Source organism: Anaerovorax odorimutans DSM 5092, assembly GCF_000426305.1.
GTDB lineage: Bacteria > Bacillota > Clostridia > Peptostreptococcales > Anaerovoracaceae > Anaerovorax > Anaerovorax odorimutans.
The window spans coordinates 1-57671 of the sequence record NZ_KE384519.1; the positions used below are offsets into that span (position 1 = coordinate 1).

Annotated in this window: 48 protein-coding genes and 3 riboswitches (1 of these 51 running past the window's edge); of the genes, 34 read left to right on the plus strand and 14 right to left on the minus strand. The window is 32.0% G+C overall.

Features of this window, described 5'->3' with window-relative positions; all coding sequences use genetic code 11:
- Positions 1–664: 664 nt before the first annotated feature.
- On the minus strand, positions 665–1960 hold the full coding sequence (locus tag K292_RS0114065) for a putative bifunctional diguanylate cyclase/phosphodiesterase (RefSeq protein ID WP_169515473.1): 1296 nt from the start codon (positions 1958–1960) through the stop codon (positions 665–667).
- Between the two features lie 354 nt (positions 1961–2314).
- Between K292_RS0114065 and K292_RS0114070 the strand changes: the two genes are divergently transcribed.
- The 10 genes from K292_RS0114070 to K292_RS0114120 all read left to right on the plus strand — a co-directional run bounded on the left by K292_RS0114070 (position 2315) and on the right by K292_RS0114120 (position 11718).
- Complete coding sequence (locus K292_RS0114070) at positions 2315–3778, plus strand: aminotransferase class I/II-fold pyridoxal phosphate-dependent enzyme (RefSeq protein WP_027400371.1); 1464 nt, start codon at positions 2315–2317, stop codon at positions 3776–3778.
- Positions 3779–4367: 589 nt separating this feature from the next.
- Entirely contained in the window at positions 4368–5390 is a 1023-nt protein-coding gene (locus K292_RS0114080) for an FAD:protein FMN transferase (protein ID WP_037373316.1), read from the plus strand.
- A gap of 13 nt (positions 5391–5403) precedes the next feature.
- A complete protein-coding gene (locus K292_RS0114085) occupies positions 5404–5769 on the plus strand; it encodes a NusG domain II-containing protein (RefSeq protein ID WP_027400374.1) in 366 nt (121 codons plus the stop codon).
- Positions 5753–6241, plus strand: coding sequence for a Gx transporter family protein (locus K292_RS0114090; RefSeq protein WP_027400375.1), 489 nt, complete (start codon positions 5753–5755; stop codon positions 6239–6241). The genes K292_RS0114085 and K292_RS0114090 overlap by 17 nt, the downstream gene beginning before the upstream one ends.
- A 303-nt stretch (positions 6242–6544) precedes the next feature.
- Positions 6545–6934: a 4Fe-4S binding protein gene (locus K292_RS17330; protein ID WP_051280794.1), complete on the plus strand. Its 390-nt coding sequence runs from the start codon at positions 6545–6547 to the stop codon at positions 6932–6934.
- Between the two features lie 23 nt (positions 6935–6957).
- A complete protein-coding gene (locus K292_RS0114100; RefSeq protein ID WP_051280795.1) occupies positions 6958–8724 on the plus strand; it encodes an aldehyde ferredoxin oxidoreductase family protein in 1767 nt (588 codons plus the stop codon).
- Positions 8725–8882: 158 nt separating this feature from the next.
- Entirely contained in the window at positions 8883–9122 is a 240-nt protein-coding gene (locus K292_RS0114105; RefSeq protein WP_027400377.1) for a MoaD/ThiS family protein, read from the plus strand.
- 197 nt (positions 9123–9319) lie between these two features.
- Entirely contained in the window at positions 9320–10135 is an 816-nt protein-coding gene (gene modA, locus K292_RS0114110; RefSeq protein WP_027400378.1) for a molybdate ABC transporter substrate-binding protein, read from the plus strand.
- A gap of 2 nt (positions 10136–10137) precedes the next feature.
- Positions 10138–10935 (plus strand): ABC transporter permease, encoded by a 798-nt coding sequence (locus K292_RS0114115; RefSeq protein ID WP_156900548.1) that lies wholly within the window; start codon positions 10138–10140, stop codon positions 10933–10935.
- 30 nt (positions 10936–10965) lie between these two features.
- Positions 10966–11718 carry an ABC transporter ATP-binding protein gene (locus K292_RS0114120; protein ID WP_027400380.1) on the plus strand — a complete coding sequence of 251 codons (753 nt, stop codon included), beginning with the start codon at positions 10966–10968 and terminating at the stop codon, positions 11716–11718.
- Here K292_RS0114120 and K292_RS18760 read toward each other — a convergent pair.
- Positions 11702–12046, minus strand: coding sequence for a hypothetical protein (locus K292_RS18760; protein ID WP_156900549.1), 345 nt, complete (start codon positions 12044–12046; stop codon positions 11702–11704). The genes K292_RS0114120 and K292_RS18760 overlap by 17 nt on opposite strands.
- Positions 12047–12107: 61 nt before the next feature.
- On the opposite strand from K292_RS18760, the gene modD reads away from it, so the two are divergent.
- On the plus strand, positions 12108–12953 hold the full coding sequence (gene modD / locus K292_RS0114125) for a ModD protein (protein ID WP_037373319.1): 846 nt from the start codon (positions 12108–12110) through the stop codon (positions 12951–12953).
- Positions 12954–13085: 132 nt separating this feature from the next.
- Here modD and K292_RS0114130 read toward each other — a convergent pair whose 3' ends face one another.
- Positions 13086–13661, minus strand: a complete 576-nt coding sequence (locus K292_RS0114130) for a hypothetical protein (RefSeq protein ID WP_027400382.1) — start codon at positions 13659–13661, stop codon at positions 13086–13088.
- Positions 13662–13844: 183 nt separating this feature from the next.
- The gene (locus K292_RS0114135) at positions 13845–14696 is read right to left on the minus strand and encodes a YitT family protein (protein WP_027400383.1); all 852 of its coding nucleotides are present in this window, start codon (positions 14694–14696) and stop codon (positions 13845–13847) included.
- 246 nt (positions 14697–14942) lie between these two features.
- On the opposite strand from K292_RS0114135, the gene K292_RS0114140 reads away from it, so the two are divergent.
- The 8 genes from K292_RS0114140 to K292_RS0114175 all read left to right on the plus strand — a co-directional run bounded on the left by K292_RS0114140 (position 14943) and on the right by K292_RS0114175 (position 23030).
- Entirely contained in the window at positions 14943–15932 is a 990-nt protein-coding gene (locus K292_RS0114140; RefSeq protein WP_027400384.1) for a 3-oxoacyl-ACP synthase III family protein, read from the plus strand.
- A gap of 56 nt (positions 15933–15988) precedes the next feature.
- A complete protein-coding gene (fabK, locus tag K292_RS17335; protein ID WP_051280797.1) occupies positions 15989–16954 on the plus strand; it encodes an enoyl-[acyl-carrier-protein] reductase FabK in 966 nt (321 codons plus the stop codon).
- Complete coding sequence (locus K292_RS17340) at positions 16899–17930, plus strand: ACP S-malonyltransferase (protein ID WP_051280799.1); 1032 nt, start codon at positions 16899–16901, stop codon at positions 17928–17930. The genes fabK and K292_RS17340 overlap by 56 nt, the downstream gene beginning before the upstream one ends.
- Positions 17927–18670 carry a 3-oxoacyl-[acyl-carrier-protein] reductase gene (gene fabG, locus K292_RS0114155; protein ID WP_456318589.1) on the plus strand — a complete coding sequence of 248 codons (744 nt, stop codon included), beginning with the start codon at positions 17927–17929 and terminating at the stop codon, positions 18668–18670. Before K292_RS17340 ends, fabG begins: the two co-directional genes overlap by 4 nt.
- Positions 18671–18690: 20 nt before the next feature.
- Positions 18691–19920: a beta-ketoacyl-ACP synthase II gene (gene fabF / locus K292_RS0114160; RefSeq protein ID WP_027400386.1), complete on the plus strand. Its 1230-nt coding sequence runs from the start codon at positions 18691–18693 to the stop codon at positions 19918–19920.
- An 8-nt stretch (positions 19921–19928) separates the two neighbouring features.
- Positions 19929–20357: a 3-hydroxyacyl-ACP dehydratase FabZ gene (gene fabZ, locus K292_RS0114165; RefSeq protein ID WP_027400387.1), complete on the plus strand. Its 429-nt coding sequence runs from the start codon at positions 19929–19931 to the stop codon at positions 20355–20357.
- A 15-nt stretch (positions 20358–20372) separates the two neighbouring features.
- Entirely contained in the window at positions 20373–21884 is a 1512-nt protein-coding gene (locus tag K292_RS0114170) for a nitronate monooxygenase (RefSeq protein ID WP_084146028.1), read from the plus strand.
- Positions 21885–22106: 222 nt separating this feature from the next.
- On the plus strand, positions 22107–23030 hold the full coding sequence (locus tag K292_RS0114175; RefSeq protein WP_027400389.1) for a hypothetical protein: 924 nt from the start codon (positions 22107–22109) through the stop codon (positions 23028–23030).
- Positions 23031–23147: 117 nt separating this feature from the next.
- On the opposite strand, the gene K292_RS0114180 is transcribed toward K292_RS0114175, so the two are convergent.
- The 3 genes from K292_RS0114180 to K292_RS18405 all read right to left on the minus strand — a co-directional run bounded on the left by K292_RS0114180 (position 23148) and on the right by K292_RS18405 (position 24926).
- Positions 23148–23861 (minus strand): hypothetical protein, encoded by a 714-nt coding sequence (locus K292_RS0114180; protein ID WP_027400390.1) that lies wholly within the window; start codon positions 23859–23861, stop codon positions 23148–23150.
- Positions 23862–23919: 58 nt separating this feature from the next.
- The gene (locus K292_RS0114185; RefSeq protein WP_027400391.1) at positions 23920–24156 is read right to left on the minus strand and encodes a hypothetical protein; all 237 of its coding nucleotides are present in this window, start codon (positions 24154–24156) and stop codon (positions 23920–23922) included.
- A 101-nt stretch (positions 24157–24257) separates the two neighbouring features.
- On the minus strand, positions 24258–24926 hold the full coding sequence (locus K292_RS18405; RefSeq protein WP_084146029.1) for a helix-turn-helix domain-containing protein: 669 nt from the start codon (positions 24924–24926) through the stop codon (positions 24258–24260).
- A 606-nt stretch (positions 24927–25532) separates the two neighbouring features.
- Between K292_RS18405 and K292_RS0114195 the strand changes: the two genes are divergently transcribed.
- Positions 25533–25736, plus strand: a complete 204-nt coding sequence (locus K292_RS0114195; RefSeq protein WP_027400392.1) for a hypothetical protein — start codon at positions 25533–25535, stop codon at positions 25734–25736.
- 98 nt (positions 25737–25834) lie between these two features.
- On the opposite strand, the gene K292_RS17350 is transcribed toward K292_RS0114195, so the two are convergent.
- The 6 genes from K292_RS17350 to K292_RS17360 all read right to left on the minus strand — a co-directional run bounded on the left by K292_RS17350 (position 25835) and on the right by K292_RS17360 (position 32668).
- The gene (locus tag K292_RS17350) at positions 25835–26710 is read right to left on the minus strand and encodes a hypothetical protein (RefSeq protein ID WP_051280801.1); all 876 of its coding nucleotides are present in this window, start codon (positions 26708–26710) and stop codon (positions 25835–25837) included.
- Positions 26711–26774: 64 nt separating this feature from the next.
- On the minus strand, positions 26775–27890 hold the full coding sequence (locus K292_RS0114205) for an ABC transporter substrate-binding protein (RefSeq protein WP_027400393.1): 1116 nt from the start codon (positions 27888–27890) through the stop codon (positions 26775–26777).
- Between the two features lie 35 nt (positions 27891–27925).
- Positions 27926–28732, minus strand: a complete 807-nt coding sequence (locus tag K292_RS0114210) for an ABC transporter ATP-binding protein (RefSeq protein WP_027400394.1) — start codon at positions 28730–28732, stop codon at positions 27926–27928.
- Positions 28732–29745 carry a FecCD family ABC transporter permease gene (locus K292_RS0114215; RefSeq protein ID WP_027400395.1) on the minus strand — a complete coding sequence of 338 codons (1014 nt, stop codon included), beginning with the start codon at positions 29743–29745 and terminating at the stop codon, positions 28732–28734. The genes K292_RS0114210 and K292_RS0114215 overlap by 1 nt, the downstream gene beginning before the upstream one ends.
- Complete coding sequence (locus tag K292_RS17355; protein WP_051280803.1) at positions 29742–31220, minus strand: FAD-dependent oxidoreductase; 1479 nt, start codon at positions 31218–31220, stop codon at positions 29742–29744. The genes K292_RS0114215 and K292_RS17355 overlap by 4 nt, the downstream gene beginning before the upstream one ends.
- Entirely contained in the window at positions 31217–32668 is a 1452-nt protein-coding gene (locus K292_RS17360) for an NAD(P)/FAD-dependent oxidoreductase (RefSeq protein ID WP_037373346.1), read from the minus strand. The genes K292_RS17355 and K292_RS17360 overlap by 4 nt, the downstream gene beginning before the upstream one ends.
- A gap of 302 nt (positions 32669–32970) precedes the next feature.
- Between K292_RS17360 and K292_RS0114230 the strand changes: the two genes are divergently transcribed.
- The 8 genes from K292_RS0114230 to K292_RS0114265 all read left to right on the plus strand — a co-directional run bounded on the left by K292_RS0114230 (position 32971) and on the right by K292_RS0114265 (position 47855).
- Positions 32971–33495 (plus strand): MarR family transcriptional regulator, encoded by a 525-nt coding sequence (locus K292_RS0114230; protein WP_027400396.1) that lies wholly within the window; start codon positions 32971–32973, stop codon positions 33493–33495.
- Between the two features lie 157 nt (positions 33496–33652).
- On the plus strand, positions 33653–40321 hold the full coding sequence (locus K292_RS18085) for an RCC1 domain-containing protein (protein WP_027400397.1): 6669 nt from the start codon (positions 33653–33655) through the stop codon (positions 40319–40321).
- Positions 40322–40483: 162 nt separating this feature from the next.
- Positions 40484–41308, plus strand: a complete 825-nt coding sequence (locus tag K292_RS0114240; protein WP_027400398.1) for an Ig-like domain-containing protein — start codon at positions 40484–40486, stop codon at positions 41306–41308.
- Positions 41309–41393: 85 nt separating this feature from the next.
- Positions 41394–41511, plus strand: a riboswitch (molybdenum cofactor riboswitch).
- 84 nt (positions 41512–41595) lie between these two features.
- A complete protein-coding gene (locus K292_RS0114245; protein ID WP_027400399.1) occupies positions 41596–42876 on the plus strand; it encodes an Ig-like domain-containing protein in 1281 nt (426 codons plus the stop codon).
- A gap of 22 nt (positions 42877–42898) precedes the next feature.
- Positions 42899–44902 (plus strand): S-layer homology domain-containing protein, encoded by a 2004-nt coding sequence (locus tag K292_RS0114250; protein ID WP_027400400.1) that lies wholly within the window; start codon positions 42899–42901, stop codon positions 44900–44902.
- Positions 44903–44992: 90 nt separating this feature from the next.
- The gene (locus tag K292_RS0114255; protein ID WP_027400401.1) at positions 44993–45700 is read left to right on the plus strand and encodes an Ig-like domain-containing protein; all 708 of its coding nucleotides are present in this window, start codon (positions 44993–44995) and stop codon (positions 45698–45700) included.
- A gap of 399 nt (positions 45701–46099) precedes the next feature.
- On the plus strand, positions 46100–46348 hold the full coding sequence (locus K292_RS0114260; RefSeq protein ID WP_156900550.1) for a hypothetical protein: 249 nt from the start codon (positions 46100–46102) through the stop codon (positions 46346–46348).
- A gap of 76 nt (positions 46349–46424) precedes the next feature.
- Positions 46425–46540, plus strand: a riboswitch (molybdenum cofactor riboswitch).
- 436 nt (positions 46541–46976) lie between these two features.
- Positions 46977–47855, plus strand: a complete 879-nt coding sequence (locus K292_RS0114265; RefSeq protein ID WP_027400403.1) for a substrate-binding domain-containing protein — start codon at positions 46977–46979, stop codon at positions 47853–47855.
- 57 nt (positions 47856–47912) lie between these two features.
- On the opposite strand, the gene K292_RS18090 is transcribed toward K292_RS0114265, so the two are convergent.
- Complete coding sequence (locus tag K292_RS18090) at positions 47913–48485, minus strand: 5-formyltetrahydrofolate cyclo-ligase (RefSeq protein ID WP_051280806.1); 573 nt, start codon at positions 48483–48485, stop codon at positions 47913–47915.
- A 100-nt stretch (positions 48486–48585) separates the two neighbouring features.
- Here K292_RS18090 and K292_RS0114275 point away from each other — a divergent pair, with 100 nt between their 5' ends.
- The 6 genes from K292_RS0114275 to K292_RS0114300 all read left to right on the plus strand — a co-directional run.
- A complete protein-coding gene (locus tag K292_RS0114275; RefSeq protein ID WP_051280808.1) occupies positions 48586–49281 on the plus strand; it encodes an ABC transporter permease in 696 nt (231 codons plus the stop codon).
- Positions 49281–49991 (plus strand): ABC transporter ATP-binding protein, encoded by a 711-nt coding sequence (locus K292_RS0114280; RefSeq protein WP_027400405.1) that lies wholly within the window; start codon positions 49281–49283, stop codon positions 49989–49991. The genes K292_RS0114275 and K292_RS0114280 overlap by 1 nt, the downstream gene beginning before the upstream one ends.
- 45 nt (positions 49992–50036) lie before the next feature.
- Positions 50037–51323, plus strand: coding sequence for a molybdopterin molybdotransferase MoeA (locus K292_RS0114285; RefSeq protein ID WP_027400406.1), 1287 nt, complete (start codon positions 50037–50039; stop codon positions 51321–51323).
- Positions 51324–51415: 92 nt separating this feature from the next.
- Positions 51416–53530 (plus strand): methyl-accepting chemotaxis protein, encoded by a 2115-nt coding sequence (locus K292_RS17380; RefSeq protein WP_051280810.1) that lies wholly within the window; start codon positions 51416–51418, stop codon positions 53528–53530.
- Between the two features lie 159 nt (positions 53531–53689).
- Positions 53690–55807: a methyl-accepting chemotaxis protein gene (locus tag K292_RS17385; protein WP_051280812.1), complete on the plus strand. Its 2118-nt coding sequence runs from the start codon at positions 53690–53692 to the stop codon at positions 55805–55807.
- 227 nt (positions 55808–56034) lie between these two features.
- A riboswitch (molybdenum cofactor riboswitch) is annotated at positions 56035–56154 on the plus strand.
- Between the two features lie 104 nt (positions 56155–56258).
- Positions 56259–57671 carry the 5' end (the start) of a molybdopterin-dependent oxidoreductase gene (locus K292_RS0114300; protein ID WP_027400407.1) on the plus strand. Its footprint extends 1446 nt past the window's final position, so 1413 of the gene's 2859 nt are visible here — the first part of the coding sequence; its start codon is at positions 56259–56261; its stop codon lies off the right edge, out of view.

A 57671-nucleotide genomic window follows, 5' to 3' on the forward strand; every position in this document is an offset into this window, starting at 1 on the left:
GACAAAATTGAGCGTATAGTGAATTCAAAAGATACTTTTCTATTACGCGTAAAGTCTTTTTCTGGACGACAACATAATTTTGATTTGATATGATTTAAACTAGTTATTTGTGAGTTGAATTTTGAAATTGCTTCTTTAGTATTCATTTTATTCTCCTTGTAAATAGATTTGTTAAGTTCTACTTACAAGGGCCACTTTTATCCTTTTTAAAAGGATGATCAGATAAAAGTGGCCTCACATTTTTATGAAGTTGTCAAGCATAAAAAAACCCGCATCAAAAAAATTGATACGAGGTTTCTTAACTTAATGCCATTGTAGTTCAACTAGTGGTTTTGATTGTAAAATAGGACAACATTCGTTGTTCTCATTCCAGCATTTCGTGCTGCTGTCCGTTTTTCCATTAAATTCACTTTGTGAATTTGGAAAAAAGGCAGCGAAGGGAGAGAAACGACCGGAGGAGTGAAGCACAAAGTGCTGAACGTTGCCTGGGAAATAAGATACATATGATGAAAACAAAAATATTTATTTTGTTTTTCTTATAATACATTAGAATAAATAGTAATCAAAAAGGATTAATTATCTACATTAGAATTAATCCTTTTTATGTTTAAGAAAATATTGGAAATGATTATATAAAATACGTATAAGCTTACAAAATAAAGGTTTAAATTGTGTTATTAGTTTCTTTAAGTAATGTTTCAAAATCTTCAATTGGCATAGGTTTAGCAAATAAAAATCCTTGTGCCATATCACATTGCGAGCTTTGTAGAAACTCAGCTTGCTCCTGTGTTTCTACACCTTCAGATAGGACTTGTAAATTCAAATCTTTAGCGATATTAATAATCCCTGAGACTACATATTTATCTTTTTTATCTAATCCATCAGGTTTAAAAAATCCTTTATCTAATTTTACTATATCTACAGGAAGTTCCTTAAGTAAATTTAATGAAGAATATCCACAACCAAAATCGTCTATAGATAGTATAAATCCCATTTTTTTTAATGCATTAATCATATTCAAAACATCAGATACATTTTTTAAGAAAATATTTTCTGTAAGCTCTAATTCTAAGAGATTTGAAGGAATTTTATATTCATCAACAATCTTTTTAAAAGAATTGGCAAAGTTATTATTTGCTACATGTAGCCTAGATACATTTACAGAAATAGGAATAAGAGGTTTATTGTTATCAATCCATTTTTTTAGTAAGGTACATACTTTTTTATATACATAAAAATCTAAGTCAACAATATAACCGTTACTTTCAAAAAGAGGAATAAATTTATCGGGCGAAATCAAACCTTCTAACGGGTGCTGCCATCTTACAAGCGCTTCAGCACCTATAATTTCCTTAGTTGTAAGGGAAATTTTAGGTTGTAAGTATACAACAAATTCATTCTTTTTTAAAGATGATGCGATAGAATTTTCCAAAGCCTTTTCATGTAATAATTCTTTATGTATTTTATCATCATAAAATGATAAAGTATTGGTGAGGGATGTTTTAATAGTTCTTTTTGAGTGTTCAGCTTTTCCCACTATTAAAGAGATATCATATTCTTTTTTATGTATGATATAAATTCCCTTTTTCATAAAAAGCGTATAATTGTTATCCTTAATACTTTTGATTTCATTGCATTTATTATGTAATAAAGAAAGTCTTTTTTTAACACTATTTTTATCTTTAAATTTTAGTAACAATACAAAAGTATCATCAGAACGTCTTGCGCAGAGTTCATCTGTTCCTAAATTTTTATTGATTATATTAGATATTTTAGCTAAAATTTTATCACCAAATTTATATCCAAAAGTATAATTTATATATGAAAAATTATCAATATCGGTACATACTAAAGCAAATTGTTCTTTTTTGTTACTTTTTAATATTAATTCAGCATCGACCCTAAATTTATTATAATTCAGACCACCGGTCACTGGGTCAGTATAAGCTATTTTTTTCATTTCATTATATTGTTTAAATTTAATTGATATAATAGTTAATAGGATAATAATTATGATTAAGAGCAGTAACATTATACTGTAAGAGTGTGTTATCATAATAAACCCAAGCCTTCTAATTAAGTTTTAGTATTGGTAGTATATCGTAAAACCTTAAAAATATCAATATGAATGGAAAAAATAGTAATATATAAATTATAAATGTTTTAAATTATATATAAATTGGAAAATGAAGGCATACAGGTAAATAGAAGAGTATAAAAATATAAAACTTATTTTATATTTTGCTTTTCTTTACTCTGTTGCAGACAAGTTAAATATTGTATATACTAGAGAAAAAAGAATGGAAATAATATAATGAAAACATCAATTTATGAATTTTTAAAAAAACATGCAGAAAAAAATCCTGTATCATTTCATATGCCGGGACATAAGGGTTCTGATTTATATAAAAAATTGGGATATGAAAGCTTTATGAGGGATTTTTTAGATTATGATATAACTGAAATACCTGGAGCAGATAATTTATTTCAAACGGAGGGTATTTTGAAAGAAACACAAGACCGTTATGCAAAGCTTTATGGCGTTAAAAAATCATATTTGCTTATTAATGGTACAAGTGGAGGTATTATTGCAGCTATACTTGCTTCAGCAGTAAAAAGTAAAAAGCTAATAATGGCTAGAAATAGTCATAAATCAGTATTTAATGCTTTGACTTTGGGTCAAATTCAGCCTATTTATGCTTATCCTGATATGATAGCGGATCATGGAATATCAGGTAGTGTTTCTGCGGGTGAAATAGAAAGGCTTTTAAATGAAAATCCAGATGCTGATGCAGTGATTTTACCAAGCCCTAATTATTATGGAATTTGTAGTCCTATTAGGGATATTGCAGAGGTTGTGCATAGGCATAATAAAATTTTAATTGTAGATGAAGCACATGGTGCACATTTAAAATTATTTGAAAGTATAAATAATACATCAAATAATAAAAAGAATTTGCAATTGCCAAAGTCAGCTGTTTCATTAGGTGCAGATATTGTAATCAATAGTATTCACAAAACCCTTGCATCTTTAACGCAAAGTGCCGTATTACATTTAAATTCAAATAGAGTAGACCAATATTTGCTTGAGGATAAGTTGCAATGTATAGAGAGTACAAGTCCGTCATATATTTTAATGGCTTCACTTGATATTTCCGCAGATATTTTGGAAGAGCATGGTATGCAACTTATGGAAGAATGGAAAGATAATATAGAGAATTTTTATAATAGAGCTACACAAATTCCCGGTTTACAAATTATTAATAATTTGAAAGGACTAGATTGGACTAAGATAAATCTTAACATGAGTGGTGCTGGACTTTCCGGAGCGGAATTAGAAAAAATTCTCATAGAAGATTATGGGATATATACGGAACTTGTAACAGGTGATGTATTAATGGCAATGTCTGGCATTGGAAATATAAAACAAGATTATGAAAAACTTGCAAAAGCATTAGAAGAAATTTCTTATAAATATTACAAAATAAAAAATGAAAAAAATAATGACAAAAAAAGAAAATTAAATTTACCAAAGCAAGCAAAGTTATTTGATATTCCAAAAGAAAAGAAAAAAATCAAGTTAGAAGATGCAGAAGGGTATTTATGTGCAAGCTCAATTATTCCATATCCACCGGGTATTCCAATACTTTGCCCAGGAGAATTAATAGAAAAGGGAGTAATTGAATACATTAAGGCTCTTCGCTTTTCAGGAGAAAAAGTTATCGGAGTAAATGAACTTGGAGAGATTATTGTATCTTATGATAAATATAATAAATAAGATAAATTAAATAATTACGGGTATTATTTTAGCAAATCTCTAGGAGAAAAAATTAATGGTTAAAAAATAATAATGATTTTTATATTTAAATAGTCACTATATATTTAATCATATTTTAAAAATAATTGGTGTAATGATATTCCAAACTAAATAAAATTTAATGAATACATCGTATTTAATATTAAGGGAAAAAGGAGAGATTATTTAATGAAATTCGGAAGCATGAAACCAGAAAGAGTTGCAAAAAATGTTTTTATTTATTTGACAATTCTTATAATAATAAACTATATTTCAATACCTAATATTATTGTGCCTTTAGGAACTGTCGTTACTGAATTACAAAATAATTTATTAAAAATTGAATTTTACATTGAAAAAGCAGTAATATTTATTATTTATTTAATTCTATTAAGGCTTTTTTGCGAAATAATATATAACATTATTTTTGCATGCCATTTGTATATAAATAATAAAATAAATAAATAATTTTTCATTCCTATTAAGTAAGAACAATTTTGAATAAAGAAAGCAGGTTTTAAATTTGGACAAGGCATAATCGATTGTAAAAACTGGAAGGTGATAATATATTATGAAAATTAATAAAAATGTAACTTTAATAATATTGATATTGATAGTAATGATAAGCATAAGCAGCTGTACGAATCCTTTAAAAATTAAAGATAAATCAAAGGTACTTTCACAAAGTAATTTTCAATTAGACACAATTGTAAAGATAAATCTATATGGCTGGGAAGATGAAGCAATTTTTAATGAAGTCTTTGATGAAATTGGAAGATTGGAAAAAATTTTAAGCGTAGATTATGAAGGAAGCGATTTAGATTTATTATGTAAAAATGCAGGTACTAAGTGGACAACTGTATCTCCTGAAACTTTAGAGATTTTAAAAACAAGTATATATTATTCGGAATTATCGGAAGGGTATTTTGACATAACAGCAGGGCCACTTATATCATTATGGAATATAAAGGATGGAAAAGGGTACGTACCAAGTTCAGAAGAGATAGAAGAAGCAAAAAAGTTCATCAATTATAAAGATATTTTGTTTCAAAATGAAAAGGAGGTAATGCTAAAAAATCCCGGAATGAAAGCAAATTTAGGCGCCATTGCAAAGGGCTATATTGCTGATAGAGTAAAAGAACTGCTCTTAGAAAAGGGTGTAAAAAGTGCTATTATTAATTTAGGTGGTAATATACTCGTAGTTGGTGAACCACCAGAAGGAGGAGAATTTAATATTGGAGTTCAGGATCCTTTAGGAGAAACCGGTGAAGCCATAGGTATTTTACAAATAAATGATAAGAGTTTAGTATCATCAGGATCATATGAAAGATATTTTGTATATGAAGGAAAAAAATATCATCATATTTTAGATCCATTTACAGGATATCCCTCTGATAATAATTTATCAGGTGTAACAGTAGTTTCGGAAAAATCCACAGATGGTGATGCCCTTTCAACAATAATCTTTTTACTTGGAGAAGAAAAAGGCATGAAATTAATTGAAAGTATTTCAAACACAGAGGCTGTTTTTATTGATAAAAAAGGTAATATTCAAGTTAGTACAGGGCTACAAGATAAATTAATAAAAAACTAAGAGGTTTTTAGATATGGTTAAAAAGGCTGATATATATTTAGGCATAGTAATGTTAGTTTTGGGAGTTTTATTTTTTCTTTTTATATTGTTCTTTCAGGAAACAGGTAGTGAAGTTGAAATTACAGTGGATGGAGAACTTTATGGAAAATATTCATTAGATAAAGATGCGGTAATAGATATTGAAAAAAATGGTCATATAAATAAATTGGAAATTAAAGATGGAAAAGCTAAAATGATTTATGGGGATTGCCCCGATCAATATTGCGTAAAACATAAATCCATAGATTCTACAAATGATACTATTGTATGTTTACCTAATAAGGTAGTAATTACAGTTATTAACGGAGAGGAAAGAAAAATAGATGCAATCACAAACTAAAAAAATAGCTATCAGTTCAGTATTGATTGCTCTTGCCATTATTTTTTCTTACGTAGAGGTTTTAATTCCTTTTAATTTTGGAATTCCGGGAATGAAACTGGGGATTCCCAATATTGTTGTTATATTAGCTCTTTATACTATAAGTGCAAGTTCAGCTTTAGAGATTAATTGTATTCGTATTATACTTGTAAGCGCCATGTTTGGTAGTTTCTCTATGGCTATTTACAGCTTTGCAGGAGGTTTTTTAAGTTTTGGAGTTATGTATTTTTTAAAACGTACAAATAAATTTAGTATTATAGGGGTTAGCATGGCGGGAGGAGCATTTCATAATATAGGCCAACTATTAATGGCAGCAGCAATCGTTGAAAATATAAAAATGCTGTATTCTCTTCCTTTATTAATGATTATAGGAATGATTACAGGAATAATTATTGGAATAATAAGCCATAAAATAATTAAAAATTTTGAATAAATTAACAACTTATAATGATAGTTAAAGAATTGACAAGTTGAAAAGGTGAAGTTATAATAAATGTAAATACAAAGATAATTATAAAAAGTTAATATTTTCTCTGAATTTCCAATTGACAATAGGTATATTGCCGATGGAAACGTTAGGGTAATAAAAGTGATTTTATTGTCTGCCAGTGTGCAAAGGAGAGATAGGCCCATTTTGGGAGTATCTTACCTTTGCTTTTTTTTATGAAAAAGCTGGTAAATATGAATATAAAATTATTTTAATTATGAAAAATTGAAAGGCGGGAACCAATTAATTATGAAAAGATTAAAATTTTCAAAAGAAAAATGTATTGGCTGTCAATTATGTTCTCAAGTATGTTCAGCTATGAAAGAAGGTGAGTATATTCCTTCAAAAGCACGAATTGGAATTGAAACTTACTATGATAAGGGCAAAGAAATAAAGTATCATGATTCTTATTGTATTCTTTGTGGTATTTGTAAAAAGAAATGTCCTGTAGATGCAATTACTCTTGGGGAATATATTCAAGTGGATATGGATAAATGCATTGGCTGTGGAGTTTGCGCTGAAGTATGTCCTAAGCATGTAGTAAAAATCAGAGATGAAAAGGCATATATATGTGATACTTGTAAGGGTGATCCTGCATGTGTTAAGACTTGTCCACAAAACGCTTTGACGTTTGAATAATAGAGAAAGGAGATATGCACGATATGACAATGTTAGGATATCAAAACAAATTTTTGAGAATTGATTTAACTAAAAAAGGAGCAAAAACAGAGCCTCTTCGTATGGATTGGGCTGAAAAATATATTGGATCAAAGGGTTTAGCTATCAAGTATTTATACGAGGAACTAAAACCTGGTATTGATCCTCTTTCATCAGAAAATAAACTGCTATTGATGACAGGACCTCTTACAGGTACTCCAGTACCATGTTCTGGTAAATTATCAATATCAGCAAAGTCACCTGCAACAGGAACCATTAATGATTGTTCCATTGGAGGGCATGTAGGAATTAAAATTAAATTTGCAGGTTATGACGCCATCATGTTTGAAGGAGTATTAAAAGAGCCGGGATATGTACTCATTGAAGACAGTAAAATTTCCTTTAAAGATGCAAAAGATCTTTGGGGAAGGGGATCACATGAAGCGGAAGCAATTTTAGCAGAAAAATATGGTCATGAATATAGTATTTTATCTATCGGACCTGCTGGTGAAAATCTTGTAACTATGTCTTGTATTAATTCTGACTATTATAGACAGGCAGGAAGAGGTGGCATTGGTGCTGTTATGGGTAGCAAAAACCTTAAAGCTATTGTAATTAAAGGTACCGGTGGAGTAAAAGCTGCTAATATTGTGGAAACTACAAAAAGAATTGTAGAGATTCTTCATGAAGATGTTCTTCAAGAAGATAATACATTTATTTTTGACTGTGGTACAACAGCATTCCTTGAAGCCTGTAATGATGGAGGAATTCTTCCTGTAAATAACTTCTCAGATACAACAGATGAAAGATGGACGGAATATAATGGAGATGTACTACTTGAAAAAAGAGCAGGAAAACGAGGATGCGGAAGCTGTGGCCTTGGATGTGGTAACTTTTTAAAGTATGGAAATGCTATTTGTGAAGGACCTGAATATGAAAGTATCGCTGTAGCGGGCCCTAATGCAGGAATTAGAGATCCGGAAGCTATTGTTAAATTTAATCAGGTAGCTGATGACGTTGGACTTGATACAATCAGTGCAGGAGATACTATTATCTGGGCTATGGAAATGACAGAAAAGGGAATTCATGATTTTGGTATTAAATTTGGCGATAAAGAAAAAATGATAGAATATTTATATTTAATGGCAAAAAGAGAAGGCGTTGGTGCTGATCTTGCGTTAGGTGTAAAACTTGCTTCTGAAAAATATGGAGGTACAGACTTTGCTATGCATGTAAAGGGACTTGAATATCCTCAATATGAACCTCGTGGTTCATGGGGAATGTCACTTGCATACGCAGTGTCAGACAGAGGTGCCTGCCATATGAGAGCTTATGCTCCAAATGAAGAAGTATTTGCTGCTTCTATACCCCCATATACTCCTGAAGATAAAGGTCAGATGGTATATAATCTTGCAGAACATAATGCAGTAAAATTCTGTTTATGTATTTGTGACTTTTGGGGTACAATAACTATGGAAATAATGGCAGAAATGATGACAATTGTTACAGGTAAAGAATGGTCTGTTCAAGAAATGAAAGACGTAGCTTGGAGAACAATTCAGATTGCAAGAGCCTTTAATCAAAGAGAAGGCTTTAATAGAAAAGATGATACTATGCCAAAACGTCTTGCTAAAGAAGCCTTGAAAAATGGTCCTGCAGCGGGGCAGGCAATTCCTCAGGAAGCTTTTGAAGATATGCTTAATCAATATTATAATGTACTTGGCTGGGATGAAAATGGAATGGTTCCTGAAAGTATTATTTGCCAACTGTAATTTAGCACATTTTAAAATAAAGATTTGAGATAGTAATAAGTATGTAATTAAAAAAGGGTGGAATTTTTTATATGAAAATTCTGCCCTTTTAAGTATAATGAGATATAAAGAAATTTTTTATTATTTTATTAAATATAAAATTAAAGAAGGGGAATCTTATGAAAATTACCATTACATTAAGAGGAAGTTTATTGAAATATTTTAATGGAGATAAAGAAAGGGTAGTGGAAGTTCCTGATTCATGTACTTGTGAAGAGGCCTTGGCCACTGTTGGAATTAATTGGCGTGAAATAAAAAGCTTTGGATTTGTAGCTATAAACGGTAAAAGGGTTATGATCTTTGACCAATTAAAAGAAGGAGATGAGTTAAAAGCATATCCTAGAATTTCAGGAGGATAAATTAGAGTTTTCATAAACCAAATAAGTATGACTTATGAATATTTAAACAAATAAATGAGCAGATAATTATCTGCTCATTTATTTGTTTAATTCAAGGGATTTCAGACGTATGTTTACTTGACAAGAATATATACTATTGATATAATTTGGTCTAGTTGGTTTTAATTAAAAAAGTTAGAAATAAAGAGAGGTAAATTATGTTTAATAAGAAAATCTTAGCAATACTTTTAGTTCTATGTCTTTGTATCGGTTTATTTGCCGGATGTGGAAATAGTGAAAAAAATACAGATTCTGATTCCAACTCAGATACCACAGCACAGTCACTAGATGGAGAATCTTTGTTTATTTACTGTGGCGCAGGAATGACAAAACCTTTTACCGAAATTGTGGATCTTTTTAAAGAAAAAACAGGAGCAGATGCAACTGTTTCATTTGGGAACTTAGCTCAAATCAGTAGCCAGATCAATACTTCACAAGAAGGAGATCTATTTATAGCGGGAGATCAAGATGATTTAGCAACCTTTGATGAAGGAATTATCACAGATACAAAACCTTTGGTTAAACATATACCGGTTTTAGTAATACAGAAGGGAAATCCTAAAAATATATCAAAAATTAAAGATTTGGCAAATAGCGATATAAGACTAGTTTTAGGTGATAATCAATCTACGCCTATTGGTAAAATAGCTGATAAAGTGTTAAAAAATCAGGAAATTTTTGATAAAGTAAATATTGTTTCAAGAGCAACTACAGCTCCTGAAATCGCAAATGTACTGTCCATGGGAGAATGTGATGCAGCTATTGTATGGAAAGAAAACGCAAATAATGATGGCGTGGAAATAGTAGATACAGATGAACTGGATGGTTTCATAAAGACTATACCAGCGGCTAGCATAAGTTACAGTAAAAATGAAAAAGCAAGAAAAGCATTTTTAGAATTTTTAGATACAGATGAAGTTATTGCAATATGGCAGAAATATGGATATGAGCAGGTAGAATCAGATAAGGAATAAAAATGAATATCAAACAAAGTTTAAGAAAGATAAGCTTTTTTGATGTGATAACAATTTTAATAGCAAGCATTGTTATACTCTTTATTTTAAGTGTAGTAGTTATGCTTATTTTCAAAGGAATTGCTAGCATAAATAAAGAATTTTTTTCAAAAGAGATTATATTTGCTTTAACTCTTAGTTTATCTACAGCAAGTATATCAACAATTGTTTGCCTTTTATTTGGTATTCCCACTGCTTATGTTTTAACCAAAACAAAGATACCTTTTAAAAGATTTTTTGAAGTTTTAATCGAATTACCGCTATCTTTACCTAATCTTGTTTTAGGATTAAGTCTTTTATTAATTTTCGCATCACCTTTTGGAAAGATGTTAAGTGAGGCAGGGTTTAGAGTTATTTTTTCCAAAGCCGGAATTGTTATGGCACATACGTTAGTAAATCTGCCTTTTGTAATTCGGATGATAAAAACTGCTTTTAGAAGTGTGGATAAAAGACTGGAATTTATAGCACAAAGCTTGGGTGCTTCAAAATTTAAAAGTTTTTTGCTAGTTACTCTTCCGTTATCGAGAAATGCTATTGTAGGAGCAGTAATTCTTGCATGGTCAAGAGCATTGGGAGAATTTGGAGCAACTCTTATGGTAGTTGGTGTTACAAGAATGAAGACAGAAACTTTACCTGCAAGTATTTATTTGAATATTGCAACAGGTGATATGGGAGCTGCTATGTCTTCAGCAGTTATTTTGTTAATTATATCAGCTGCATCATTGTTTTTATTTAATTGTTTTCAGAAAGATATGAGATGATTGTAAATAATTATACGTAAGGAGTAGTATATGAAGAAGAATAATATGGTGTGTGTAAATAATTTTTCTTTAGCTCTTGGAGATTTTCATCTGAACCAGATTTGTTTGGATATAGAAGAAGGAGAAATCTTTGCTATATTAGGTCCAACAGGAGCCGGGAAAACAGTACTACTTGAATCGATTGCAGGAATATATGAAGGGGAAAAAGGAGTAGTATTTTTAGATGGAAAAAGAGTTTGTGACAGTGCTCCTAATAAAAGAGATTTAGCATTCGTATATCAGGATTATGCACTTTTTCCTCATATGACTGTTATGGAGAATATTAAATTCGGATTAAAAATGAAAAAAATAGATAAAAACAAAGGTAATGAAAGAATCAATGAGCTTATCACTCTATTAAAGATTGAACATTTGATGAACAGATACCCTGCTAATTTAAGCGGAGGTGAAAAACAGAGAGTTGCTTTAGCACGTGCACTTGTTTTAAATCCAAAATTACTACTTATGGACGAGCCTTTTTCTGCTTTAGACCCTAAAACAAAAGAACAAATGTATCAACTTATAAAAAAGATACATGAAGCCTTTGGTTGTACAATTATTTTTATAACACATGATTTTAATGAAGCGCAAAGATTGGCATTTCGTATTGGAATTTTAATTGGTGGAAGTATAAGAGGCGTATGTGAAAGTCAAGCTCTTTTCCATGGAAATATGGAAAAAGATGTGGAAGATTTTCTAATAAGAAAAGAAATTAACATGAAAATGGTTAGTAATTTAAATTAAAGTGCAAATCAGTATAAATATAAGTTATAATGGTTTCTGTGATTGAGACAGCGTTGCTGTAATGTAGAAACCATTGAAACATGTCTGCAGTTACAAATTGGTCTGCAGAATATGGAAACATGTTATAATGATTCTTGTGATTGAGACAGCGTTGCTGTAAGGTAAGAATCATTGAATTATGCTTGGAAACTTGTGTCATGATATAATGGTTTCTGTGATTGATACAGCGTTGCTGTAATGTAAAAACCATTGAAACATGCTTGGAAACTTGTGTCATGATATAATGGTTTCTGTGATTGATACAGCGTTGCTGTAATGTAAAAACCATTGAAACATGCTTGGAAACTTGTGTCATGTTATAATATAATATAAAGAAAAGGAGGCGTAAGATGATATATATTTCAGATGAAGATATCGATCGATTAATTAAAGAAGATGTACCTTATATAGACCTTACCACATGGGTATTAGGTTTTGGAGAGGAAATTGGAAGAAGCATATATTTTACAAGGCAGGATGCTGTATTATGCGGAACAGAAGAAGTTATCCGTATTATGAATAAATTGAACATAGAAGTAGAAGCTTCAAAGCCTTCAGGAAGTCTTATTAAGAGCGGAGAGAATTTTTTGACTGCTAAAGGTAAAGCGAAGGATCTGCATATGGCATGGAAGATGTGCCAAAATATTTTTGACCATTGTTCAGGTATGGCCACGAAGACAAAAGAGTTGGTAGATATTGTAAAATCAGAAAATCCTAATATGGAAATTGTAACAACAAGAAAATGTTTCCCTGGAACAAAAGCATTGGCTGTAAAAGCAATTATGACTGGGGGAGCATATCCTCACAGATTAGGGCTTTCAGAAACAGTCCTTGTTTTTAAACAGCATACTAATTTTATCGGTGGATTTGAAGGATTTATAAAGGAAATCCCTAATATAAAGCATAAGCTTTGTGAAAAGAAGCTTATCGTAGAAGCAACGTCCATAGATGAGGCTGCTAAGTTATGCGAGGCAGGAGTTGATGGTATACAATTTGATAAATTAACGCATGAAGTTTTAAAAGAAGGTGTACCTAAATTACGCAATATTTCTCCAAATGTGCTTATATTAGCTGCGGGAGGCATAAATGAAAAAAATGCAAAAGAATATGCTAAAACAGGAGTAAATGCAATTGTTACTACAAGTTTATACCAAGCTAAGCCAATTGATATTGGAGTGAAGATTGAAAAAATATAAATTTTTTGAATGGAAATTTGATAGTTATAGTTCATGTAACAATTTTTTATAAAAATATGATACTTATAAATAAACCCCAATAAAAAAATATTTTTTTATTGGGGTTTATTTATATCTTTAATTTGTTATTTTTTAAGCGGTTTTATCGAATATCAATCCTGTTTGATTTATTCCCAAAGGATCTTGTGCCATCGTACTCTCATATGTAGTTTTTGCTTCAATGGTAATTTGTTTAATATTACTTCCTTCTATTTTACTTTCTTGCTCTCTTCTTGCAAGTTCAGTATTAGCTTCTGCTTGGCTTATTACTTGTTCAGATACTAATTCCTGAATTTCCTCTTCTGTTAAGGTAGAAAGATTAATAGTGCTTGAATCATCATCTTCAGTTGATGATGATGTACTCTGCTCAATAATTTCTGAATTATTTAAAGCGCTGTCTGTCTGGGTCACAGAAGAAGAATTAATATTTAAATCTTCTTCTGAGTCATTTTGAGAAGATAAATTTGACATTAATGAGTTTAAACCGGCATCACTAATTTCTATTGAATCAGTTTTACGAGTTATTGCTTGCTCAATAGGAAGAGATTGCTTGTCCGCAGTAACTTTACCTTCTTCGTCTTCTGTTGAAGTAATGGAATTTAAGGTTTCTTTAGAGCTTATTGAATATTTCTCATTCGTATTGTAATAATTACTAATTGCTTGAATCATGATTTTACCTCCTTTCTCTTTTTATGAAAAATTACCCATATATATACTATCGCATGTATATGTTATTTCTGTGAAAAATTTTAATATATTTAAAATTTTCTTTATTTTAGGGAAATTTAAAAAGCTACATGCTGCAAAATAGACAATATGTGTAAAAGTAAAAGGAGTCTTTTGGGATTTAATTTAACACAATTTATTATTTTTAAAGCCTCCCCCAATTACAGAAATACTTTCTGTAATTGTAACAAAAGCAGTTGGTTCAATTTTTAAAACTATATTTCTGAGTTTTGGAGTTTGATATGGATTAATAGCACACATCATTTGTTTCTTTTGTTTACCAGAATATGCACCTTTTACCTCCGTAATAGTTACTCCTCTTCCAAATTCTTTCATTAGGGCAAGTGCGATTTCATCAGCTTTTTCTGTAATAATGATTACAGTTCTTTTATAATTGATACCCTCTATGATATAATTTACTACAGTACTGGAAATAAATATTGTAGCAATAGTTGCAACTACAATATCTATACCAAGAAAATAGCATGCAAAAATTAATATAAGAGCATTTGAACCCAAAGAGGAATTCCCCATGGGTATTGAGAAATATTTATATAGTATTCTTGATATTACATCTAGGCCTCCACCGGAACCATTATTTCTAAGCATTATACCGGCACCAACTCCAATAATTACACCTCCGGCTATAATACATGTAATTGGATTTTCAGAAGGAGTGGGGATATTTTCAGTTAATTTTAAAGCTATAGACATTGATATCATACCTAATGAGCTGAAAAAAACGAATTCTTTGTCTACTAGAAAAATACCTAAAATTAATATAGGAATATTTAAAACAAAAGTAACCAGGGCAATGTTTGTACCTAATAATATATTAGATAAAATTGCAATTGCAGTAATTCCGCCACCTAATAGATTAACTGGAACATAAAATAAATTTATTCCAAAGGCAATAATAACAGCTCCTAAAATAATTAGAAATATTTTTTTTGCTATCCTTAAGATATTTTTAAACATAATAATTTTCCTCTTATACTAAAATACTTTTAAATATATTATTTTCCTTATCTTTTATTATTATAATTATTATAATAAATTTATGTATTTCTAACAATCAAAATTAGAAAAAAGTAGTTTTTAATTTATAATAAGGAAATTTGTCATTAATTTAAATGTTGACATTTAAAAATTATCAAAATATAATTAAATCAAATAGTTTGATAATCAAAGTAAATTAATATAAGAATAATAGGGAGGAATAGATTGGGAGTTACAATAATAGGAACAGGAAAAGCATTACCTGAGTTATCTGTAAAAAATGAAAAATTAGCAGAACTGGTAGAAACAGATAATCAATGGATTATAGACAGAACAGGTATTGAATCAAGGCATATCTCTGTAAATGAAAAAGCTTTAGATCTAGCTGTTAGTGCAGCAAAAAAGGCTTTAGGAGAAATAGATTTAGATAGCATTGGACTTGTAATTGTTGCTACAGTTTCACCAGATGTATTAGTGCCGTCTATGGCAGCACTTGTTAAAAGGGAACTACATTTGTCAAATGCAGTTGCATTTGATTTAAATACTGCCTGCAGTGGGTTTATATATGGAACATGGACAGCAGAAGCGCTTATAAAAAATGGAATGTGTGGAAATAGTAATACGAATAAAATTAATCGTGCATTGGTAATAGGCGTTGAAAGGTTGAGCAGAATTGTTAATTGGGAAGATCGAGGCACATGTATTTTATTTGGAGATGGCGCAGGGAGTGCAGTTTTAGAATATTCTCAGGAGAAAACCGGAATTATAGGAAGCTATGTAAAAAATTATGATGACGTTACAGATTGCTTAACGTGTGGTATGCAATATATTAAAACGCCTTTTACAAATGAAATAGAGCATAGTGATATGTTTTTAAAAATGAATGGTCCACAGGTATTTAAATTTGCGGTAACAGCAATAGAAGAAGTTATGAATAAGGTTTTAACTGATACAGGAGTTTCAGCTGATGAAGTTAAATATTATGTTCCTCATCAGGCAAATATGAGAATAATAAAGACTGCCGCGCAGAGATTTAAGCAGCCCCTTGAAAAATTTCAGGTAAATATTCAAAATACAGGAAATGTATCTGCTGCTAGTATTCCTATGGCGTTAGCAGATTTAATGTCTAGTGGTAAGGTAAAAAGCGGAGATAAAATTATGATTGTTGGCTTTGGCGGCGGACTTAGTGCAGGAGCTATCCTTTTTGAAGCGTAATAAGAATATAAAAAGTGAAAATGACCTTAGTTGATAAAAGAATGGAGGAAGTAGTTATGATAAATATATGCGAGCTTCTGGGAATAAAATATCCAATTATTCAAGGCGCTATGGCATGGATAGCAGATAGTTCTTTAGCAGCAGCAGTAAGTAATGGCGGAGGATTGGGAATTATTGCAGCAGGAGCGGCAGAGCCAGAATGGGTTAGGGAAGAAATAAGAAAGACAAAGAAATTAACTAATAAACCTTTTGGAGTAAATATTATGCTGCTTAGTCCCCATGTGGACGCAGTAATGGATATACTTTGCGAGGAAAAAGTTGCTGTAGTGACAACCGGCGCAGGAAATCCAGGTAAATACATAGAAAAGCTTAAGCGAAGCGGAGTAAAAGTTATACCAGTAATTGCATCTGTTGCTCTTGCTATAAGAGTAGAAAGAGCAGGTGCGGATGCTGTTATAGCAGAAGGGTCAGAGGCTGGAGGCCATATTGGAGAATCTACTACTATGGCTTTAGTTCCTCAAGTTGCTGATGCAGTTAATATCCCCGTTATAGCAGCGGGAGGAATCGCAGACGGAAGGGGAATTGCAGCAGCGTACATGCTTGGAGCGAAGGGTGTTCAGGTAGGAACCAGGTTCTTGGTAGCTAAAGAATGTACAGTTGCACAAAGTTATAAAGATTTAATTATAAAAGCTAAAGATACTGATACAATAGCTACAGGAAGAAGTACAGGACATCCTGTTAGAGTTATTAAAAATAAGCTTGCTAGAGAGATTCTTAATTTAGAAAAGAAAAATGCTTGTTTTGAGCAAATTGAAATGCTCACAGTAGGAAAATTAAGGGCAGCAGTTAAAGACGGAGATGTTATTAGGGGTTCGGTTATGTCTGGACAAATAGCGGGACTAGTAAAAAAAGAACAGCCGTCTAAAGAAATAATAGAGGAAATGTTTAAGGAGGCAGAGGAGATTTATGAAAATAGGATTGATATTTGCAGGTCAGGGAGCTCAGCACACAGGAATGGGTAAAGACCTTTACGAAACATCAGAGGCAGCAAAGAAAGTAATTGATATAGCAGGAGAAGAAATAAAGGGTTGGTGTTTTGAAGGTACTAAAGAAATGCTTAGACAAACAAATATTACTCAGCCTTGTATTTATACTGTTACAATGGCGGCTTATGAAGCATTTCTCGAGGAAATATCAAAGTTGACTAATGAGCAGAAAGATTCTGTGGAAATAATGGGTATGGCTGGATTTAGTTTAGGCGAATATGCCGCTTTAACAGCCGGAGGTGCAATTGAAGATTATGAGATTGGTTTAAACGTTGTAAAGCAAAGAGGTAAATGGATGAACGAGGCCGGCCTCAATGAAAATGGTGAAGGAAAAGGTGGAATGATAGCTGCCTTTGGAGATAGAACTAAAATTTTGGAATGTGTTAAAACCGTAAGAGAAGATGGAATTTTAGAAGGCGTTAATTTTAATTCTCCAATTCAGACAGTAGTAGCAGGTGATAAAGAAGCTTTAGCCAGATTTAGAAAAAAGGCTAAGGAGCAGGGTGATATTAAAGCTGTACCTCTTAGTGTAAGTACAGCTTTTCATAGTCCAATGATGGAATCTGCGGTTAAAAAATTAAAACCACTTCTTTTAGAAAGCAATTTAAAGGAGCCTGTTTTTAAGCTATATTCTAATGTAACAGGAAAAGATCTAATGGAAGGAGCCGATAAACCTGCTGATAAGTGGATTGCGGATATTATGGCAAAACAGGCAATGAGTCCTGTTTATTGGCAGGAGATTGTTGAAAATATTATTGCAGACGGAGCACAAGTATTAGTAGAAATAGGACCGGGAAATACACTTTCAGGATTAGTAAAAAAAATAAATCATGATATGATTACTATGAATGTTTCCGATGAAGAAACTTTAAAGCTTACAATAAAAAGAATTATAGATTTGCTTAAAAAGGAAGAAGCAGGAGAAGAATTGATAGAAGAAGGTGAAAAATAGTGTTAAAGGGTAAAAGTGCAGTAATAACAGGCGGCGTACGTGGAATAGGTAAAGCTATTGCAGAAGAATTTTGTAAGAATGGTGCCAATGTAATGCTTTGCTACAGAAGCAATGATGAGGCAGCTGAAAATACAGCTAAGGAGCTTTTGCAGTATGGTACAAAAGTAGAATTAATGAAAGGCGATGTTTCAGATTTTAATCATGCAGAGGAAGTTGCAAAAGCAGCTAAAGAAGCTTTTGGTAAAATTGATATTTTAGTAAATAATGCTGGAATTACAAGAGATAACTTAATGATGAAAATGAGCTCGCAAGATTTTGATGATGTGGTAAAAGCTAATTTAAGCGGTAGTTTTTATTTTGTAAAAGCAATTTCAAAAATTATGATAAAGCAAAGAAGCGGACGTATAATTAACCTTTCATCTATTGTTGGTTTAAAAGGAAACCCAGGACAGGTAAATTATAGTGCTTCAAAAGCAGGTGTTATTGGACTTACTCTTTCAGCAGCAAAAGAGCTGGGAAGACGAGGTATTACAGTTAATGCCATTGCGCCTGGATTTATAGAAACAGATATGACAGGTATTTTAACAGACGAACAGAAAAAAAAGATGGCAGAAACAATAAGCTTAGGAAGAATCGGCAAACCGAAAGATATTGCCAATGCCGCAGTTTTTCTGGCATCAGACAATGCAAGCTATATTACGGGGCAAGTTCTGGGTATTGATGGTGGAATGAGTATATAAAGGAAGGATATATTTATATTATGGATAGAAGAGTAGTGATAACAGGTATGGGAGCCATTACACCTGTAGGCAATAATGTTAATGAGTTTTGGCTGGGTATTAAAGAAGGAAAAAACGGAATAGATTTAATAACTCATTTTGATACAGCAGATCAAAAAGCTATTATGGGAGGCGAAGTTAAAGACTTTGAGTATTCTGATAAAAAAGCAGGTAAAAGACTTGACCGCTCATCTCAGTTTGGATTAACTGCCGCTTCTGAAGCTGTATTAGACAGCGGTCTTGTTAGTGGAGAAAATATTGACCCACATCGCTTTGGAGTAATAGCGGGTACTGGGATTGGAGGAATCATGACTCTTGAAAAAGAGACTAGAAAAGCATATGACAGAGGAGTTTCTAGAGTTTCTGCATTATTAGTCCCTATGGTAATACCTAATATATTAGCAGGGAATCTAGCCATTAATTTTTCAGCAAAAGCTAGTTGTATCGGAATTGTAACTGCGTGTTCAGCGGGCACACATAGCATTGGTGAGGCATACAGAACAATAAAACACGGATATGCGGATGCTATGATTTCAGGTGGATCTGAAGCGGCTTTTGCTCCTGTTTGCTTCTCAGGGTTTGCAAATATGACAGCACTTTCCACAAGAAAAGATAAAAATAGATGCTCAACTCCATTTGATAAAGAAAGAGATGGATTTGTTATGGGTGAAGGATCAGGATTTGTTATTTTAGAAGAATTAGAACATGCTCTTGCAAGAAATGCTAAAATTTATGGAGAAATTGTAGGATACGGAACTACTTGTGATGCATATCATATTACTTCACCATCTCCTACAGGAGAGGGTGCAGCAGCAGCTATGCAGCAGGCTATTGACGAAGCTGGTATTAAACCAAATGAAGTGGACTATATTAATGCGCATGGAACAGGAACACCATATAATGATTTATTTGAAACTATAGCTATAAAAAGTGTTTTTGGTGAAGATGCTTATAATATACCTGTTAGCTCAACAAAGAGTATGACAGGACATCTTTTAGGTGCCGCAGGAGCAATAGAAGCAGTTATATGCGTAAAAGCTATAGAAAATGGTATTGTTCCTCCAACAATAAATTTAGAAGTTCCTGATGAAGAATTAGACTTAGATTATGTACCAGGTGTCGGCCGTGAAAAAGAGTTGAACTATGTTATGTCCAATTCATTAGGATTTGGTGGGCATAATGGAACAATTTTAATTAAGAAATATGTATAGGTGAAAAAATGTTATTAGATAGAGAGCAAATCAAAGAAATTCTTCCTCACAGAGATCCTTTTCTTCTTATAGATGGAATTTTAGAGATGGAAAAAGGCGAAAGGATTGTGGGAGTTAAAAATGTAAGTGCAGATGAGTACTACTTTCAAGGACATTTCCCGCAGGAACCGGTTATGCCGGGAGTTCTCATTGTGGAAGCATTAGCTCAAGTTGGAGCTGTTGCAATTTTATCCATGGAAGAGTATAAAGGTAAGATTGCATATTTTGGTGGAATTAAAGAAGCTAAATTTCGCCATAAAGTTGTACCGGGTGATACTTTAAGATTAGAAGTTACTCTTGGACGTATGCGTAGAAATATAGGAACAGGAGAAGCCATTGCATATGTGGGTGAAAATGTAGCCTGTAAATGTAGTATTATGTTTGCTATTGAAAAATAAGCAAAGGAGAACGGCATGAATGCAACAAAAAAATTGAATGAAATACTGGTTAGCCTGTTTAACAGTGTATTAAAAATGGAAGAGAAAGCAGTAAAAGATTCTTCAAAGCATAATCTTTCAATTACAGAAGTGCATACCTTGAGTGCAATTGGTGCAGGAAAAGCCAAAACTATGACACAAGTATCTGCTAGTTTGAAAATAAGTATAAGTACTCTTACAGTAGCTATCAACAGGCTTGTCAAAAAAGGGTATGTTAATCGGTTTCGTGTACCGGAAGATAGACGAATGGTAAAAATAGAATTGACAGAAGAAGGAATAGATGCAGTTCATGAACATGAAGCCTTTCATCTAAAGATGGTAGATGAAGCTATTTCGGAATTAAATGAAACGGAGAAAGAGTTATTGATTCAATCATTAGATAATATAAATGAGTTTTTTAAAATGCAAAAAGTAAAACCAATAAAAAGTGATAAACCTTTAAAATTAAAACCTATGAAGTTAGGAGAATCAGAAATTCCTGTTCCAATTTGGCAAGGAGGCATGGGAATTGGTGTCTCCTTATCAAAGCTGTCAGCAGCTGTAGCTAAATGCGGCGGTGTTGGGATTATTTCAATATCTCAGCCTGGATTTTTAGAACCTGATTTTTACACAAATCCTGTGGAAGCAAATATAAGAGCTTTACAAAGGTACATCAGAGAAGCATTAAGAGAAGTTAAAGATGTGGTTAATAAAGGTCTTATCGGAGTTAATATAATGTGTGCAGGCAGACATTATAATGAATATGTAAAAGCAGCACTTGAAGCGGGTGCACAAGTGATTGTTTCCGGTGCAGGACTTCCTACATCTTTGCCAGGACTATGCAAAAATAGTAAAGCTAAACTTGTTCCAATTGTATCTTCTGCAAGGGCAGCTGCTTTAATAATAAAAACATGGGCAAAAAAATATAACAGAGTACCCGATGCTATTGTATTTGAAGGTCCTGAGGCAGGCGGTCATCTGGGTTTTAAAGAAGAACAGCTGGAAATGGCACAGGGTGATTTTTACAAAACTATTTTAGAAATAAAGGCTGAAATTAAAGATTTGCAAAATTGTCCTCTTATCGTGGGCGGAGGAATTTTTACAAAAGAAGATGTGCAAAAGGCATTAGCTTATGGGGCAGATGGAGTACAAATCGGAACTCGCTTTGTTACTACTGAAGAATGTGATGTTCATCCAAACTTTAAAAATGCATATATAGATTGTAAAAAGGAAGATATAGTTATTATTAAAAGTCCCGTTGGAATGCCGGGAAGAGCCATACACAATGCATTTGTAAAGAGAACAGAAAAAGGCAATATACCGGTAGAAAAATGTAATTCATGTATTATTTCATGTAAATCAGAAGAAGCCCCATACTGTATTACTCAGGCACTTCTCAATGCCGCTCATGGAGATGTGGAAAATGGCTTGGTATTTTGCGGAAGCAAAGCATATAAGGCCAATAAAATTGAAAAAGTATGTGATATTTTTAAAGAACTTACTTCATAAGAAGAAAAAGGTTAAAAAAGGCTGTATTAAAACAGATAAAGTAGATTTTGTTTTAATACAGCTTTTTTGATATAATGATAAACATAAAACTATATAATAATTTTATTTATAATAAATAATAAAATCAATGTTCTTATTGAATTTTAAAATAATTTAGTAAAATTTAGTTTTAATATGATAATATGAGATGAATATTATCTTGTCGTGAGGAGATTATGGGTTATGAAAAGAGGGATTATTAAATGGATATTACTCTCTATTGTAAGTATATGGATTGTTATTTCTGTGTTTTTTTATTTTCAACACAGAATTCAAGTAGATATGTATCCTATTGGTAAATATATAGAATTTGATGATTTTAGCATACTAATAAAGAATGTAGAAAAATATAATTATGAAAATAATAAGCCTAATTATAAATCTTCGCGTGCTATAATGAAACTTAATTTACCGTGGAATATAACAGAAACAATATTAAAAACAAAGTATTTTTATAATCGCCCTTATAGTAGTAATAAGGGATATCAATATAGTGTTAATTGTGAAATTATATATAATCCCAATTCTGTTTCACAAGAGAAAGTAGTAGAAATTGTTAATGAAAAGATAAACTTAGAAGTTTGTAATAAATCGCTACAGTCTTTTGATATACATGGTGAAAACGGCATGCAATACACCAATAAAAGCAATATTATTCACTATGAAAAAATTGGTGATTGGAAGAACGATAGCACAAATTTAAAAATCAGTGATCTTGAAAATGACCATCAGTATATAATTCCATTAGAGAAAGCATCTACTGGAAAGTATGATTATTTTAACAGAAAAAAAGAAGACAAATCACATATGGCTGACAATATAATTGATAGATTTTTACGAAGTTATAAAGATGATGATATTAAAAGTGCAGAAACATATATAAATAATAAATATGTTGATGATTTTCCGTGGGATAGAATAAAGCAATATGAGTATGAAACTATTCTTAATGCCCATTATGAATTATCATATATAGGAGAATATAAAGAGGAAAAAGATGTATTTCTTATGAAAGTATCTTTTGATGAAAATGATAATTCAATGAAAAAAATTAACTTTTATTTGGTTTACAAAGATTTTAATTGGCAGATTATTGATATAGTATAGAGTCATAAATATGTAATTGCTTATATTTTTTCATACATTTTATTGTGGATTATGAAATTTTAATCCTTTAAATAAATGTTACTTTAAAATCTATTTTGAGCAAAATAAACAATATGATTATTTTATTGAAAAATAGTATAGATTAAACGTTACAAGAAGTAATGAAAACGGATACCAAAAATTATAACTTGTATATATGATATTTTTGAATTTAGATGTAAATAGTTTTTTCTCCAAGTATGATGCAAAAATACTGTAACATAAAGAAATCGTAAATAAGATTATAATTGCATATATTTTAGTTTTTAACAAAGTTATATTATATATGTAATCATATATAATAAATTTAATTAAAATAACTGTTATTATAACATATATAAAACTTAAAATCACTCTAAATATTATTTTAAAATTATTTTGTGCTATGTCAGATTCTTTTTTTGTATTCTCTTTTTCACTTGTATTAGTAGATAGGGTATTTTTTCCTGAAAGATGAATTCCTAATTTACTTCCAATAAAAAATATAGAAGCTCCATAGAAAAGCTTTGTTAAACTATGAAATATCAAACAAGCTATTAAAGTAGATAAAAATACAATTGTAGTAACATAAAATGAATGAAGTGATGATTTATATCCTTTCATATAGTCTAATATTTCGCAGATGCAATAAAGACTTCCTATAGAAAAAATAATAAAAAGTGTATTTAATTCCATAAAAAATGAGAATAATGAAATACCAAGAAGTAATTCTTTAAAAATAAACAATATAATAACTGGGGCACTATTTTTTTTAGTCATATTATCTTTTGCTTCTGCCATTTTTTCAATCATATTTCCTTTCCTTTTATAATTATCTATGAGGTTTTTAAGCCTCATAGAAGATTGTTAATTATATGAACATAGAATAATAAGTAGTTGTTAAATTAAGTTTCTTACCAGCAGGAGTATAGTATTCAACTTTATGCATATATCTTACTTCATAATCTCCAGGAATTCTATATAATGTTTCTTTAACATCACTTTCCATTGCGTAAGGGCTTGCCGCTTCCTTTATTTTGCTTGCCGCTTGAGATATGGCAAAAAGTGCAAGGGTAATTGTAGTTGTACGAGCATCTTTAAGCTTCAATTTAGATGAAAGCTTACCTGCTATTAAAGATGTAGTTAAATCTTTAAAGGGGTGCCGAAGTGTACAAATTTAAATTTAAGAGCTTTTTTTAATAGTATATATTATCTTTTTAGTTTTTGGATTTTTAGATATAACATTAAAATTATACAAATCACAATATACGGAATTAATAGATATAATATGTCGGTCCAAAAGGTTATAGGTCTTCTTATAATAGGGAAAGAAAAGAAACCTAAATAAATTATAGGAATAGGCATTATCAACCAAATACTGGCAGTGTAAAAATATTCTTTTATATGTATTTGCTTTTCTTCCAATTTATCTTTATCATAAAATATTTCAAATAATATAATCGATAATATTTGAAATAAAAAACATATGCCGACTTTTAGTATAACTTCATTGAATACTAAATTAACACTTTCATAATGTGTATATTCAAAAAGTATAAAAAGAAACGCTAGGATCAAGGCTATGATCTCAATTGAAATAGAAATTTTAGATATAAATTTAATCTGTTTAAGTAAATTTTTTTGTTTAATTATGTTCTGAGAATTATTTTCAATGTCATTAATTTCATCATTTAATAAATAGTCTATGGAAACTCCAAATAATTTACTTAATTGAACAACATTATAAGTATCAGGCATTGATTCACCTAATTCCCATTTGGAAATAGCTTGCCTCGAAACGGAAAGCTTTAAAGCTAATTTTTCTTGTGATATATTTTTAGATTTTCTAAGTTGTAGCAGTTTTTCACCTAATGTCATAGTTTAAGTTCCTTTCATTAAATTATTTTTAATACTATAATTTTAGCAATAAATCCTAATTTATTCTACCAAATGTAAGTTGAATATATGCAACTTATAGTTGCAGTTAAAAAGTCATGTATTCATATTTAGATTTTTAAGGAATTAAAATACATATACTTTTTAAAATATTTTAAAAAATATCTTCTATCTTTCAAGGATCATTGCAATGGCAATTTATGCACGAATATGGCAACCTGTGCATTTCGTATTGCAAAATTATATGATTTATGTAAATATAAGTATGGAAGCTTTCATTTAAAAATTAAAAAAAGATTTTATTAAAAGGAGAAAGGGAAAAATGGGAAAAATAAAGAAGTTTAATTTATATTTCATTATGTTCCTTATGCTTTTTTCATTCATCTTTGTTATTTTTTTTCAATAGATGAAAGCTTATTAAATAAAGATATTTCAAAAAGAAACGAAATCCCATCTAAAATATTAATAGAAAAAAATATAAAATCAACAAAATTATTATTATTTACAGATGAGAAAAATAATATAGGCATAGGGGATTATATAAAAATTCCACTTATAAATAGATATTTTTGTAAAGAGTTTTACTTATTGGATAATACATATGAAGATAAGGAGATTAATGCTGTTTTTACAGGTGCATGGGAAAGTTATTGCATAAAAGCCACATTTAATTTTATAAAAATTGAAGATGTTAATAAATTGGATGGGGTTTATTGGATTTATATAAGTATATTGTATATAGTTTTTTTAATTGATCTTATTGTTATCGTAAGAATAAAAAATAAATCTTAGAATTTTCTAAGATTTATTTTTTATTAATTAAGTTATATTAGTAAAAAGAACTTTTATTAATAGATCATAGAGATATTTTTTTATTAAAAGCAAATTTATTATTTCACACAACAAAATCCCTTACTTGTCCAACGACGATATAGGCAGTTTGCGCAAGAATTCTCTTGTTCTGTTAAACGTTCTTCATGATCATTATCTAAAATAAAATCAGGACATTCTTGTTTCCAAATACCTTCAATAAGAGAATTATCAGGGTTAAATAAGTCGGATTTTTGACATATGCGATTTTGTGAATCTGCTAGAATAGTTTTTTCCCCGTTCCAAAGTACTGCTTTTGCAAATTTGTCTATATTAATAATCGTACTCATTGATATTGGGCTGCCATCTAAATTCAGAACCTGAGAAACACCTGTCTCATCACAAAAGTCTTTAGCTGATATAACTTTTTCCCCGTTTTTCATTTTTAATTTACCACGAAATGTTCCGTCCCAACCGCTTAAACGCAGTCCTATGCCAGCTAACGCACCAATAATCCCTGCACCTGTATTGCCGTGTTCTGTTAAGGAGATACCTCCTAATTTATTTGCTAGGTTATAAGCTTCTTCTTTTTTTATTACTTCTTTTTTTGCACGGCAACCAAAAGCAATAAGCTCTTCGGGAGAAGTGACTTTTTCAGGAATACAAATACAAAGACCAGGGCAAGCGCTGGGAACAATATTATCTAGCAAAACTTTTTCGGCAGTATTACAAACTTGTTCATAGAGTTCTTTATCTATGTCAGCAGGGAAACACATCGAACTATTATGTGAAGTATAAGCGATATCCTCATGAAGTAATAATTGATGTCTTGTGATACCCAGTTCTGTAATGCCACCTAGTTTTTTTATTTCTTTTTCAATTAATTCAGCTATAGTTCCTGTACTTGTTGTTTTAGTTAAATCATCCGTGTCATCAACACATATTAAGATTCTCATATATTTAGCTCCTTATATTTATTAATTACCAAGTTATTTTTAATTTTAATTTAAATTACTTAAATTATTTTCCTGCATTTTGTCCACTTGTTCGTATCCCTTCTCCTAAAAGAATCATGTTATAGGTTTCTTCATCTAAAGTAAGATTTAAATAGTTTTTATAGAAAGAAAATACTTCATCATGAAGGTTAATATCCTTATAATATTCAGGGTATAGTGTTGTGCCAGCCCAAAGCATTGCTAAAAATGTTTCTAAACTACCTTGCTGACCCCAACGAGTGGCACCCACAGGAATATTATAGACTTTATTTTCATAAACAGCACGTAGACCAGTCCATTTTGAATCAGATAAAAGATACTTCATAGTTAATGCATCATTACAAATAATAACATCGGGATCCCAATTAAAGATTTGCTCCATACCGCAATAGTAATTTTCATCTTCTGATTTTAAATTTTCACCTACTGATACATTTATAAATCCAACATTTCTTGTCCAGTCAGCGCCTAAAGAATCTTCACCATCTGTACGAACTGCTTCATTGATAGAATGATAAACTCTAAGCTTTTCTTTCTGTGGAATTAATTTTGCACGCTCAGCAGTTAATTTAATTATATCTTCATAATACTTATTGATATCAACGGCTTTTTTTTCTGATTCACCGCCAATAATTTTACCGATCATATCTAATGCAAATATTTGTTCTTCCATAGTTGTATAATTTACAACTAAATATGGGATTTTTAGCTTGTTTAATTTATTTATTTCTCCTTCATCTAGATAAAGTGCATTTTTCAATAAGATTACATCGGGGTCAAGAGATAAAATTGATTCTGCACTAATTGTTCCTCCAGACATGGGTACAGAAATAGTTGTAAGCTCAGGATATATTTTTACTAATAATTTGTCCCTTTGTACACCATTTGGCGTAGCTACCATTTTTTCGCCAGCACCTAAAATTACCATTGCTTCTCCTGCAAAAGAATCTAGAGCCGCTACTCTATTGATTTTTTCAGGAATTACTACTTCTCTTCCTATACAATCAGTTATTGTTTTTCCGGATAAATTAGATTCTTTATTCGTTTCATTAAGGTTACAACCTGTACAGCTTATAAGTAAAGAAATAATAAGAATTATAATAAAATAATTGCGTACTTGTGATAACTTATATAATTTCATAGAAATCTCCGTTCTGTATTTAATAAATACTTTAATTATAATGTTTTTAAAGGGATAATTTGACGTAAATTACCATAATCGCCATCATATGAAGATATGATTTTTGAGTCAATTTGATAAATTCTGCGAATAGATTCTTCTGTAAGTATCTCATTAGGCAATCCTGATTTATAAATTCCACCCTTGCTCATTATAGCAATTTTCACATTAATAGCTTGATTTTCAAAATAAAATGCTTGATTAGGAGAATGAGTTGCCATTAATACCGATACGCCGTGATCTTTAATTAATTTAACAACAGTTTCCATAAAAAGCAATTCATTTTTATAATCTAAATGAGCAGTAGGCTCATCCATAATGATAATAGGTGTTTGTTGGACTAAAGCTCTTGCAAGCATAACAAGCTGCATTTCTCCGCCGCTGATTTGAGTATAAGGGCGGTCTGCCAAATGGGCAATGCCAACAGAGGTTAAAGCATTTAAAGCTATTTGTTCGTCTTTATCACTGGGCGTTTGAAAATGAGTCATATGCGCACTTCGTCCCATTAGAACAATTTGTATAACCTGGTAAGGAAAAGATCTGTCATGTATTTGAGGAACATATGCCAATTGTTTTGCCAATTGAGATGGTTTGTAGACAGAAAGCAGTTGATCTGCAATTTCTATTTCTCCATTACGTAGTTTGTGTATTCCTAATATACAGTCTAAAAGAGTACTCTTTCCGCAGCCATTAGGGCCCATGAGACAGCATAATTGTCCTTTTCCCAGTTTTAGATTAACATTGGAAAAAAGATTATTTTCATCATATCCAAAACTTGCATTTTTCACATGTATCAGATTCATTATTTCCAGCCGCCTCCTTTAGTCTTTTTCAATAGATAAATAAAGAATGGTGCACCAATTAAAGAGGTTAATATGCCTAATGGTATTTCTGAGGCAGTAATACTGCGGCTGATTGTGTCAATCAGAACCATGAAAGCTGCTCCCATAGACATGGATACCGGCATTAAGCGTCTATTATCGTTACCTACAATCATTCGTCCCATATGGGGTATAATTAAACCTACCCAGCCGATCATACCTGACATACATACAGAGCCTGCTGTTGCCAATGTTGCACCTGTAATAATTAATAATTTATTTCGTTTTACATCCACACCCATTGTTTGGGCTTCCTTATCTCCCATGGATAAAACATTAATTTTCCAGCTCATAATGAACAATATAATAAGACCTGATACAACTGGTATCAATGCCCAAAAATCACTGTAACCAACAGATGAAAGACTGCCCATAAGCCAATAAACAATAGTAGGAAGCTGACTTTCTGTATCGGCTACATATTTAAGAAATGAAAGCAATGCACTGAAAAGTGAAGACACTATGGTACCTCCCAATATGAGCATTACAGTTGGAACTGATTTATAAATTCTGGCAATCCAATAACTCATTCCTACAGCAATTATACCAAAGGAAAAAGCTAGTACGTAGGATGTCCATTGTGCTGCAAATAAAATAATAGCTAAAGCAGCACCGAATCCAGCTCCTGAGCTTACACCAAGTAAACCGGAATTTACAAGGGGATTACGAAATACTCCTTGAAAAGCACAGCCGCTGGCAGCAAGGCCTGCACCAATGAAAGCGCCTGCAATGGCTCTTGGTAAACGCAGCTGGGTTACAACCGTTAATGTTTCCCTGGAAATATTTTTAGACACATCAAAATCTAATGGAGCAAGAAGGGAGTAAATCACTTCTGAAAAAGATACATGGTAACGCCCTACAAAAAGAGTACCTAATATAAATATAATAGGCACTGATAATATGGCAATGTTTAAAATCCCTTTTTTTAGTATCATGATCTTTCCTCCGTTTTAGCTTTTGATATATGGGCTGAGGATATTAGATCAGCATCACTTCCTGCTATATTTTTAATTAAAACTTTACCTGGAGATATTGGGGCATCACAAGAAAATTTTCTTGCAATTGCAATAACCTCTGGAATTAATTTTTTTGAAATAGGTTTGTCCGTACGCACAGGTAACAAAGGGCGAATTCCTCCATTAAGTTTTACGCTGGTTGTTACAGTTCTTTGAGGGTTCGTATATTCTTCTAATGCAAAAGCTTCTCCTTTATGACAGCCAAAATCAGTAATTTCATAGGAATCACCCGAAGATGAAGTCTTGCATATGGATATTTGACAGCCTGTAGGACATAAAATACAAGTTATTTGCTTTTCTTTATCTTGCAGATTTTTATTTAATTGATTGATCCCCTTTGGTTCTGTTATTTCTATCTTAAGTTGTCTGCTTAAGTCATTTGAAATTGTAAAGTCTGAAAGAATCCATTCAGAAGCTTCTATTCCCGCACGTTGTCCTTCCAAGGAAACACTGTCTGCTAAATCGTGAACTTTTACGCAATTGCCGCAAGCAAAAATTCCTTCTTTTCCTATACATAAATTCTCATCAAGATCAAGCTTTTCTGAGGAATCTGAAATTAGACTTGAATCTTTACAAATTTCCAATTCCGGAATTAGTCCTGCAGCGATTAATAATGTATCACAAGGTACATATTCTTTTTCATTTAGGGTTATCTCACCATTTTCATTTATAGGAGCAATAGTTACACCCTTTAATCTTTTATATCCGTGAACAGAGACAACGGTCTTTCCATATTGCATAGGAATATTAAAATCCTCAACACATTGAACATGATTACGTACTAATCCGGTAGAGTTTTGCCCTAAAATCAGTTTTACATTAATACCCTCTAATGTCATACGACGTGCCATAATCAAACCAATATCACCAGAACCTAAAATAACTGCCGATTTTCCGGGAAGATAATTTTGAATATTCATCATATATTGAGCTGAACCAGCAGTGTAAATTCCTGAAGGTCTGCTGCCCGGAATATGTAATTGAGCTAATGTTTTTTCTCGGCAGCCTGTGGATATAATAACAGCTTTTGCAGATACTTGATTTATACCATCAATGTTATTGATATAAGAGATGCCCCATTTTTTCTTTACTGAGTCTGTATCTTCTTTTATTTCAAAAATTTTTAATGCAGTAGTAGTAAGATAAATGTCAATATCTAAAGCTTTTAAATCATCTGCCCATTTTTCAGCGTATTCAGGTCCTGTAAGGGATTTTTTATATAAATAAAGACCAAATCCATCATGTATACATTGAGGTAAAATGCCTCCTAAATAATTATGACGTTCTATAATTAGAATATTTTTAATTCCACAGAGTTTTGCACTTACGGCAGCTGCCATGCCTCCAGGACCTGCACCGATAACTACAAGATCATAATGTTTTTTAACATTCATTTTCTCACCTGACCTTTTACAAATTGACTGCCCTTTGTACTTTTTAATATTTTATCAGGGGAAACATGCCATTCCCTGCTTAGAATTTCAATAATATTTGGTGTACAAAATGCACCTTGGCAACGTCCCATGCCTGTACGTAAACGCTTTTTCAGTCCATTTAAACTTTTAGGGGGCAGAGGCTCATTTAATACACGAAGAATATCACCTTCTGTAATTTTTTCACACCTGCATACAATATTACCATAGGCAGGATTTTGTTTAAATAATTCTATTTGCTCCTTTTGTGATCTTTCCAAAAATGGTTTGTTAGACGGAAGCTTAGAAACAAAATTATCTTTTTTGATTAAAGATAAACCTTCTTGTTTCAGTAAGTTAATCATTTTGTCTGCTAAATAAGGAGCAGCTGTCATGCCTGGGTTTTTAATTCCCAAAGCACTTACAAAATGAGGTGCACTTATGCGAACTACAAAATCTTTTTCTTCTTTTGCCACATTTTTAATATTAGCTCTGACACCTGCAAAACTTGTAATTACACGCCCCATATCAATATCTGGGAGAACTTTTTTTGCAACAGCTTCAACGTGAGAAAGACCTGATTTAGTAGTTTCATTACAATTAAAGGATCTTACATTTTCTGAGGTTGGACCTACTAATAAATTACCATCAATTGTTGGAGCAATTAATGTTCCTCCTTCATTGTTTTCTTGAGCTTGGTAAATTACATGATTTATTTTATAACCTTTTGGCTGTTTATCAAAAACATAATACTGCCCACGTCTTGGCTTTATAATTAAATCAGCAGGACGTACTAAGCTTTCTATGGGAGCTGCTTGCTCACCTGCAGTATTTACAATATAATCTGCTGAAAATTCCCCAGTATCAGTATGTACTATATATGATTTGTTTTCCTTTTTTAATCCGATTACATTTGTTTGAAAAAGAAATTCTATGCCATTTAAATTTGCTGATTTAGCAACGGCTAAAATGAGCTGGAAAGGTGAAATGATTCCAGTAGTAGGGGCATAAAGTGCCTGTAATATTTTAGAGCTCAATGCAGGCTCCATTTTTCTAGCATTTTCTCCACTTATTATTTCAAGTCCCACAGCACCGTTATTGATACCTTTTTTCATTTTTTCTTTTAAAGTTTCAATTCCTTCTTGATGAAAGGCAACAAAAAGAGAACCCACATAAGACATGGGAACTTGTAGATCTTTGCAAATATCAGAGTAAAGAGCATTTCCCTGTACACATGAAATACCCTTTAGGCTTCTTGATCTAGGGTGAAAACCAGCATATAAGACTCCGCTGTTAGCTTTTGTAGCACCTTCACCTACATCATAAGCTCGTTCTATGACTAAAACTTTTAAGTTGTAACGGCTCAGTTCCCTTGCAGTCATAGTTCCTAAGATACCTGCACCTATAATAATTACATCATAATTTTCCATAATCAGACCTTTATCTTCCTAAGTTAATAAGGAGATTATAGTATAGTGGAATTTAAAGTGTCAAGTAATGAATAAAGGTATCAAGGTAATAAATAATATAAATCAAAAAATATATTTTAAACAAAACATAAACTAACTAAAATAAACATAAATACAAAAGAAGATATATAAATTTACTAAAATAAGCTAAATACTACTAAAATATTCTTGACGTATTTATAATAATATGTCTATAATAAAACTAATTAGATACCTAATTAGTTAACTAAATAATTGATTTATGTTAAAAGAAAGGTTCAGTGATGGGAAAAAAGAATGATGTCTTGGAATCATTTCAGCGTTTGGGAAGAAATATAAAAAGAAGAATTCCTCCGACTATGCCAAATACTCATGGTAGGGCACAAGGAAAGACTTTACGCCTTATTGAGCAAAATGATGGTATTCGTGCAAATGAACTTGCGATACTTCTTGATATTCGGCCATCTTCTTTAACACAAAAATTAGACAAGCTTGAAATTGATGGAAATATTAAACGTATTCGTGACCGTCGTGATGCAAGAGTTGTCCGTATCTATATTACAGATGAGGGACGAGAGGCTTTGGAGCAAAGGAAAAAAGAGCGACAGCAGATTAAACAAGACTTTAGTGACTGCCTTACAGAAAGAGAAAAAGAGATTTTTTGCGAACTGTGCGATCGTCTGAGTAATAATTTAGAGAGAATAAGAGAAGAAGAAAAAGCTTTATATGCTGGAGTTACCATATTAAAAAAAGAAAAGCAAGAAAATGAGGAACTAGAGGATATGGAGGACAACGGTAAAATAGGTTAATAAATTTTAGTTATTGTTTTTATTTGTATATAGGAGGAAAGATAACAATGAGAAAAAATTAAACAGAATGTATTATATAGAATTTGTACCAGTATTAATTACAAAGTCAAAAACATAATAAATTCAGCAATAGTATTCAGAAAAGAAGGAGAAATAAATGTATTCAAGAAAAGTAACGAAATGGAAAACGAGTATATCAATACTATTGATATTATTAATGATAATATCAATGTGTGGAATAAACAGCACTATATCCATTGCGGAAGGAGGTATGGAGGTAACTCTTGACCAAACCGCAACCATTATTAGTTCAGATGAATCTCAAGTATATAGTGAACTTTCAGCGGCAGTTGATCCTTCGCAGCTTAATTTAGCCTGGAATTTTGGTAATGGATTTGATAGAAAATTAGAAAAAAACTTAGAATTAATAACTTTGACAAAAAAAGAACCAAATGAAATGATTAGTATCTCTAGAGATGATTTTAAGTATATAAATGAAGGTCAGGGTGATGGCAAGGTAAGACGTTTGGAGCTTTCACTTAGCACAATTCTAGAGGATAATTGTAGATATGTTATTAAAATGGATAAAAAATTTGCGGCTAATAATGGCAGTACAATAGGAAAAGATTATTCATGGGAATTTATCACAGCAGCTACGTCAGCTAAGGATGTGATTGCTCCAATTTGGGCAGAAGGCAGCAGCATTTTGAAAACGGCCAGTACTGAAAGCAGTGTTGACCTTGAGTGGCCGGCAGCTACTGATAATATAGGGGTTACAGCTTATCATGTTTACCGAAATGATGAAACTGAAGCTATAGCCACGGTAAATGGGAAAACTTTAACTTGCCATATAACAGGGCTTGAGGCTGATACTACATATAATTTTACAGTAGAAGCTGTAGATGCAGCAGGAAATAGTAATAAAGAGCTAACCACAGAAGTAAAGACTGATAAAAAAGATAATACAGTGCCAAATTGGTCAGATGATAGTAAACTTACTGCAAGTTCAATTTGTAGCAGCAGTTTGATTTTGAGCTGGACTTCGGCTATTGACAACATAGAGGTTACAGCTTACCATATTTACCGTAATAATGAAACTGAAGCTATAGCTACTGTAAAAGGGACAACTTTAAATTATAAAGTAACGGATCTCGAAGCTGATACGTCATATAATTTTAGAGTTGAAGCTGAAGATGCAAACGGCAATTGTACCCAAAATGGCCCTTGCATTACAGTGTCTACTGCAGCCGCAAGTGGTCCGGTTGATCCTGATGCCAGCATGATGAAGGTTATGTCTGCGGGAGAGTATTATACAGTCTTTCTAAAAAAAGATGGAACCATATGGAGTTGGGGGGCGAATGACAAAGATCAATTAGGTAATGGAAACGATGAAGATATGAATAAAATACCCCAAAAGATTGAAGTAACAGGAACGTTTCAATCAGTAGCTACAGGACAATATCATACTCTAGCTCTTAAAGATAACGGAACTGTATGGACCTGGGGAGGAAATAGTAATGGTCAGTTAGGTGACGGAACGAAAAATTCCCATAATAAGCCTGTTGCCATTGAAGGAGCTTCCGGATTTAGTGCAATCGCAGCAGGGCGTTATCATAGTCTGGCATTGAAAAAAGACGGCAGCGTCTGGGCATGGGGATATAATAATAAGGGTCAATTAGGTCTAGGAAGTAACGCAGAAGATAAAGTTTTAGAGCCAACTAAGATCGAAGGCCTGGATGGGGTAATTGCTTTAGCAGGAGGGTGTTACCATAGTATAGCGTTGAAAGAAGACGGCAGTGTCTGGACTTGGGGATATAATTATTATGGTCAGTTGGGAGATGGAACTACTACTTCGCATAACTCTCCCACTAAAATTGAAGGTTTAACTGATGTAGTTATGATAAGCTCTGGCGAAGATTTTTGTTTAGCTATGAAAAAAGATGGCAGTGTTTATTCTTGGGGTAAAAATGATTATGGACAGCTTGGAAATGATACCGTAGGTTCAAAGAGCCTTGTTCCAGTGCAAGTAGCTGGTGAGAGTGGTCAGGGGAATCTTTCTAGTGTAACATCCATTGCGGCAGGAAAACGGAATGGTGCTGCATTAATATCTGATGGGACAGTTAAAACTTGGGGGTATAATCGTTGGGGACAACTTGGCGACGGCACTAGCGATTATTCTGCAAAAAGTAAGGTTCCCATTAATGTGACTGGGATTAGTGGCGTTATTGCCATCGCATTAGGAGATGATCATGCACTAGCACTGAAAAAGGATGGAAGCCTTTGGAGCTGGGGACATAATGATGTGGGACAACTTGGAAATGGATTTGGTGGAAATACATTTGACATGTGTCTTGTACCTACAAAAACTTTGATAAGTGATTATCCGGATAAAATTGTTCCTGTATGGACTGATGCTAATTTGGAAGGGGTGGATCTTGCACCCGATTCATTAACATTACAATGGTCAGGGGCAAGTGACGACAGCGGAATAAAGGAATATTATGTCTATCAGGATGATTTATTAATAGATACTGTATCTGGAGATAAAAATTCTTGTGATATTAGAAATCTTGAAAAAGGAAAAACTTATAATTTCAAAGTTCAAGCAAGTGATATTTCGGATAACAATAGTACTGATGGACCTACAGTCACATTAATTGCTGGGGGTTCCGCAACACAACAGGCGGGATTTGATTTTTCTCTTTCTTCTCCTGCGTGCAGCACAATAAGCATCAGTGATAAGAGAATAGTTAATTTGATTTGCAATAATATACAGCCTGATACAGTTAATTTAAAATGGAACTTGCCTTCTAAACTTAATGATAATTATATATCCTATATCAAATTAAGCAAAAAACATAGCGGGGAACAGATTGATATTCATCCTGAAGAGCTTGTTTATTCTGATTCAGAAAATAAGGTTACACTGGAGTTTAAAAAATCATTAGAACCATTTACTTCCTATATAATTGAAATGGGCCCTGATTTATCGGTAGATAATGGTGATAGACTTGGTAAAACTTATGCATGGGAATTTACAACTATGCCTAAGGATGGTATTCAATCAAAAATAATTTCTGCAGGTGAAGGATACAGCCTAGCTGTAAAAAGTGATGGCAGTGTTTGGAGTTGGGGAGATAGTGCTAATTGTCGCTTAGGACGTAACAAAATAATTGATTCTAAGGTACCGGCACAATTAAAAGGAATTAACGGATTTACCGCACTTTCTGCCGGCAGATATCACAGTCTGGCCCTTCGTAATGATGGAACTGTGTGGGTCTGGGGTGGAAATAATTATCGTCAATTAGGTGATAAAAATGATGAAGAAAGAGAGCAGCCATATCAGTTACAAGATTTTCGAGATGTTGTATCTATAGGAGCCGGATATTATCATAGTTTAGCGGTAAAATCTGATGGCAGTGTTTGGAGCTGGGGTAATGGATCTTCTGGACAGCTTGGATTAGGAGATAATGCAGAAAATAAAATTGATACTCCTACTAAGATTGAAGGCTTTGTTAATGCAAAATCAGTTTACGGAGGAGACAGTCATACCTTATGTCTTAAAAAAGATGGAACCATATGGACATGGGGAAAGAATACTTATGGTCAGTTGGGAGATGGCTCCACATCTTCTAAAAAAAGCCCTCAACAAGTGACCGGAATAAATGATGTTACTGCTATTGCTGTTGGTGCAAATCATAATTTAGCTCTTAAAAAAGATGGAACTGTATGGGCTTGGGGTGATAACAGTAAGGGACAATTAGGTCTAGGAGAAGGTGCAGATACTAAAGTTTTAACTCCGAGTAATGTGCCGGGATTAATCGATATTATAGCAATTGATGCAAGAGAAAGACATAGTTTAGCATTAAAAAAAGATGGGACCGTATGGGCATGGGGATATAATGCGTATGGTCAAGTAGGAAATAATAGTAAGTTAGATTCAAAAGTACCGGTACAAATTGAGATCTCAAATGTGGCTGCTATAGCTGCCGGATGGGATCACAGCATAGCTGTTAAAAATAATGGAACTTGCTGGACTTGGGGTAGAAACAATGCAGGACAAATTGGTAACGGGGAAAGTGGATACAGCGAAGTAAATTTAACTCCTATAAAGAATCTCATGATAATGGCAACAGACAGCATCAAGTCAAATTGGCCTGAAGGCAGCAGCTTGAAAAGCAGCAATATCACTCAAAGCAGTGTAATGCTGGAATGGACAGCAGCAAAAGATAACATAGGAGTTACTGCTTACAGAATTTATCAAGATTCAAAACTGATAAAAACAGTAGCTGGTGATGTAACAAGTTATCAAGTTGAAGGTTTGAGCTCTGATAAGAAATATACTTTTAAAGTTGAGGCGGGAGACGGTTCAGGAAACTGGAGCAATAATGGACCATCAATCACAATAATGACTTCGCCAGGACCTGCAATTTTGGTTAGTGCATCAGTTGAACGAAATGGAAGAAATATTCTGTTAAAGTTTTCTAAAGCCATGTCTGACCCTGCAGGGAATAAAGAGGCTTTTATCTTAAATCTTAATGGTGAGGATATACAGTATAAAGCTATAGAATTAAAAAAAGATACAACTGAAATACAGTTACAATTATTAAATCCTGCATTTAGTAATGATGTATTAAAGATTAATTGTAAAGATAGTATATTAACAGCCGAAGATGGAATGAAATTGGCAGATATTATTGATGCAAACGTAATAAATAATGCGCCAGTGAAAATAGATAAAAATGAAATATCATTTGATAACAATAATAAAGACTTAGCTGTTACGGAAAATACACCTTCTGTTACGATAAATGTTCCGGAGAACGTAAGTGATGCTGCTATCAATGTAGCAAATATAATGGAATCTGCAGTAGATAATAAGATTAAAACAAAAGCTTTACCAGCGTTGAAAATTGATGTTGCTAATAGCTCAATAAGTGCAGAAGCTTCAATAATAGTTAATATTCCTAAAGGTGTTAGTATTACAGCATCATCGGAATGGGATGGAACGATTAATGTACCAAAGGTTATTTCTAAAGATAAGGCGAAAGTAAAGGCTGACACAGGTAAGGAAATTAAAGAAGTAACTGCAGTAATTGAAATGGGTGATAGTGATTTAACACTAAATTTTGATAAAGCGGTAAAAATAATAATACCAGGTCAAGCTGGCAAAGATGCAGGTTACCAAAAAGGCGACAGCTTTACTTCGATTACTACTGTATTAACAGGCACAACTCAAGAAGAGATAGAGGCTGAAATGCTTGCCAAAAAAGTCCAGGAAGGTAAAATGAATGTTGGAAATGATATGGTTATCTGGACAAAGCATTTTACAAGTTTTATAACATATACTCAGACTACAACGGATGATGGAAACAGTGGCGGAGATAGTGGCGGAAGCAATGGCGGAGATAGTGGCGGAAGCAGTAGTGATCCTAATAAAGGGACTAAGCCTCTTAATATTATTGGTGTGACTCTCTCCACTATTTCAGGAAATGTTTCTACGGGGGGAGATTCAGTTACTAGTGTAAAAGTATCAACAAAGCCTCTTATTCGTATTGAAGCGGATAAAAATGTTACAGAGTCAAATATATGGGAAAAAAATAAACGTTGTATTACATTGACTGATTCAAATGGAAAGGATGTGTCAATTAAGGTTAGTAAACTATATGAAGATCAGGATACATTCGATGAACGAAAATATATATTTATTGAACCAAAAAGTGATTTGAGAAATGAAGAAAAATATACAATACATATATCACCCGACTTATTAGCAAAAAACGGTAATACGCTTGGTTCGAGTAATGGAAATAAGGAGTATACAATATCATTTTCTACTTTATCCTCATCTACCTCTGCAACTTCAGCTACTCCTGTAAAAGAGACAAATAAGATAAACCCATTAGAGGAAAATAGACTGAGCAAATTGGGTGAACTTGAGATATGTATTCCAAAAGGAGCAATTAAAGGATCTAAACAAGTAATCTTGACGGCTAAAAAGGTTGAAAATCCAGGAGCTTTATCCAATGGAAATACGTTGATTAGTAATGTATATGAATTTATGATAGACAATGAGAAAACATATACTTTTGAAGACAATATTGAGATTACTTTGAACTTTGACAATACTAAAATACCAGATGGATATATGGCGGTACTTGCATACTATAATGAGAATGGTGGAAAGTGGATTGTGATCGGAGGTACAGTAAATGATAATAGAATAACAGCGAATGTTAAGCATTTTACGAAGTTTGCAGTTTTGTCAGTACCAAAAGAAAGTATAAAATTCACGGATATTTCTTCTTACTGGGCAGAGGCAAATATTATATCACTTGTTCAAAAGGGAATTATAAATGGATATGATGATAATACATTCCGTCCAAACAGTTCAATTACAAGAGCAGAATTTGCTAAGATTTTAACTAATGCATTTGAACTAAAGGCAACAAAGAAAGTATCCTTTAGTGATGTTAAAGATTCTTCTTGGTATAGTGAATCTGTCAGTGCGTTAGTTGAAAATGAAATTGCATTAGGGATGGGAAATGGAAAATTTGGAGCAAATGAAAAGATAACACGTCAAGATATGGCGGTTATGCTTTATAAGGCTATGCAAAAGAAAAACATAAAGATTGATAACACAAGAGCCTTCCCAACCTTTAAAGATTCCCAAAAAATTTCAAATTATGCAGAGGAGGCAGTAAAATCTACGTATAATTGTGCTGTCTTTAATGGAGTGAGTAAAGAGTATTTTCAACCAAAAGGTCAGGCTACAAGAGGACAAGTTGCGGCAGTAATTGATAGGATTTTGACAAAAACAAAGTAAAAGATTAAATAACTTAATATCCTCGGCGTTAAAAGAGATATAGGGATCCCCTCTAGTCTTTTAATGCTGAGGCTTAAAAAAAAGAATTTAAACCTTTGATAAATTCAAAATTATAAATACACTTAAAAATTATTTTTATAAAATTAAGAAAGAAATGTAAGCATGAGAAATAATAAAAATTTAAACAAAATACTTGTAAAATTATCAATTGTTCTATGTATGTTATTGTGCCTATCTTTTTATTCATTTGCAGAAGGCGGCAATGGTGATGGAAGCGGAGGAGGTAGGGATATCCCTGTAGGTATTGCATCGAGCAATATTACGGATGGTCAGGTTGATGTACCTATTGATACCCAAATAAATTTAGAATTTAATAAGAATGTAATCAATATAAGTGTAGCGGAAAATAACAAAAGCTGCTTTACTTTGGTAGATAATAATGACAAAAATATTGGTATAACTGTAGTTATGGGAGATGATCAAATTGATCCAAGTATTAGGAGGTTAATTACTGTTATACCAGATGGCTTAGAAGCAGAAACAAAATATACTTTAACAATTAGTAAAAATTTTACTGCGAAAAATGGAGTATCCCTTAAAGAGCCGATTATTCTTTCCTTTACAACAGAAGGAAAGAAAGAAGCTGTTCAAAGTACAAATATTGCAGTAGCTTCTAACAATCTAAATCAGAAGGATGCAAATAATAAAGATCAGCCAGAACAACCGGATTTTTCAAATATTATAAATAAAGATAAGGTAGAAAAAACAGATGTTACCAGTATTACTGAAGCGGGATTAACAGAAACAGAATCAGGACTAAAGCTATCCCAGGCAGGTATAGATAATGGTGTGAAGCAAGAACTGAAAAATTCTACGGAAATAAATAAGATAAAATTATTTTCTGGTATTATTATAATTGTTTTGGCTGTACTTATTGCATATGTTATATTAAAAAGAAAATTAAATAAAAAAGCAATAAAAAAATAAACAAAAAATAAGAAAATGTAAATTATAACGAAAAAGCAAGGATTTCTTGCTTTTTTTATTTTAATAAAGTATAATCTTCATAATTAAATAATAAGTTTTCCGAGTTAAACATTTCTAAGGCGATAGGCTATGAAGTTTAACCGTTGGGTTTATAAAGAAATTTATACGCCTCCCATTTGGAAAGGAAGATGACAAATATAAATCTTTCCTTTGTTTTACAAAGGATTTTTTATGTTTGTCTTTTATTTTTGCTTAAAAATTAATGTAGTGTATTTAGGAGGTAAAAAATGAAAAAGGACAAGAGGAAGTTATTAAGTTTTATTCTCTGCCTAGCTTTGATCTTTGGAATGACTGGAGCTTTTGGATTATTTTTTGAAGGTAATCTTCCAGTAGCCAATGCTGAAGATACTCAAGATTTGGGAACAGGGAGTGGTGACCTTACAGGATCAGGAAGTGAAGAGGTCGCGGCAACTACTTTTTCTGCGATTTTAATAAATCCTGGTGAATCGAGTTTGTCATCAATTAATTTAAATAATGCAGAATTTCAGATTGAGTTTAATACTGAGGTAAAGAAAAATGCTATTAGGGTAGATGAAGCGGTTAGTGTACTTAGTGGAGATGCAATTATTGCAACAGCTAATGAAACAGGTGATGTTAAAGGGATCACATATTCAGAACCGGATGTTAATGATAAAGGAACCAAGACAAAAGTAACCTTTACAGTGGATCCTACTTTGTTAAATCCAAATACTACTTATAAATTTAAGTTAGATGCCAATATGAAGAATGATATCAAAGCGGTACCTCCGCTTACTTTGGGAGAAGATGTAATTTATCAATTTACAACTTCAGAAGATGAATATGTTGAACCTGAAGTGACACCTGAAGTAACTTTTGCAGCTATAAATCTTTATCCAATTAAAGATGCAAAAAATATATTGGTAGATGACAGCTTTAACATAGGATTTAGTAAAAGTATAAAAGAAAATAAGAACATTACAAATAATACAGCTGTTGAACTGAAAAAAATTGAGGGAACTACCGTTCCAGCTATTCTTACATTAAGTGATGGCAATAAAATTCTTACTGTTGATCCAGCTGAGTCATTAGAATATGGAACTAAGTATGAACTTGTAATTTTGGATAACACAATTACATGCAGTGAAAGTGGTATTAAACTAACTTCATCATCTATTACTTTTAAAACAACAAGCTTTGATAATATAACAGTCGAAGCCCAAAAACAAGAGACATCAGGAGCTTCCATTTCACTTAACCTACATAATGCAGGAGCAGAAGCTCAAAATGCAAAGATTGTTTGTGTAGTAAGAAGAGATAGAGGAGCAAACCTTGAAGAAGGCGGAACTGTAGTCGCAAAATGTGAAAGTGAATTATCTGTTGAAGCTAATAATAATAAAGAAATACAAATTAATATAGAAGATATCACTAAGAATCTAGTAAATGGAGATTTAGTTAATTTAGAAAAAGGTAATATCTTTGCAGATGTTTATATTATGAATAAAAATGGTGAAATACTTTATACTCCATTGCATAAAGAAATAATTTAAAAATAGAGAAAAGGAAAGTCAAATGAATAAATTTAAATTAAAAAAGGTACTTGCCCTAATCTTTGTATTAGCATTTATGATATCCAGTACTATAACAGCATTTGCAGCGGCAGAAATATCCTTTGTTACTAACGGTGCTGCTAAAAAATATGCCGCAGGCTCTGTTCTTAGAATACTTGGTAAGGTTGAAGATAATGATTTAGCAATAAGTAAAACAAATGTTGAAATTAATATTACAGCAGATGGTAAAGTAGTATACTACGGAAACATAACAACTGACAGTAATGGATATTTTAAAACCACATTTACAGTTCCATCAGGTGTTAGTGGTAATATGAATATTTCCATGAATGCAGCAGGAAATAATATTGATGTGAGTGATTATGCAGTTTTAGATGTGACGGAAACTTTAGTTTTAGCGGGATCTGTTCCTGAAGTTGGATTGACAGAAGCAGATAATAAAATTATCTCTGCGTCAACTTCAAAAATAGGTTTGGCTTTTAGCGGGAATGTAAATTACTTTAATAATAAAAACAGTTCAGAGAATGGCTTGCCTGAAAGTCTTGGAACGAATGATTGGAATAAAGACTGTATAACTTTATACGAAAAGGAGAGTAATGGAGATTACAAAAAAATTCCTTCAAGTATAGATCTTGTGTCTTCCAGCATTAAAGGAAATGCTCTTGTTTCCGGAATTACATATTTTTCAGGAGTAGCAAAAGAAGACCAAAAAAGTGAAAGAAAAGATGTGATATTTATATCTGCAGAAAATGGATTTAAAGCAAATACTTCTTATAAAATTGCAGTAGATAAAGATTTATGCCAAAACAGCAGTGCGAGAATGGCAAGTGATGAAACCGTATATTTTACTACTGGTTCTGCTTCTAACGGCGGTAATGGCAGCAGTGGAAGTGGCACGGGTGATAACCAAGAAAAAAATACTGTTATTGTTTCAAAGCCTACTTTTAAAGGTACTACGGCAACAATTGCCCCAACTGATACTCAAATTAACGATGCTGTTAAAAGTTTAAATAAGGATGATAAGAATATAATTACTTTTAAAGTAAGTGAATCTGACATAAGTAAGAATAGCGGAGATATCAATGTATTAGAATTAAAAATATCAGAAGCACAGAGAGATAAAATAAAAGACTCAAAATTAGCTTATGATACACCAATAGGTACTGTTACTTTACCAACACAAGTAATTTCTCAAGTAAGGGGAGATATAGATCTTACAATTACAAAAGTTGAAGAGGATACATATAAAGTAACATTGACAGATGAAAAAGGAAATATATCAAATTTAAATGGCAGAGTAAAATTGAAATTCCAGGTTAATGATAAAACAAAGAACTTACTAAGTCATAATGGTGTTATTATGAAAAATGCTATGGTAGAAAATGGGGAAGCCTTTGGTATAACAAGTTCATTTAGTACATTCAAATTAGAAAATAAATCAGTGACATTTTCAGATATTTCAAAACACTGGGCAAAATCAAATATAGAATTTTTAGCTGCAAGAAATATTGTTAATGGTGTTAGTGAAGATGAATTTGCTCCTAATAATAATATAACCAGAGCGGAATTTGTTAAAATGCTCATTAATTCATTAGATGAATTAGATATTAAGGCAGGATCAGCAACTAATTCGTTTAAAGATGTAAAAGAAGGAAAATGGTATACGGATTATATAAATTGGGCAGCAGAAAAAGGTATTGTTTCAGGAATGGGTAACGACACATTCGGGACAGACAGAGCTATTTCAAGGCAAGATATGGCAGTTATTATTGAAAGATTTGCCAATGAAATGAATATTGATTTAAGTGCTAATATAAATAAAGTAACTTTTGCAGATGATACGGAAATTTCCGGCTATGCAAAGGAATCCGTTTATAAGATGCAGCAAGCAGGAATTATTAATGGTGTAGGCGGTAATAATTTTAATGCAAAGGACAGTGCAACAAGAGCAGAGGTTGCAAAAATAATCAATATGCTTATAGAAGATTTGGTAACAAATAATTAGGTAATATATAATTTCTACATTAGAATAGATAAGGGGGCGCAGGCTCCCTTTATCTATAACCGTTATAATTATAATAAGGAAAAGGTAACCATGTTAAAGAGTAAAATTTCAATTAAGATATTTAGACAAATAATGTTAATCCTATGCTTGATCTTTAGTTTAACAATACTTGCAAATGCCGAAGATGGCAATGGAAATGGCGGAGGAGAAAACAGAGATATTCCTGTAGGTATTGTATCTAGTAATGTAGCAGACGGACAGGTTGATGTTCCTGTTGATATAAATATAAATTTAGAATTTAATAAAAATGTCATCAATATAAGTGTAGCGGAAAATAACAAGAGTTGTTTTTCATTAGAGGATGAAAATGGAAATAATATAGATATTTCAATAGCTATGGGTGATGATCAAATAGACCCTACGGTAAAAAGACTTATTACAGTTGTACCAAAAGAAAATTTAGAAGCCGGTATAAAATATACACTTACAATTAGTGAAAATTTTACTGCCAAAAATGGAGTGTCTCTTGAGAAACCCATTAGCTTAACCTTTACAACTTTAAAAGAAAATATTATAAATGAAACAAGTGATAAAAATTTAACTAATTCCCAAAATGTCACGGAATCTAGTATGAAAGTTACAAAAGAATCTTTAAGTGTTACTAAAGCTGGGATATCAGAGGATAAAAAAGATACACAGAAAGTAAATATGATTAAGATATTATCCATAGTCAGCATTATAATTTCATTTATTTTACTTATAGTATATTTTATTATGAGAAGAAATATAAAAGAATAATTAAGCTTTGTTCTTTGTAAATTAAGCCATGTAGCATTGCTTTTTTTATTTGTAAGCAGTATAATTAGTATAACAATATAATGAAAATTTTCCCAATTCAACTAATCGTAGATAGACGTTTATTGGAGAATATAAAGTATTTATGTACCATTGATCCAAGGAATATAAAAACAATTAATAAAATGATTTTTCCCTTGTGATACAAAGGGATTTTTTATTGTATTTTTAGAAAAAGGTATCCTTTGTGTTTAAAATTTAATAATAGAGTTTTAAATTTAAATAATGTTTGATTTAGCTTTTAGGAGGTGTCATCTGGTATGTACAATAAAACATAAAGGTAAAAATATTAACTTTAACTTAAAACTATCTAAAAAACAATTTAAAGAAAGAATGGGAAAAATGAAAAACAGTAAATTTATAAAAAAATTAGTAAGTCAAGTTATAATAGTTCTATGCATGCTAATAGGCTTATCCTATATATCCTTTGCAGAAAATTTAAATGGAGCTTTAAGCATCTATAATAATTATGCAGAGTGTCAGTCAGTTACAAATATTAATGTTTTAAACATGTTTTCATTACAAGGCAGTATAGTTGCTTTTATAATATTGTTAATTTGTTTAGCGGCAAATAGAAAAATAAATGAATAAAACAGATTAAATAAAGTGATAAAAGCGAGTTTTATATCTTGCTTTTATCTTTAAAAAAATATAATTATAAGTAATTGAATAATAAGTTTTCCGAGTTGAATTTTCTAAGGTAATTACTATGAAGTTTAACCGCTGGGTATATAAAGAAATTTATATGCCTCCCGTTTGGAAAGGAAGATAACAAGTATAGAAATTTTTGTTTTACAAATTTGTAATTCAAGGACTATTTTATGTTTGTTTTTTTTATGCAGTAAATCACCTTCTATTACATAAAATTACTTAAAACACGCAATATAGGTAATAAGAGATGAAGATAATAATTATTTAAAGTTTTAAACTTATTTTTACTAAATCATAAGAAGAAATTAGAATTTATTAGTTAAAGAAAATATGTAATTATAAAGATTAGATATTAACTTAATATTAGAGAAATATATATTGTTATTTTAGGCAAAAAAGCAAAAGAAAATGACGAAGGATAATGTGTATTATCATATTAAAGATAAGGTAAAATATATACATTGTATGTATATATTTATAGTTTATTTTTACAAGGAGAATAAAAGTTATGCTGTTTAAGCAGACTTTTTTCTAATAAATTTTTACTTAAGATAAATAGGAGGAAAAAATGTTAAAGAAAAAAAGTATTTTATCACTATTATTAGTAATGATAATGGTGGTATCTATGGCAGCTTGTGGAAATACAGATAAGCAAACAGAGGATGAAAATAATACTCCTGCTGAAGCTAGTAAAACCATAAGACTTGCTACAACAACAAGTACAAGAGACAGCGGGCTGCTTGATGAGATTTTGCCTGTATTTACTAAAGAAACGGGCTATGATGTAGATGTTATAGCAGTTGGCTCCGGAGAAGCAATGAAAATGGGGGAAAATGGAGAAGCTGATGTACTTTTAGTTCATTCTCCCGAAGCAGAAAGAGAATTTGTTGAAGCTGGACATGGTCCTGAAAGATTTGATGTAATGTATAATGATTTTGTTATTCTTGGACCAAAAGATGATCCTGCGGGAATTAATACCGCAGCGCCAAATAACGCTAAGGATGCATTTAAAAAGATTTATGATGATCAAATTAAATTTATTTCAAGAGCAGATGAATCAGGGACGCATAAAAAAGAGTTATCAATTTGGAAAGAATTGAATCTAACTCCAGAGGGAGATTGGTATGTGGAATCCGGCAAAGGCATGGGAGATGTTATTACTATGACAAACGAAATGCTAGGATACACTCTTTCTGACAGAGCAACTTGGTTGAATATGTCAGAAGGTACTGATTTGAAAATAGTTACTGAAGGAGATAAGGATTTATTTAACCAATATGGAGTTATAGTTGTAAATCCTGAAAAAAATGATCAAATAAATGCAGAAGGTGCAAAAGCATTCCAGACATGGATACTTTCAGAGTCAACTCAGAAGTTAATAGGAGAATATGGCAAAGAAAAATATGGAAGTCCACTATTTACACCAAATGCGGCTGAAGCTAAATAATTAAATAAAATTATATATATAAATTCACCTAGTATTAGGTGAATTTATTAATACATATTATAATATTCCATCTACTTTTATATCAGTTTTTTCATAAGGCAGATTTTTTAAAATTTGAAAAGGATAGGCATGTCCTAATTTTAAAGCATCATGTCTAAGTTGGGTTAAAAAGCGATCATAACAACCTTTTCCGTATCCTAAACGGTTACCGTTTTTATCAAAAGCTAACCCGGGAATTAATATAAAATCGATTTCTAAAGGATTTATTTTGCAGCATATTTCAGTGTTAGGTTCCCAAATCCCTAAAGGAGATTTTTTTAAATATTTTTTTATAGTTTCATCTATAGAATAATTAAAATTCTTTATAGGTATTTCAAAGGGATGAATGTGAAAATTTGAATCAGTAAAAGGTAAGACCAATCTTTTTCCTTCTTTTATACACTCTTCAATCAATAGTTTTGTTGGCGCTTCATTACGATAATCCATATACATCATAATAACTTTTGAAGATTGAAAAGTCTTTAAATGAATAAGCCTTTTTAAAGAAGTTTTTTCATATTCATTAATAAAATCTTTTGTAATAAGATTACGTTCTAATAATACTTGTTTACGAAGAATATTTTTATCCATGTAAAAAATCCTTTCTGTTAAATAATCAATATTATCATACCATATATGCTTTGGATAGTGTATTAGAAATGTGATAAAATATGAAAGAAGGGAGATTTTTATGGAAGAAATAATAAAAGGATTACATTCAGCTGTTTTATTAATATTTTCGGCAGATAAAGAATTATATGGAATAGTCGGTCTTTCTTTAGCCGTATCATTGTCTTCGGTTATCATATCTACATTCATTGGCGTTCCGTTAGGGCTTCTGATTGGAACTTATAAATTTCCGTTTAAAAATGCATTGATACGAATTATATATACAATGATGAGTTTGCCTCCTGTTATTGCAGGATTGGTAGTATTTCTTTTTATTATGAGAAAAGGGCCTTTAGGTTCCTTTGGCCTCAGTTATACTCCAACTGCCATGGTAATTGCTCAAATTTGTTTGGTTATGCCTATAATTATTGGCCTGACTTATAATATTGTAAAAGAAAAAGCGCCAAATGTTAAAAAGCTTGGGTTGACATTAGGTGCAGGAAAGCTGGACTCTTTAATACTGCTTATCATGGAAATGAAGATGGGAATTTTAGCAGCTGTTGTAACTGGCATTGGAAGAGCCATATCAGAGGTTGGAGCAGTTATGATAGTGGGAGGAAATATTAAAGGAAAGACGAGAGTTATGACAACTTATATAGCACAGCTAAAAAGTATGGGCGATTATAGCACTGCTATTGCAGTTGGTATAATTTTATTGGTTATAGCTTTTACAATCAATGCTGTTTTATATAATTTCCAACAAAGAGGGGAAATATAATGGATATTATAGTAGAAAAATTAATAAAAGAATATGATAAAAATAGAGTTCTAGATATTAATAAGCTAAAAATAGAAAAAGGATCGTTATGTGGAATTATTGGTGCTAACGGTGCAGGAAAAAGTACTTTTTTAAATATTGTGGCAGGTTTAGAGAAGCAAACATCAGGCAGAGTATTTTATGGAAACAGCAGTAACGAAGAAATTCCACTAGACATAATGACTATGGTATTTCAAAGACCGTACATGCTTAGTACTACTGTAGAAAAAAATATCTCATATCCATTAAAACTGCGTGGATGGAACGCTTACTCAATTGAAAATAGAGTAGCGCAACTTTGTAAAGAATTAGGACTAACGCATTTAATGAAACGTAAAAGCTGGAAATTATCCGGAGGTGAAGTGCAAAAAGTAGCATTGGCAAGAGCCTTATCTTTTAAGCCTAAATTGTTACTTTTAGATGAGCCTACGGCGAATATAGATCCCAAAACAACAGGGGAGATAGAATTAATTCTAAAAAAAATAAATATTGATGAAGGTATAACAGTAATTATTATTACTCATAATTTAGTACAAGCTAAGAGGCTTTGTCATGATGTGGTATTTATGAATCAAGGACAAATAATAGAATTTGGAAGGACAGCTGAAGTTCTAAAAAACCCCAAATATGAATTAACAAAGCAGTTTATCTCAGGAGAACTAATAATATAGGAAAGGATCCCATCAGTAATATTAATATGGGAATGGAGAGGATAAATGAAATTATTAAATGTAGATACAATAGAGCAGGTAAAGGAAAAAATCCATAACTATTTTTCAAGTTATAAACCTAAAACAGAAAAAGTTTTTATTCGTCATGCAGTAGGAAGATACATGGCACAAGAAATACTTTCTGATATTGATATGCCGCAGTTTCGAAGATCTGTGGTAGATGGCTTTGCAGTAGTATCAAAAGATACTTTTGGGGTAAGTGAGAGTATTCCTGTATTTTTAGATGTTGTTGGGGCAGTGGAAATGGGACAAGAAAGTGATATCGTATTAAAGCAAGGTCAAGCAGTTTATGTTCCTACGGGAGGAATGATTCCTGAAGGTGCAGATGCAGTAGTGATGATTGAACATGTGGAAAAATTAGATGATAAGGTTATTGCAGTTTATAAGGCAGCTTCTCCAAACAATGGTGTAATGAATCAGGGAGATGATTTTAAGTCAGGGGAATTATTATATAAAAAAGGACATATTATTACTAAGAAGGATATTGGCATGCTTGCTGCTGTAGGCTGTAGTGAAATTACAGTGTATAAGAAACCTATAGTTTCAATTATTTCTACAGGTGATGAAATTATTGAAATTACTAATAATCCTAAAATTGGACAAATAAGGGATATTAATTCTTATACTATAGCTGCTTTTTCAGAGGATACAGGAGCAGAAATTGGTTCTATTGAAAAAGTTAAAGATAAAAAAGAAAATTTAATAAAAGCGGTTTCAAAGGCTATTATAAACAGTGATATAGTTTTGCTTTCTGGAGGAAGCTCTGCAGGTAATAAAGATATGACTGCGGAAGTCATTGAAGAAATGGGATCTCCAGGTGTTATTACACATGGGGTTGCTATGAAACCAGGAAAGCCAACAATTATCGGTGTTATAAAAACAAATGATAAAAATAATGGGGATAAATCTAATCAAAATAAATTAGTCGTTGGTTTGCCTGGTCATCCTATGGCAGCAATTATTGTATATAAAACTTTAGTGGATACTTTTATTAGGAAATATTATTTTAACAACGAGGAACAGCCAATTTGTATATCGGCTAGCATATCAGAAAATCTTCATGCAGGTGAAGGCAGAGAAACTTTTCAATTAGTTACATTAGAAGATAAAGATGTTAACTCATCCAACCAAGTAAAATTTATAGCAAGACCTATCCATGCAAAATCAGGATCCATTTCACAATTAAAATATGCTGATGGATATATAAGAATGTCGAATCTTTGTGAAGGCGTAAAATCTGGAGAAATTGTAAAAGTTATGTTATTTTATTAAAAAATTGAAAATATTCTAAACTTTACGAAAAATTTGTCGATATAAAATATAGTAACATATATACAAATTAAAAAATGAAGGGAAGGATTGTTATGAATATCATTAAAAAAAGTATACTAATAAAAATATTAGTAGGCATTATTATTCCTGTCGCTGTTTCACTTTGTATTTTGCTTTATTTGCTGCTTGGCTTTGTAAAAGATGAGTCGGAAGTTTTAACAACAGATAGCTTAACTGCAAAGTCAAGAGAAGCATCGTATCAAGTAAGTGAATTTTTCACACAGTACATAAAAATTGCAGAAACTATGTCAGAAAATCCTGCTTTTCAATCTTATTTTAATACAATTCAGCCGGGAGTATCTATTACCCAAGGTGAAGGATTTGGACAAATAAAGAATAATTTGGTTAATGCCGCATCTTTAGATTCGGAAAATATATTGGCATGTTGGATTGTAGATTTTGATTCAAGTCAATTAACTCAATCTGATGGATATACAAGTGGTGCAGATTGGGACGTTACCACAAGAGGTTGGTATAGTGATGTTACTTCTGCTAAAAAGGCTATTCTTACTGAGCCATATGTTGACACCGCTACTCAGAAACTAGTAGTAAGCGCAGTTTCTCCTGTTTTTGATAGTACAAATCAAATGGTGGGTGTAGTGGGACTGGATTTAACGCTTGATAATTTAAGTAATATTATGAAGGGATATGAGCTGGGCGATACGGGGTTTTTTGTTTTTCTATCAAAAGGCGGATCTGTAATATATGATGATGATAATGCAAACATTATGAAAAACGTATCGGAGATTGATCTATCACAAGAGGTTTTAGATTTATACAACAATAAGACTGAAGGATATACAGAGTATCAAAGAGGCGATGAAGATGTTTATGGATATTATAGTTTGATAGGAGATACAGGTTGGAGTGTATTGTCATCTATGCCGAAAGCCGAATATTATGAAGCTTATAATGGAGTAACAAAATTAGCTGTAACTTTGTTCATAATCATATTAATCATACTCTCAGTTATTATATTCTTTATTTCAAAAGGTATAGTAAAACCTTTAAAACGATTATCAAAGGTTGCAAATCAAATTGCAGATGGAGATTTAGAAGTAAGTATAGAACATAAATCAAAAGATGAAACGTCACAAGTGGCAGCGGCCATGGAAAGAACCATAGTAAGGCTTAAAGAATACGTGAAATATATAAATGAAATTACAAGTGTTTTGGATGAAATGGCATCAGGGAATTTTATATTTGATCTAAAATATGATTATTTAGGAGATTTTGCTAAAATCAAGTCTGCGCTTCTCAATATACAAAAAACATTTACAGAAACTTTAAAAAATATAACAATTTCAGCAGATCAAGTGGCAAGCGGTTCTGATCAAGTGGCAAGCGGAGCACAGGCTTTATCTCAAGGAGCCATGGAGCAGGCAAGTTCAATTGAAGAGCTATCGGCAACGATTAATGAAATTTCACAGCATATTAAACATAATGCTGAAAATGCAGATAATGCAAGTCAGATTTCAATGGAATCATCAAAAGAAGTTGAACTTGGAAGTAATCAGATGAAAGATATGATAATAGCAATGGAAGAAATAAGCAATGCTTCTAAGGAGATAGGCAAAATTATAAAAACCATAGATGACATTGCATTCCAAACCAATATTCTTGCACTTAATGCCGCTGTGGAAGCCGCAAGGGCAGGAGAAGCAGGAAAAGGTTTTGCGGTTGTCGCTGATGAAGTCCGTAATCTTGCAGGAAAGAGTGCAGAAGCTGCAAAGAATACAACTGTACTAATAGAAACCGCCATAACCGCTGTTGAAAACGGAACTCAGATTGTAGATAAGACAGCGCAGTCATTAGATAAAATTGTGTCAGGTGCAGAAAAGACTACAGAGCTAATAGGCGAAATTTCGCAGGCATCTAATGATCAAGCAACATCTATGACCCAAGTAACATTGGGAGTTGATCAAATTTCATCAGTTGTTCAAACAAATTCTGCTACTGCTGAAGAAAGTGCAGCAGCAAGTGAAGAACTTTCAGGCCAAGCACAAATGTTAAAACAGCTTGTAAGTCAATTTAAATTAGATAATAAACAGGATGATAATTATTATAAACAAGATGATAGAGGAGAAAAACAGGAGAGTTCAAATGGTGAGAATTTCAATAGTATAGAGAGCGATAATAAGTATTAAATTTATAATTTAAATAGAGAAATATCTGCTTTAATTAAGCAGGTATTTTTTTTATTTAACCTAGTGATAAATATTTCTATTTACTAAGAAAAAAATGTTTGTAATTTTTCGAAAAATTGGTATGATTAATATACTAAAAAGAAAGAGAAGGTAAGATATATGAAAATAATTAAAAAAAGCATTTTAGCAAAAATCTTATTAGGTATTATTATTCCAGTCATTTTATCTCTTTGTATTTTGCTTTATTTTGTATTAGGCGTTGTAAAAAATGAAGTAGAAGATTTAACAACAGAGAGTTTAACTGCAAATTCCAAAGAGGCTTCATATGAGGTCAGTGAATTTTTTACACAATACATAAAAATAGCAGAAACTATGGCACAAGATCCTGAACTTGAATCTTTTATTAAAGGAAATAATTCTGAAGTTCCTATTAATCAAACTGAAGGATATGAACCGATCAGAAAAAACATGGTTAATGTTGCGTCCCTTGATTCTGATAATATTGTAGAAAGCTGGATAGGAGATTTTGAAGCTAATCAAGTAGCACTATCCGGAGGTGGCACTACAGGTAAAGATTTCGATGTAACTACAAGAGATTGGTATAAAGCTCTTACTGCAGAAAAGAAAGTAATTATTACTGAACCATATATTGATGCTATTACAAATAATCTTGTTGTAAGTGCTATTGCTCCTGTTTATGATAGCTCAACAAACCAAATGATTGGTGCAGCAGGAGTTGATTTGACCCTTGAAAAGCTTAGCAAGATCATGGAAGGATATGAACTGGGAGATTCGGGATTTTTTATATTCTTATCAAAAGAAGGCTCTGTAATCTATGATAAAGACAATGAAAATATTATGAAGAATATAACTGAAATAGGAATATCACAGGAAATTTTGGATTTATATAATAATAAGACCTCAGGATACACGGAATATCAAAGAGGTGATGACAAAGTCTATGGATACTATACCTTGATAGGAGATACCGGTTGGAGTGTATTATCTTCCCTTCCCAAAGAAGAATATTATAATGCTTACGATCATGTAACAGGGCTTTCGGTTATCCTTTTTGTTATAATATTAATTATACTCACTGTAATAATTTTCTTTATATCAAAAAGTATAATTAAACCATTAAAACAATTATCAAAAGTTGCAAATCAAATTGCAGATGGAGATTTAGATGTTAATATTGGAAATAAATCTATTGATGAAACAGGACAAGTAACAGAGGCTATAGAAAGAACAGTATTAAGATTAAAAGATTATGAGAAATATATAAATGAAATATCAAATGTATTAGATGAAATGGCAGAAGGAAATTTTGTTTTTGATTTAGAATACGACTATGCAGGAGAATTTTCTAAAATTAAAAAATCAATGCTTAATATTAAGAAGACATTTTCAGAAACACTAACAAATATAGCAATTGCAGCAGATCAGGTTGCAAGCGGTTCAGATCAAGTAGCAAGCGGTGCACAGGCTTTATCTCAAGGCGCTATGGAACAAGCCAGCTCCATTGAAGAATTATCAGCTACAATTAACGAGATTTCACAACATATTAAACATAATGCTGAAAATGCAGATAATGCAAGTAATATTTCTTCAGAATCATCAGAGGAAGTTGAACGTGGAAATGAGCAGATGAGAGACTTGATATTGGCAATGGAAAAAATCAGCAGTGCGTCAAAAGAAATCGGAAATATTATAAAAACCATAGATGACATTGCATTCCAAACCAATATTCTTGCACTTAATGCCGCTGTGGAAGCAGCAAGGGCAGGAGAAGCAGGAAAAGGTTTTGCGGTTGTTGCTGATGAAGTTCGTAATCTTGCAGGAAAGAGCGCAGAAGCTGCGAATAATACAACTGTACTAATAGAAACCGCCATAACAGCTGTTGAAAACGGAACTCAGATTGTAGATAAGACAGCGCAGTCATTAGATAAAATTGTGTCAGGTGCAGAAAAGACCACAGAACTTATAGGTGAAATTTCGCAGGCTTCAAATGATCAAGCTACATCTATGACTCAGGTAACATTGGGAGTTGATCAAATTTCATCTGTTATTCAGACTAATTCAGCAACTGCCGAGGAAAGCGCAGCAGCAAGTGAAGAACTTTCTGGTCAGGCACAAATGCTTAAGCAGATGGTAGGTCAATTTAAGCTAGAAAATAAACAGGATAATATTAGTTTTAACGAGAATAATATAGAAGAAAATAATAATTTAAGTAATTATGAAAATTTTGAGAATCCTATGATTGACAATAAGTATTAGATTAGTATATCTTTATATTAAGGAAAGAAAACATTTGCTTAAGGGTAAATGTTTCCTTTACCTTTAATAGGACTGTAACATTGGTATTTGTATATTTTAGCATTAGGCGATTAAAAAAAATAAGAAAACTGAATATACAAAATATTTCGAATTTTGCATAATTTCAAACTTTGCACATCTTAGTTGACAGACTAATTTGAAGACTGTTATAATACAAAAAAATAACAAATGAATATTTTCTCCGAACTCTGTTCCCTGTTGCTGCAAGTTATGGGTGCAGAGTCTATGGGTTTATGTAGAAATGCGTAGGCCTCCCGTGCTTGGAAAGGAAAAAAACAAGTTAATTTGATAAATTTTTATCAAAGCCTTTTCACGTACGTTGAAAAGGCTTTTGTTATTTAAACTGGCTATATTAAAGATGGTATAAATTAAATTCTTGATGGAGGTTATTATGAATTTAAAGAAATTTACATTGAACATTAACGGTGCAGACCGTATGTTCATATGCGACCCGGAAAAGGATACTTTGGCTGGTGTTCTTCGTAGGTTAGGTCTGACTGGTACAAAAGTTGGATGTGGAACTGGCGTATGTGGAGCCTGTTCTGTTATTTTAGACGGAAAAGTTATCCGTTCTTGTACAAAAAAAATGAAGACTGTAAAAGAGTACAGCTCAGTTACTACTATTGAAGGTATCGGAACTGTATCAAACCCACATCCATTACAATATGCATGGGTTCACTTAGGAGCTGTACAGTGCGGTTTCTGTGTACCTGGATTTATTGTGTCTGCATATGGATTATTACAGCAAAATCCAAATCCTACTAGAGAAGATGTTCGTGACTGGTTCCAAAAGCACAGAAATGTTTGTAGATGTACAGGCTATAAGCAGATTGTTGATGCTGTTATGGAAGCAGCAGCTATCATGCGTGGAGATAAAACTTTTGAAGATATAACATATGATTATAAGCAGGATGTTGGTGACTTCTATGGTAAACCATTAGTTCGTCCTAATGCTATGCCTAAAGCTTGTGGTGTATGCGATTATGGTGATGACATTGAATTAAAGATGCCTGCAGAAACTCTAAAAGTAGTTCCTGTAATGCCTAGAATCACTAACCATGCTAAGATTTTAAATATAGATTACAGTGAAGCTGAAAAGATGCCTGGTGTAGTAAAAGTTATTACTGCTAAGGATATTGAAGGTGCAAATCACCTAATGATGTTCCAATTCACACCAAGAACTACAGCTTTTGATCAGGTTCACAAATTATTATATGATGATAAGATTGTAAGTTACGGTAATGCTGTTGCACTTGTTGCTGCTGATACAAAAGAACATGCAAAAGCTGCAGCACTTAAGGTTAAGGTTGAAATCGAACAGTTACCTGAATATATGAGTTATCTTGAAGCTGTTACACCTGATGCTCAGAGAATTTACCCTAATATGGATAATATATACAGTTATCAGCCTCTTCTTAAGGGAGATTCTGAAAAGGTCCCTGAAATGATTGATGATGCGGAATATGTGGTAGAAGGAAGCTTCTATTCTTCAAGAGAGCCACATATGTCCATCGAAGGAGATACTATTCAGGCTTATTATGATGAAGACGGAAAACTTTGTGTACACTGTAAAACAATGACACTTTACTTTGACCGTGATGATATTGCAGAAGCAACAGGACTTCCTGTAGAAGACATTCGTGTAATAGAAAATCCAACTGGTGGTTCTTTCGGATGGGCAATGAGTGCTTCTTCATACTCTCTTGCAGCTATTGCTTGTAAGGTACTTCAAAAGCCAGTTGCACTTTCAATGGATTATTCTCAGTTCATGGCATACAGTGGTAAGCGTTCTCCTGCTTATTTA

Excerpts from the sequence above, each read along its gene's own strand:
- K292_RS0114065 (WP_169515473.1), bottom strand. The coding sequence starts at position 1,960 with ATGAAAAAAATAGCTTATACTGACCCAGTGACCGGTGGTCTGAATTAT.
- K292_RS0114070 (WP_027400371.1), top strand. The coding sequence starts at position 2,315 with ATGAAAACATCAATTTATGAATTTTTAAAAAAACATGCAGAAAAAAAT.
- K292_RS0114080 (WP_037373316.1), top strand. The coding sequence starts at position 4,368 with ATGAAAATTAATAAAAATGTAACTTTAATAATATTGATATTGATAGTA.
- K292_RS0114085 (WP_027400374.1), top strand. The coding sequence starts at position 5,404 with ATGGTTAAAAAGGCTGATATATATTTAGGCATAGTAATGTTAGTTTTG.
- K292_RS0114090 (WP_027400375.1), top strand. The coding sequence starts at position 5,753 with ATGCAATCACAAACTAAAAAAATAGCTATCAGTTCAGTATTGATTGCT.
- K292_RS17330 (WP_051280794.1), top strand. The coding sequence starts at position 6,545 with ATGAAAAGATTAAAATTTTCAAAAGAAAAATGTATTGGCTGTCAATTA.
- K292_RS0114100 (WP_051280795.1), top strand. The coding sequence starts at position 6,958 with ATGACAATGTTAGGATATCAAAACAAATTTTTGAGAATTGATTTAACT.
- K292_RS0114105 (WP_027400377.1), top strand. The coding sequence starts at position 8,883 with ATGAAAATTACCATTACATTAAGAGGAAGTTTATTGAAATATTTTAAT.
- modA (WP_027400378.1), top strand. The coding sequence starts at position 9,320 with ATGTTTAATAAGAAAATCTTAGCAATACTTTTAGTTCTATGTCTTTGT.
- K292_RS0114115 (WP_156900548.1), top strand. The coding sequence starts at position 10,138 with ATGAATATCAAACAAAGTTTAAGAAAGATAAGCTTTTTTGATGTGATA.
- K292_RS0114120 (WP_027400380.1), top strand. The coding sequence starts at position 10,966 with ATGAAGAAGAATAATATGGTGTGTGTAAATAATTTTTCTTTAGCTCTT.
- K292_RS18760 (WP_156900549.1), bottom strand. The coding sequence starts at position 12,046 with ATGGTTTTTACATTACAGCAACGCTGTATCAATCACAGAAACCATTAT.
- modD (WP_037373319.1), top strand. The coding sequence starts at position 12,108 with ATGATATATATTTCAGATGAAGATATCGATCGATTAATTAAAGAAGAT.
- K292_RS0114130 (WP_027400382.1), bottom strand. The coding sequence starts at position 13,661 with ATGATTCAAGCAATTAGTAATTATTACAATACGAATGAGAAATATTCA.
- K292_RS0114135 (WP_027400383.1), bottom strand. The coding sequence starts at position 14,696 with ATGTTTAAAAATATCTTAAGGATAGCAAAAAAAATATTTCTAATTATT.
- fabK (WP_051280797.1), top strand. The coding sequence starts at position 15,989 with ATGATAAATATATGCGAGCTTCTGGGAATAAAATATCCAATTATTCAA.
- K292_RS17340 (WP_051280799.1), top strand. The coding sequence starts at position 16,899 with ATGAAAATAGGATTGATATTTGCAGGTCAGGGAGCTCAGCACACAGGA.
- fabF (WP_027400386.1), top strand. The coding sequence starts at position 18,691 with ATGGATAGAAGAGTAGTGATAACAGGTATGGGAGCCATTACACCTGTA.
- fabZ (WP_027400387.1), top strand. The coding sequence starts at position 19,929 with ATGTTATTAGATAGAGAGCAAATCAAAGAAATTCTTCCTCACAGAGAT.
- K292_RS0114170 (WP_084146028.1), top strand. The coding sequence starts at position 20,373 with ATGAATGCAACAAAAAAATTGAATGAAATACTGGTTAGCCTGTTTAAC.
- K292_RS0114175 (WP_027400389.1), top strand. The coding sequence starts at position 22,107 with ATGAAAAGAGGGATTATTAAATGGATATTACTCTCTATTGTAAGTATA.
- K292_RS0114180 (WP_027400390.1), bottom strand. The coding sequence starts at position 23,861 with ATGATTGAAAAAATGGCAGAAGCAAAAGATAATATGACTAAAAAAAAT.
- K292_RS18405 (WP_084146029.1), bottom strand. The coding sequence starts at position 24,926 with ATGACATTAGGTGAAAAACTGCTACAACTTAGAAAATCTAAAAATATA.
- K292_RS17350 (WP_051280801.1), bottom strand. The coding sequence starts at position 26,710 with ATGAGAATCTTAATATGTGTTGATGACACGGATGATTTAACTAAAACA.
- K292_RS0114205 (WP_027400393.1), bottom strand. The coding sequence starts at position 27,890 with ATGAAATTATATAAGTTATCACAAGTACGCAATTATTTTATTATAATT.
- K292_RS0114210 (WP_027400394.1), bottom strand. The coding sequence starts at position 28,732 with ATGAATCTGATACATGTGAAAAATGCAAGTTTTGGATATGATGAAAAT.
- K292_RS0114215 (WP_027400395.1), bottom strand. The coding sequence starts at position 29,745 with ATGATACTAAAAAAAGGGATTTTAAACATTGCCATATTATCAGTGCCT.
- K292_RS17355 (WP_051280803.1), bottom strand. The coding sequence starts at position 31,220 with ATGAATGTTAAAAAACATTATGATCTTGTAGTTATCGGTGCAGGTCCT.
- K292_RS17360 (WP_037373346.1), bottom strand. The coding sequence starts at position 32,668 with ATGGAAAATTATGATGTAATTATTATAGGTGCAGGTATCTTAGGAACT.
- K292_RS0114230 (WP_027400396.1), top strand. The coding sequence starts at position 32,971 with ATGGGAAAAAAGAATGATGTCTTGGAATCATTTCAGCGTTTGGGAAGA.
- K292_RS18085 (WP_027400397.1), top strand. The coding sequence starts at position 33,653 with ATGTATTCAAGAAAAGTAACGAAATGGAAAACGAGTATATCAATACTA.
- K292_RS0114240 (WP_027400398.1), top strand. The coding sequence starts at position 40,484 with ATGAGAAATAATAAAAATTTAAACAAAATACTTGTAAAATTATCAATT.
- K292_RS0114245 (WP_027400399.1), top strand. The coding sequence starts at position 41,596 with ATGAAAAAGGACAAGAGGAAGTTATTAAGTTTTATTCTCTGCCTAGCT.
- K292_RS0114250 (WP_027400400.1), top strand. The coding sequence starts at position 42,899 with ATGAATAAATTTAAATTAAAAAAGGTACTTGCCCTAATCTTTGTATTA.
- K292_RS0114255 (WP_027400401.1), top strand. The coding sequence starts at position 44,993 with ATGTTAAAGAGTAAAATTTCAATTAAGATATTTAGACAAATAATGTTA.
- K292_RS0114260 (WP_156900550.1), top strand. The coding sequence starts at position 46,100 with ATGAAAAACAGTAAATTTATAAAAAAATTAGTAAGTCAAGTTATAATA.
- K292_RS0114265 (WP_027400403.1), top strand. The coding sequence starts at position 46,977 with ATGTTAAAGAAAAAAAGTATTTTATCACTATTATTAGTAATGATAATG.
- K292_RS18090 (WP_051280806.1), bottom strand. The coding sequence starts at position 48,485 with ATGGATAAAAATATTCTTCGTAAACAAGTATTATTAGAACGTAATCTT.
- K292_RS0114275 (WP_051280808.1), top strand. The coding sequence starts at position 48,586 with ATGGAAGAAATAATAAAAGGATTACATTCAGCTGTTTTATTAATATTT.
- K292_RS0114280 (WP_027400405.1), top strand. The coding sequence starts at position 49,281 with ATGGATATTATAGTAGAAAAATTAATAAAAGAATATGATAAAAATAGA.
- K292_RS0114285 (WP_027400406.1), top strand. The coding sequence starts at position 50,037 with ATGAAATTATTAAATGTAGATACAATAGAGCAGGTAAAGGAAAAAATC.
- K292_RS17380 (WP_051280810.1), top strand. The coding sequence starts at position 51,416 with ATGAATATCATTAAAAAAAGTATACTAATAAAAATATTAGTAGGCATT.
- K292_RS17385 (WP_051280812.1), top strand. The coding sequence starts at position 53,690 with ATGAAAATAATTAAAAAAAGCATTTTAGCAAAAATCTTATTAGGTATT.